This window comes from Methylobacterium sp. HJ2, assembly GCF_056431005.1.
In genome coordinates this window covers 165,081-221,907 of sequence record NZ_JBWJYM010000004.1, presented here as the reverse complement: position 1 = coordinate 221,907, position 56,827 = coordinate 165,081, and the positions used below count along the sequence as shown (strand labels likewise).

General features: G+C 72.5%; 46 protein-coding genes and 1 riboswitch (2 of these 47 only partly in view). Of the genes, 20 read left to right on the top strand and 26 right to left on the bottom strand.

Annotated elements, in window-relative coordinates; all coding sequences use genetic code 11:
• The 4 genes in view from ACS5RC_RS12195 to ACS5RC_RS12180 are tightly spaced (at most 19 nt apart) and all read right to left on the bottom strand, a layout consistent with a single transcriptional unit that may run on beyond the window.
• Positions 1-445 carry the 5' portion of an ABC transporter ATP-binding protein gene (locus tag ACS5RC_RS12195; protein ID WP_478344127.1) on the bottom strand. It extends 353 nt beyond the left edge of the window, so the window shows 445 of its 798 coding nt (coding positions 1-445); it begins with the start codon at positions 443-445; its stop codon lies off the left edge, out of view.
• Complete coding sequence (locus ACS5RC_RS12190) at positions 442-1,338, bottom strand: ABC transporter ATP-binding protein (RefSeq protein ID WP_478344126.1); 897 nt, start codon at positions 1,336-1,338, stop codon at positions 442-444. Before ACS5RC_RS12190 ends, ACS5RC_RS12195 begins: the two co-directional genes overlap by 4 nt.
• 19 nt (positions 1,339-1,357) lie before the next feature.
• Positions 1,358-2,737: a high-affinity branched-chain amino acid ABC transporter permease LivM gene (gene livM, locus ACS5RC_RS12185; protein WP_478344125.1), complete on the bottom strand. Its 1,380-nt coding sequence runs from the start codon at positions 2,735-2,737 to the stop codon at positions 1,358-1,360.
• Positions 2,737-3,654: a branched-chain amino acid ABC transporter permease gene (locus ACS5RC_RS12180; protein ID WP_478344124.1), complete on the bottom strand. Its 918-nt coding sequence runs from the start codon at positions 3,652-3,654 to the stop codon at positions 2,737-2,739. The genes livM and ACS5RC_RS12180 overlap by 1 nt, the downstream gene beginning before the upstream one ends.
• 283 nt (positions 3,655-3,937) lie before the next feature.
• Between ACS5RC_RS12180 and ACS5RC_RS12175 the strand changes: the two genes are divergently transcribed.
• Both ACS5RC_RS12175 and ACS5RC_RS12170 read left to right on the top strand, forming a co-directional pair.
• Positions 3,938-5,221 (top strand): dicarboxylate/amino acid:cation symporter, encoded by a 1,284-nt coding sequence (locus ACS5RC_RS12175; protein ID WP_478344123.1) that lies wholly within the window; start codon positions 3,938-3,940, stop codon positions 5,219-5,221.
• A gap of 4 nt (positions 5,222-5,225) precedes the next feature.
• Entirely contained in the window at positions 5,226-6,128 is a 903-nt protein-coding gene (locus tag ACS5RC_RS12170; RefSeq protein WP_478344122.1) for an amino acid ABC transporter substrate-binding protein, read from the top strand.
• Between the two features lie 40 nt (positions 6,129-6,168).
• Here the strand turns inward: ACS5RC_RS12170 and ACS5RC_RS12165 are convergent, their stop codons facing one another.
• The 3 genes from ACS5RC_RS12165 to ACS5RC_RS12155 form a co-directional block, all read right to left on the bottom strand.
• Positions 6,169-7,383, bottom strand: coding sequence for an FAD-dependent oxidoreductase (locus ACS5RC_RS12165; protein ID WP_478344121.1), 1,215 nt, complete (start codon positions 7,381-7,383; stop codon positions 6,169-6,171).
• A 158-nt stretch (positions 7,384-7,541) separates the two neighbouring features.
• Positions 7,542-8,207 carry an alpha/beta hydrolase gene (locus ACS5RC_RS12160; protein ID WP_478344352.1) on the bottom strand — a complete coding sequence of 222 codons (666 nt, stop codon included), beginning with the start codon at positions 8,205-8,207 and terminating at the stop codon, positions 7,542-7,544.
• Between the two features lie 80 nt (positions 8,208-8,287).
• Positions 8,288-9,217: a VOC family protein gene (locus tag ACS5RC_RS12155; RefSeq protein ID WP_478344120.1), complete on the bottom strand. Its 930-nt coding sequence runs from the start codon at positions 9,215-9,217 to the stop codon at positions 8,288-8,290.
• 112 nt (positions 9,218-9,329) lie between these two features.
• On the opposite strand from ACS5RC_RS12155, the gene ACS5RC_RS12150 reads away from it, so the two are divergent.
• Positions 9,330-10,241 (top strand): LysR family transcriptional regulator, encoded by a 912-nt coding sequence (locus ACS5RC_RS12150; protein WP_478344119.1) that lies wholly within the window; start codon positions 9,330-9,332, stop codon positions 10,239-10,241.
• 142 nt (positions 10,242-10,383) lie between these two features.
• Complete coding sequence (locus ACS5RC_RS12145) at positions 10,384-10,626, top strand: hypothetical protein (RefSeq protein WP_478344118.1); 243 nt, start codon at positions 10,384-10,386, stop codon at positions 10,624-10,626.
• A gap of 122 nt (positions 10,627-10,748) precedes the next feature.
• On the opposite strand, the gene ACS5RC_RS12140 is transcribed toward ACS5RC_RS12145, so the two are convergent.
• The 7 genes from ACS5RC_RS12140 to ACS5RC_RS12110 form a co-directional block, all read right to left on the bottom strand.
• Positions 10,749-11,291 (bottom strand): NUDIX hydrolase, encoded by a 543-nt coding sequence (locus ACS5RC_RS12140; protein ID WP_478344117.1) that lies wholly within the window; start codon positions 11,289-11,291, stop codon positions 10,749-10,751.
• Positions 11,292-11,301: 10 nt separating this feature from the next.
• Entirely contained in the window at positions 11,302-11,589 is a 288-nt protein-coding gene (locus ACS5RC_RS12135; protein WP_478344116.1) for a hypothetical protein, read from the bottom strand.
• 127 nt (positions 11,590-11,716) lie between these two features.
• The gene (locus ACS5RC_RS12130) at positions 11,717-12,688 is read right to left on the bottom strand and encodes a Gfo/Idh/MocA family protein (protein WP_478344115.1); all 972 of its coding nucleotides are present in this window, start codon (positions 12,686-12,688) and stop codon (positions 11,717-11,719) included.
• An 83-nt stretch (positions 12,689-12,771) separates the two neighbouring features.
• The gene (locus ACS5RC_RS12125) at positions 12,772-14,211 is read right to left on the bottom strand and encodes a PepSY domain-containing protein (RefSeq protein WP_478344114.1); all 1,440 of its coding nucleotides are present in this window, start codon (positions 14,209-14,211) and stop codon (positions 12,772-12,774) included.
• Positions 14,211-16,391 carry a TonB-dependent receptor gene (locus ACS5RC_RS12120; protein ID WP_478344113.1) on the bottom strand — a complete coding sequence of 727 codons (2,181 nt, stop codon included), beginning with the start codon at positions 16,389-16,391 and terminating at the stop codon, positions 14,211-14,213. Before ACS5RC_RS12120 ends, ACS5RC_RS12125 begins: the two co-directional genes overlap by 1 nt.
• A 290-nt stretch (positions 16,392-16,681) precedes the next feature.
• Positions 16,682-16,908: riboswitch (cobalamin riboswitch) on the bottom strand.
• Positions 16,909-17,037: 129 nt separating this feature from the next.
• Positions 17,038-17,352: a hypothetical protein gene (locus tag ACS5RC_RS12115; protein WP_478344112.1), complete on the bottom strand. Its 315-nt coding sequence runs from the start codon at positions 17,350-17,352 to the stop codon at positions 17,038-17,040.
• A 139-nt stretch (positions 17,353-17,491) separates the two neighbouring features.
• Positions 17,492-17,980 (bottom strand): phasin, encoded by a 489-nt coding sequence (locus tag ACS5RC_RS12110; RefSeq protein ID WP_478344111.1) that lies wholly within the window; start codon positions 17,978-17,980, stop codon positions 17,492-17,494.
• A 198-nt stretch (positions 17,981-18,178) separates the two neighbouring features.
• Between ACS5RC_RS12110 and ACS5RC_RS12105 the strand changes: the two genes are divergently transcribed.
• Positions 18,179-21,097 carry an ATP-binding protein gene (locus tag ACS5RC_RS12105; protein ID WP_478344110.1) on the top strand — a complete coding sequence of 973 codons (2,919 nt, stop codon included), beginning with the start codon at positions 18,179-18,181 and terminating at the stop codon, positions 21,095-21,097.
• 37 nt (positions 21,098-21,134) lie between these two features.
• Here ACS5RC_RS12105 and ACS5RC_RS12100 read toward each other — a convergent pair whose 3' ends face one another.
• Both ACS5RC_RS12100 and ACS5RC_RS12095 read right to left on the bottom strand, forming a co-directional pair.
• Positions 21,135-22,943 (bottom strand): DEAD/DEAH box helicase family protein, encoded by a 1,809-nt coding sequence (locus ACS5RC_RS12100; RefSeq protein ID WP_478344109.1) that lies wholly within the window; start codon positions 22,941-22,943, stop codon positions 21,135-21,137.
• A 72-nt stretch (positions 22,944-23,015) separates the two neighbouring features.
• Positions 23,016-23,282, bottom strand: a complete 267-nt coding sequence (locus ACS5RC_RS12095) for a hypothetical protein (RefSeq protein WP_478344108.1) — start codon at positions 23,280-23,282, stop codon at positions 23,016-23,018.
• A gap of 726 nt (positions 23,283-24,008) precedes the next feature.
• Here ACS5RC_RS12095 and frc point away from each other — a divergent pair.
• Together frc and ACS5RC_RS12085 are read left to right on the top strand one after the other, a co-directional pair.
• A complete protein-coding gene (gene frc / locus ACS5RC_RS12090) occupies positions 24,009-25,286 on the top strand; it encodes a formyl-CoA transferase (protein ID WP_478344107.1) in 1,278 nt (425 codons plus the stop codon).
• A gap of 126 nt (positions 25,287-25,412) precedes the next feature.
• Positions 25,413-26,345: a methionyl-tRNA formyltransferase gene (locus tag ACS5RC_RS12085; protein WP_478344106.1), complete on the top strand. Its 933-nt coding sequence runs from the start codon at positions 25,413-25,415 to the stop codon at positions 26,343-26,345.
• Between the two features lie 114 nt (positions 26,346-26,459).
• Here ACS5RC_RS12085 and ACS5RC_RS12080 read toward each other — a convergent pair whose 3' ends face one another.
• The gene (locus ACS5RC_RS12080; protein ID WP_478344105.1) at positions 26,460-27,116 is read right to left on the bottom strand and encodes a class II aldolase/adducin family protein; all 657 of its coding nucleotides are present in this window, start codon (positions 27,114-27,116) and stop codon (positions 26,460-26,462) included.
• A gap of 306 nt (positions 27,117-27,422) precedes the next feature.
• On the opposite strand from ACS5RC_RS12080, the gene ACS5RC_RS12075 reads away from it, so the two are divergent.
• The 3 genes from ACS5RC_RS12075 to ACS5RC_RS12065 all read left to right on the top strand — a co-directional run bounded on the left by ACS5RC_RS12075 (position 27,423) and on the right by ACS5RC_RS12065 (position 29,954).
• Positions 27,423-28,115: a GntR family transcriptional regulator gene (locus tag ACS5RC_RS12075; RefSeq protein WP_478344104.1), complete on the top strand. Its 693-nt coding sequence runs from the start codon at positions 27,423-27,425 to the stop codon at positions 28,113-28,115.
• 116 nt (positions 28,116-28,231) lie between these two features.
• On the top strand, positions 28,232-29,323 hold the full coding sequence (locus ACS5RC_RS12070) for an HD-GYP domain-containing protein (protein ID WP_478344103.1): 1,092 nt from the start codon (positions 28,232-28,234) through the stop codon (positions 29,321-29,323).
• A 133-nt stretch (positions 29,324-29,456) separates the two neighbouring features.
• Positions 29,457-29,954, top strand: coding sequence for a CAP domain-containing protein (locus tag ACS5RC_RS12065; protein WP_478344102.1), 498 nt, complete (start codon positions 29,457-29,459; stop codon positions 29,952-29,954).
• A gap of 122 nt (positions 29,955-30,076) precedes the next feature.
• On the opposite strand, the gene ACS5RC_RS12060 is transcribed toward ACS5RC_RS12065, so the two are convergent.
• Positions 30,077-31,051: a right-handed parallel beta-helix repeat-containing protein gene (locus ACS5RC_RS12060; RefSeq protein ID WP_478344101.1), complete on the bottom strand. Its 975-nt coding sequence runs from the start codon at positions 31,049-31,051 to the stop codon at positions 30,077-30,079.
• 207 nt (positions 31,052-31,258) lie between these two features.
• Between ACS5RC_RS12060 and ACS5RC_RS12055 the strand changes: the two genes are divergently transcribed.
• A complete protein-coding gene (locus tag ACS5RC_RS12055; RefSeq protein ID WP_478344351.1) occupies positions 31,259-33,358 on the top strand; it encodes an FUSC family protein in 2,100 nt (699 codons plus the stop codon).
• An 85-nt stretch (positions 33,359-33,443) separates the two neighbouring features.
• On the top strand, positions 33,444-34,880 hold the full coding sequence (locus tag ACS5RC_RS12050) for a phospholipase D-like domain-containing protein (protein ID WP_478344100.1): 1,437 nt from the start codon (positions 33,444-33,446) through the stop codon (positions 34,878-34,880).
• Here the strand turns inward: ACS5RC_RS12050 and ACS5RC_RS12045 are convergent.
• Positions 34,813-35,583 (bottom strand): endonuclease/exonuclease/phosphatase family protein, encoded by a 771-nt coding sequence (locus ACS5RC_RS12045; protein WP_478344099.1) that lies wholly within the window; start codon positions 35,581-35,583, stop codon positions 34,813-34,815. The two genes, ACS5RC_RS12050 and ACS5RC_RS12045, sit on opposite strands and share 68 nt — an antisense overlap.
• Positions 35,584-35,748: 165 nt before the next feature.
• Entirely contained in the window at positions 35,749-37,935 is a 2,187-nt protein-coding gene (locus ACS5RC_RS12040) for a caspase family protein (RefSeq protein ID WP_478344098.1), read from the bottom strand.
• Between the two features lie 121 nt (positions 37,936-38,056).
• Between ACS5RC_RS12040 and ACS5RC_RS12035 the strand changes: the two genes are divergently transcribed.
• Together ACS5RC_RS12035 and ACS5RC_RS12030 are read left to right on the top strand one after the other, a co-directional pair.
• Positions 38,057-39,307: a metallophosphoesterase family protein gene (locus ACS5RC_RS12035; RefSeq protein WP_478344097.1), complete on the top strand. Its 1,251-nt coding sequence runs from the start codon at positions 38,057-38,059 to the stop codon at positions 39,305-39,307.
• Positions 39,308-39,315: 8 nt separating this feature from the next.
• Positions 39,316-42,768, top strand: a complete 3,453-nt coding sequence (locus ACS5RC_RS12030) for an AAA family ATPase (protein WP_478344096.1) — start codon at positions 39,316-39,318, stop codon at positions 42,766-42,768.
• Positions 42,769-42,841: 73 nt separating this feature from the next.
• Here ACS5RC_RS12030 and ACS5RC_RS12025 read toward each other — a convergent pair whose 3' ends face one another.
• Entirely contained in the window at positions 42,842-44,329 is a 1,488-nt protein-coding gene (locus ACS5RC_RS12025; RefSeq protein WP_478344095.1) for a carboxypeptidase M32, read from the bottom strand.
• Between the two features lie 200 nt (positions 44,330-44,529).
• Between ACS5RC_RS12025 and ACS5RC_RS12020 the strand changes: the two genes are divergently transcribed.
• Both ACS5RC_RS12020 and ACS5RC_RS12015 read left to right on the top strand, forming a co-directional pair.
• The gene (locus ACS5RC_RS12020) at positions 44,530-45,216 is read left to right on the top strand and encodes a GntR family transcriptional regulator (RefSeq protein ID WP_478344094.1); all 687 of its coding nucleotides are present in this window, start codon (positions 44,530-44,532) and stop codon (positions 45,214-45,216) included.
• A 216-nt stretch (positions 45,217-45,432) separates the two neighbouring features.
• Positions 45,433-46,071 (top strand): hypothetical protein, encoded by a 639-nt coding sequence (locus ACS5RC_RS12015; protein ID WP_478344093.1) that lies wholly within the window; start codon positions 45,433-45,435, stop codon positions 46,069-46,071.
• 206 nt (positions 46,072-46,277) lie between these two features.
• On the opposite strand, the gene ACS5RC_RS12010 is transcribed toward ACS5RC_RS12015, so the two are convergent.
• Together ACS5RC_RS12010 and ACS5RC_RS12005 are read right to left on the bottom strand one after the other, a co-directional pair.
• On the bottom strand, positions 46,278-47,102 hold the full coding sequence (locus ACS5RC_RS12010) for an enoyl-CoA hydratase/isomerase family protein (RefSeq protein ID WP_478344092.1): 825 nt from the start codon (positions 47,100-47,102) through the stop codon (positions 46,278-46,280).
• A gap of 141 nt (positions 47,103-47,243) precedes the next feature.
• Positions 47,244-48,500 carry an MFS transporter gene (locus ACS5RC_RS12005; protein ID WP_478344091.1) on the bottom strand — a complete coding sequence of 419 codons (1,257 nt, stop codon included), beginning with the start codon at positions 48,498-48,500 and terminating at the stop codon, positions 47,244-47,246.
• Positions 48,501-48,968: 468 nt separating this feature from the next.
• Here ACS5RC_RS12005 and ACS5RC_RS12000 point away from each other — a divergent pair, with 468 nt between their 5' ends.
• Positions 48,969-49,853, top strand: coding sequence for a L,D-transpeptidase (locus tag ACS5RC_RS12000; RefSeq protein WP_478344090.1), 885 nt, complete (start codon positions 48,969-48,971; stop codon positions 49,851-49,853).
• A gap of 102 nt (positions 49,854-49,955) precedes the next feature.
• Here the strand turns inward: ACS5RC_RS12000 and glpX are convergent, their stop codons facing one another.
• From glpX to ACS5RC_RS11985, 3 genes are all read right to left on the bottom strand, one after another.
• Positions 49,956-50,939 (bottom strand): class II fructose-bisphosphatase, encoded by a 984-nt coding sequence (gene glpX, locus ACS5RC_RS11995; protein ID WP_478344089.1) that lies wholly within the window; start codon positions 50,937-50,939, stop codon positions 49,956-49,958.
• Between the two features lie 150 nt (positions 50,940-51,089).
• On the bottom strand, positions 51,090-52,412 hold the full coding sequence (locus ACS5RC_RS11990; protein ID WP_478344088.1) for a homoserine dehydrogenase: 1,323 nt from the start codon (positions 52,410-52,412) through the stop codon (positions 51,090-51,092).
• Between the two features lie 107 nt (positions 52,413-52,519).
• Complete coding sequence (locus ACS5RC_RS11985; RefSeq protein WP_478344087.1) at positions 52,520-53,215, bottom strand: ceramidase domain-containing protein; 696 nt, start codon at positions 53,213-53,215, stop codon at positions 52,520-52,522.
• Positions 53,216-53,754: 539 nt separating this feature from the next.
• Between ACS5RC_RS11985 and ACS5RC_RS11980 the strand changes: the two genes are divergently transcribed.
• The 3 genes from ACS5RC_RS11980 to ACS5RC_RS11970 all read left to right on the top strand — a co-directional run.
• Positions 53,755-54,855 carry an HBL/NHE enterotoxin family protein gene (locus ACS5RC_RS11980; protein ID WP_478344086.1) on the top strand — a complete coding sequence of 367 codons (1,101 nt, stop codon included), beginning with the start codon at positions 53,755-53,757 and terminating at the stop codon, positions 54,853-54,855.
• Positions 54,856-54,934: 79 nt separating this feature from the next.
• On the top strand, positions 54,935-55,285 hold the full coding sequence (locus ACS5RC_RS11975) for a hypothetical protein (protein ID WP_478344085.1): 351 nt from the start codon (positions 54,935-54,937) through the stop codon (positions 55,283-55,285).
• A 324-nt stretch (positions 55,286-55,609) separates the two neighbouring features.
• Positions 55,610-56,827, top strand: partial view of a methyl-accepting chemotaxis protein gene (locus ACS5RC_RS11970; protein WP_478344084.1) — the 5' portion only. Its footprint extends 264 nt past the window's final position; the window shows 1,218 of its 1,482 coding nt (coding positions 1-1,218); its start codon is at positions 55,610-55,612; its stop codon lies off the right edge, out of view.

Sequence of the window (56,827 nt, the reverse complement as noted above, 5' to 3'; positions counted from 1 at the left end):
GCTCCTTGAGCCGCGGGAACAGGGCGCAGACCCGGTCGAGATCCTCGGCGAAGTGGCGCCCGCCGTGCAGGCTCGCCCCCATCTGCAGGTTCTCGAACACGCTCATGCGCGGGAAGACCCGCCGGCCCTCGGGCGACTGGGCGAGGCCGAGCCGGGCGATGGCGTGGGTGGGCAGGCGCGTGATGTCCTGCCCCGCGTAGGTGATGGTGCCCGAACGCGCCTGCGGCGCCCCGAAGATCGTCATCATCAGGGTCGACTTGCCGGCCCCGTTGGCGCCGATCAGGGTGACGATCTCGCCCTCGCCCACCGTGAGGTCGACGCCCTTCAGGGCCGCGACGCTCCCGTAGAAGGTGGAGACGCCGTCGACCGCCAGCAGCGGGCGCCGGGCTTCGTCCTGCCGGGCACGGGTCTCCTCGACCAGGACGTTGATGCCGGCGACGCTCATGCGCCCGCTCCCGCATGCGGCAGGCTGAGGCCCACCTCGGCCTCGACCTGCTCGACCTCCTCGTCCTCGACGCCGAGATAGGCGGCGATCACCTTCGGGTCGGCGCGCACGGCGGCCGGGGTCCCGTCGGCGATCTTGCACCCGTAATCGAGCACCACGACGTGGTCCGAGATCTCCATCACCACCGACATGTCGTGCTCGATCAGCAGCACGGAGGTGTCGTGGCTGTCGCGGATGTGGCGCAGCAGGTCGTTCAGCTCGGCGCTCTCGCGCGGGTTGAGGCCGGCCGCCGGCTCGTCGAGGCAGAGCAGGACCGGATCGGTGCACATCGCCCGGGCGATCTCGAGCCGGCGCTGCGCGCCGTAGGGCAGCGCGCCCGCCGGCTCGTCGGCCCGCGCGGTGAGGCCGATCCGGGCGAGCCAGTCCTTGGCCTTCTCGATCGCGGCCCTCTCCGCCGCGCGGTAGCCGCTGAAGCCGAGGAGCCCGAGCACGGTGAAGCCCGAGGCCCGCATCAGCGGCGCGTGCTGGGCGATCAGCAGGTTCTCCAGCACGGTCATGCCGGAAAACAGGCGGATGTTCTGGAAGGTGCGCGCAACCCGCGCCGTGCGATTCACCGCGAAGTTCGGCAGCCGCTCCAGCAGATGCACCGACCCGTCCGCGTGGGCGAGGCGCAGCATCCCCTCGGTCGGCTTGTAGAAGCCGGTGATGCAGTTGAAGACGGTGGTCTTGCCCGCACCGTTCGGGCCGATGAGGGCGGTGATCTCGCCCCGCCGCGCCTCGAAGGAGAGGTCGGCCACGGCGGTGAGCCCGCCGAAGCGCATGGTCAGGTGGGCGACGGAGAGCACGGAGGCCGGGTCCGTCACGATGCGGGAGGCGGTCTTTGGGGCCGTCATGCGCGGTGTGCCATCTGGGTCAGCCGTGCCCCTCGCTGACGTGGTCGCCCGAGATGGCGCGCCGGGCGCCGAGCGAGACCGAGGGCTGGCGCGTCGAGATCAGGCCGCGGGGCCGCCAGACCATCATCGCCACCATGGCGAGGCCGAAGAGCAGCAGACGGTACTCGTTCGGGTCGAAGCCCTCGCCGAAGACCGCGCTGAGGAAGCCGAGGTTGCGCAGGAGCTCCGGGCCGCCGACCATCGCGACGGCGGCGATCGCGACGCCGATCTGGCTGCCCATGCCGCCGAGCACCACGATCGCCAGGATGATCGCGCTCTCCAGGAAGTTGAAGCTCTCGGGGCTGATGAAGCCCTGGCGCACGGCGAAGAACGACCCCGCGAAACCCCCGAAGGCCGCGCCCAGCGCGAAGGCCGTGAGCTTGGTGGCGGTGGTGTCGATGCCGAGCGAGCGGCAGGCGATCTCGTCCTCGCGCAGCGCTTCCCAGGCCCGGCCGATCGGAAGGCGGCGCAGCCGCAGGGTCACGAGGTTGGTGACGAGGGCGAGCACGAGGATCAGGTAGTAGAGGAACACCACCCGGTGCATCGAATCGAAGCCGAGGCCGAAGCGCGCCGCGAAGCCCTCGTCGCCCGCGGTGAACGGGATGCCGAAGAAGCTCGCCCGCGGGATCGACGAGATGCCGGCCGCGCCCCCGGTCACGTCGGTCCAGTTGATCAGGACGAGGCGGATGATCTCGCCGAAGGCCAGCGTCACGATGGCGAGATAGTCCCCGCGCAGGCGCAGGACCGGGAAGCCCAGCATCATGCCCCACAGCCCCGCGAACAGGCCCGCGAGCGGGAGGCAGACCCAGAACGAGAGCCCGAAGGTGGTCGAGAGCAGGGCGTAGGTGTAGGCGCCGACCGCGTAGAAGGCGACGTAGCCGAGGTCGAGCAGGCCCGCGAGGCCGACGACGATGTTCAGGCCCCAGCCGAGCATCACGTAGGTGAGGATCAGGATGCCGAGATCGATCCAGTAGCGCGCCTGGCCCAGGCCGCCGCTCGCCAGCGTGGCGATGATCGGGAGGGTGAGCGCGAGACCTACGAAGGCCCAGAGCGCGAGGCTCGAGTTGCGCTGGCTCGCATCGGGCTCGGCCCCCACCGCCTCCGTCGCCTGGGCGGGGGACGGGGTCAGGACGCGCCGGGCGTCGCGGCGGGCCAGGACGAGGCGCTGGAGGATGCGGATCCCGAAGATCGCCCCGCAGAGCGCGGCCACGAGGCCCCAGCGCGGGGTGAGGTCGAGCCCGGTCGGCCCCGCGTCGGTGCGGTAGCTGACCACCGGCACGCAGAGGCCGAAGGCCACGAGGGCATAGATGCCGGCATCCCGGAGGATCTCCGCCGGGCCGTTGGCGCGCGCCTGAGCCATCAGACCTTCTCGACCTCGGCGCGGCCGAGGATGCCCGACGGCATGAAGATCAGCACGATGGCGAGGATCGAGAAGGCGGCGACGTCCTTGTACTCGATCGAGAAATAGGCCGACCAGAACACCTCGATCAGGCCGATGATCAGCCCGCCGAGCACCGCGCCCGGCAGCGAGCCGATGCCGCCGAGCACCGCCGCCGTGAAGGCCTTCACGCCCGGCACGAAGCCGTCCGAGAACGAGACCACGCCGTAATAGAGGAGGTAGAGCACGCCCGCGACCGCCGCGAGCGCCGCGCCGAGGACGAAGGTGAGCGAGATCGTGCGGTCCACGTCGATACCGAGGAGCGCGGCCATCTTGCGGTCCTGCTCGCAGGCGCGCTGCGCCCGGCCGAAGGGCGTGCGCTGAACGAGGTACCAGAAGCCGGTGAGCAGCACGACCGTGACGGCCATGATCAGCACCTGCTTGTAGGACAGGAACACCGAGTAACCGTCCCGCTCCATCAGGGTGACACCCCCCGACAGCATCGGCGGCGTCGACTTGTTGCGGGCGCCCTGCGTGACCTGGACGAAATTCGACAGGAAAATCGAGACGCCGATGGCCGAGATCAGCGGCGCCAGCCGGAACGAGCCGCGCAGCGGCCGGTATGCCACGCGCTCGATCGCCCAGCCCCAGAGCGCGGTCAGCGCCATGCTGACCACCAGCACGATCAGGAGCGCGACCGCGACCGAGCTGATCCCGAGCCACGCCGTCAGGATCAGGAAGGTGATCAGCGCGATGAAGCTCGAGACCATGAAGACGTCGCCGTGGGCGAAGTTCACCATCCCGATGATGCCGAACACCATCGTGTAGCCGATGGCGATCAGGCCGTAGATCGACCCGAGGGTGAGGCCGTTGATCAGCTGCTGCAGGAAGATATCCATCGTCCGTCCGTGCTGCCCCGCCGTCCGTCCTCGCCGCAAGGCAGCAAGTCCCGTACCGTCAAGTCACCTAGCCCAGCCCTGCGCCCGCCGGAAGACCCCGCGGTGACGCCGCAGCCGGTTCGCCAATTCGCCCGCTTGTCGGGCGCCGGGGCGCTGCCCGGGGACCCACGTACAAAAGTCCGACTTCATCCGGAGCAGGCCGGAAAACGCCTTGCGCATGGCCTGCATCCTGCTTCACCTTTCGAACACTTGTTCAGAAGAACCGGGCAGCGGGAGAGCATCGATGGCGGGTTCGCGGCTGACGACTCTGATCTTCATCGGCATGGTGCTCGGCATCGTCGTCGGCTACCTGTGCAGCATCACCTGGCCGGATCCCCAGACGGCTAAGGAGATCTCGGGCTACATTGCCCTTGTCAGCGACATCTTCCTGCGGCTGATCAAGATGATCATCGCCCCGCTCGTGTTCTCGACGCTCGTGGTCGGCATCGCCCATATGGGCGACACCGCCGCGGTCGGGCGCGTCGGCGGCAAGGCCCTGCTCTGGTTCGTCGGCGCCTCGTTCTGCTCGCTGATGCTCGGCCTCGTCCTCGTCAACCTGCTCCAGCCCGGCCACAACCTGAACCTGCCGCTCCCCGAGGTCGGCGCCGGCACCGGCCTGAAGGCCGCCTCGCTCTCGCTGAAGGAGTTCGTCACCCACCTCGTGCCCAAGAGTGCCGTGGAGGCGATGGCCAACAACGAGATCCTGCAGATCGTGGTGTTCTCGATCTTCTTCGGCGTGGCGCTCGCCGCGCTCGGCGAGAAGGGTCACGCCCTCGCCACCGGCATCGAGGGGCTGGCCGACGTGATGCTGAAGATCACCGGCTACGTGATGATGTTCGCCCCCGTCGCGGTCTTCGCGGCGATCGCCGCGACGATCACCACCCAGGGCATCGGCGTCATCGTCACCTACGCCAAGTTCATGCTGGAATTCTACGCGAGCCTGTCGGTGCTCTGGTGCCTGCTGATGTTCGTCGGCTTCCTGCTCGTCGGCTCGGCCGGGATCCGGCGCCTGATCTCGCTGATCCGAGAGCCCTTCGTGCTGGCCTTCTCCACCGCGTCGAGCGAGGCGGCCTACCCGAAGACCCTGTCGAACCTCGAGCAGTTCGGCGTGCCCAACCGCATCACCTCGTTCGTGCTGCCGATGGGCTACTCGTTCAACCTCGACGGCTCGATGATGTACTGCACCTTCGCGGTGATGTTCATCGCCCAGGCCTACAACATCCCGCTGACCTGGGGGCAGCAGCTCACCATGCTGCTCCTGCTGATGGTGACCTCGAAGGGCATGGCCGGCGTGCCGCGCGCCTCCCTGGTGGTGATCTCGGCGACGCTATCGCAGTTCAACATCCCGGAGGCTGGCCTGCTGCTGATCATCGGCATCGACCAGTTCCTCGACATGGGCCGCTCGGCCACGAACGTGCTGGGCAACAGCGTCGCCACCGTCGCGGTCGCCAAGTGGGAGGGCCAGCTCGACCTCGTCGACCGCCGCCTCGATCGCGACGTCAGTCCCCTGCCCGCACCCGCCGAGTAGGTCGATGACGCGCGCCCGGACTCTCTGTCTCGCCGCATCGCTCCTCGCCGGCGCCCTCGCCCTCGCCTCGCCGGCGCGTGCCGTGGAGGTGCTGACCGGGACGCTCAAGACCGTCGCCGAGCGCGGCACGGTGGTGATCGGCTACCGCGAGGCGGCGGTGCCGTTCTCCTTCCTCGACGGCCAGCGGCCGGTCGGCTACGCCCTCGACCTCTGCGGCGAGATCGTCGAGGAGATCGGGCGCGCGACCGGGCGCACCGACCTGAAGGTCCGCTACGAGCCCGTCACCGCGGCCAACCGGATCGAGGCCGTCACCTCGGGGCGGGTCGATCTCGAATGCGGCTCGACCACCGCCAACGCTGAGCGCCGCCGGAGCGTGGCCTTCTCGCCGGTCACCTATATCAGCGCCACGAAGCTGCTGGTGCCGCGCGGCTCGCCGATCGCCTCCTACCGCGATCTCGGCGGGCGCAAGGTCGTGGTCACTGCGGGCACGACGAACGAGGGCGCGCTCCGCGCGCTCCTGGCCAAGCTGAAGCTGCAGGCCGAGATCCTGACGGCGCCCGACCACGCCGCCTCCTTCGCCCTGGTCAAGGACGGCCGCGCCGACGCCTTCGCCACCGACGACGTGCTGCTCTACGGGCTGATCGCCGATGCGGGTCCGGCCGGTGCCGGCTTCACGGTGTTGCCCGACAAGCTCTCCTTCGAGCCCTACGGCATCGTGTTCCGCAAAGACGATCCGGAACTCGCCGCCACCGTGAGCGCCGCGTTCTCGCGGCTCGCCGAGACGCGGGAGCTGCGCTGGATCTACGAGCGCTGGTTCCTCAAGCGCCTGCCGAACGGCGAGCGCCTCGACGTGCCGATGTCGAACGATCTGCGCACGAGCTTCCAGCTCATCGGGCTGGAGGATTGAGCGCGGGCGCCCGAGGTGCCGGGTGCGGGCTCCCGCCGCGTCAGGCACGGTCCTGCAGCGGCTCGCGTCCCGAGAGCCGGGCCGCAGCGTCCCGCACCGCCAGCAGGCCGCGCCGGTAGAGGAAGCTGCGGGTGTAGAGGAAGCGGCCGGTGAAGCTTGTGTCGACCACCATCCGGCGCAGGCGCAGGCTCTTGCCCACCGTCTCCGCATCGAGGCCGGCCTTGGTCGGGTCGGCGTAGAACGCCGCGACCTTGGCCGCCGCCATGCCGGGGCTCGCGAGCCAGCCGGGGATCAGGCGGACCAGGGTCTCGACGTCCGAAAGGGCCTTGCGCACGCCGGTGCCGTAGGTCGGGCAGGTGGTGCAGAAGGCGTCGCCCACGAGGACCACGCCGTCCCGAACCGGGCTCGGCGTCGCGATGAGGTCCACCGGCCGCATCTTGATCGGTCCGGACGGCACGATGGCGCCGCTGCTGGCCACGAGATTGGGCAACAGGCGCTCCAGGCTGCCGGCCGGGTCGGCCGCGAAGGCGGAGGCCGCGGCGTCCTCCCGCTTCCAGTAGGTGAAGAAGTTGGCCCGCAGGGTCTGCCCGATCGGGAAGACCGTCAGGTAGGCGACGCGATCGCGCGCCCGCTCCCCGTGCCAGACGATCTGGTCGCCGCCGAGCATCAGCGAGGCGGGCGGCACGTCGAAGCCGTAGACCAGGGTGTGGGCGCGGCTCGTCACCGTCCGCTCCAGGCCGAGCTGCCGATGCAGCGCGTCGCCGAAGCCGGTGGCGACCGCGAGAAGCCGCCCGCTGAAGCGGCGTCCGTCCGAGAGGACGATCTCCTGCCGCTCCGGTCCGGCGCCCACCGTCTCGATGCGTCCGACGACCTGATCGACCTCGGCCGGAAGGGCGGATCGCAGCGCGTCGACCAGTTCGGGATAGCGCATCGCGTACTCGCGCGCCGGCAGCCGGGAGACCAGGCGGCCCCAGCGGCCCTCGGTGCAGGTCCGCATCAGCGTCGCAACCGCGCGTGCCGCCTGTCCGAGACCATAGCGGTCGAGGATCGCCATCTCGCCCTCGGCGAATTTCTCGGCCCGAAATTCGCGCGGGTGCCGCTCGGTCGCCGCGACCAGGAGGACGCGGTGGCCGAGCCGCGCGAGCGCCGCGGCGAGGCTGGTGCCCGCCAGACCCGCCCCGACGATCAGGACGTCGTAGCAGATCTCCGTCCCGTTCCGACGCGCGCCCTGGGGAGTGGAGACACGGGATGGCATGACGGGATACTCCGCACGGGCCCGGATCGCGCGCCTCGAACCATTCGAGGACATCGCGGCGGCGACGGAATAAACGCCTGCATCGTTCGTGCGCGGCCGGAGCGGTGGTTTCCGTCCCGGATCGGCACGCGCCGGTGGCCCCGCACGTGCCGGTTCGGTCAGGCCGGGACGGCCGCGGCGCCGCCCGGCGCGGTGAAGCGTCCCGTCTCGGCGAACCACCCGCCGAGCGCCGCCACGTCGGCTTGCCCGAGGCCGTGCCCGGCCGGCAGGACGCGATGCTCGACCGCGGCCCCGGCCCGCTCCAGATCCGCCGCGAGACGCCGGGCGTTGTCGGCCGGCACGATCGGATCCATCGCCCCCGACAGGAGCAGCACCGGGACCCGGATGGCGGCCCGCTCCGGCGCGGGCGGTTCGGCGAGCGGCACCATGGCGCGGATCAGGGCGGCCCCCGCCAGCGTGCCCGGGCGCAGCATCAGCAGCGCCGCCGCGATGTTGGCGCCGTTGGAGAAGCCGAGCGCCACCGGGGCGGCGAGGCCGTAGGCGTGCCGTGCCTCGCCGACGAACGCCGCGAGATCACCGGCACGGCGGCGCAGGTCCGCTTCGTCGAACACGCCCTCGGCGAGGCGCCGGAAGAAGCGCGGCATCCCGTTCTCGAGGACCGGGCCGCGCACAGACAGCAGCGCGGATCCGGGGGAGACCACCCGCGCGAGCGGCAGGAGGTCGGTCTCGTCGCCGCCCGTCCCGTGCAGGAGCAGGAGCGGCGGCCGGCGCGGATCTGCGCCGGGCTCGAAGCGGTGGACGAAGCTGCGTGGTGTCTCGGTCATGGCGATCCTGCCCTTCTGGCCCCGGTCGTCGCGGGCCCCGGTCTCGTCCGGGTCCCGCGACGGGTTGCGTCGATCGCGGTTCACGCGACCTTCGGGAGCACCTCCTCGATGCGGGCCCGGTGCGGCTCGAGGCCGGCCGGAAGCTTGAGGGTGTTCCCGAGGCTCTCCAGCGGCTCGTCCACGGCGAAGCCGGGCGCGTCGGTGGCGATCTCGAACAGCACCCCGCCCGGCTCGCGGAAATAGACCGAGCGGAAGTAGTTGCGGTCGCGCTGCTCGGTGACGGCGGCGCCGTACTCGGCCCGCAGCCGGTCGGCCATCGCCGCCTGCGCGGCGTCGTCCGCCGCCCGGAAGGCGATGTGGTGGACCGACCCCGCACCCTGGCGCCCCGGCAGAAAGCCGCCGACCGCCCGCAGGGTCACGGCGGCGCCCAGCGGGGTGCTGCCGAGGTAGCGCGTCGCCGAGCCCTCCCGACCGGTCTCGCGCAGGCCGAGCACGCCCGTGAGGATCGCGGCGGTCGGCCCGGCCTCGGCGAGCAGCAGCGTCACGCCGTGCAGCCCGCGGATCGCGTGCTCGGCCGGCACCTCCGCCGTGGCCCAGGTGGGATCGGCCGCCGTGTCGGCGACGCCGACGAGGGCGAGCATCATGCCGTCGGGATCGCGGAAGCGCAGCACCGGCTCGCCGAAGACCTGCACCAGGGCCTCGTGGCGCACGCCCTGCGCGACGAGGCGATGCGTCCACCAGCCGATCGATGCGCGGGGCACCCGGAAGGCGGTCTCCTGCGTCTCGCCGATCCCGGCGCGGCCCGGCGCGGCATGCGCGATCGGGAAGAAGGTGAGCAGGGTGCCGGGGCGCCCGCTCTCGTCGCCGTAATAGAGATGATAGGTGCCCGGATCGTCGAAGTTCACCGTCTTCTTGACCAAGCGCAGGCCGAGGACGCGGGTGTAGAAATCCACGTTGCGGGCGGCGGGGCCGGCGAAGGCGGTGACGTGGTGGAGGCCTGTCTCGGACATGGCTGGGTTCCCGACGGGGGCAAGGCGGCGCCTCGCGATGACGGGAATCTGAGGCTTGCCTCCTCGTCTGAAAATAGAAACCATCGAAACTCATCGTTTCCGGAATTGACAGATGCGGCTTCCCGACTTCGAGGCGTGGGCGATCTTCGCCAAGGTCGCCGAGACCGGCTCGTTCGGGCGCGCCGCGGCCGATCTCGGCCTGTCGAAGGCGACCGTCTCGAAAGCCGTCGCGCGGCTCGAGGCGCGCCTCGGTGCCCGCCTCTTCAACCGGACCTCGCGCCGCCTCGCGCTGACGGAGGCGGGCCGCGCGGCGCGCGGCGGTGCGACCCGTATCCTGGCCGAGGGCGAAGCGGCGGAGGCCGAGGCGATCGCGGGCGCATCCGAGCCGCAGGGCACCGTGCGGCTCGCGGCACCGATGTCGTTCGGGGTGATGCACGTCGCCCCGTGCCTGCCGGATTTCCTGGCGCGGCACCCGGCGGTGTCGGTGGACCTTCATCTCAGCGACGCCGTGGTCGATCTCGTCGGCGGCGGCTTCGATCTCGGCCTGCGCATCGCCGCGCTGCCGGATTCCTCGCTGCGCGCCCGGCGGCTCTGCGCGATCCACCGCTCGCTGGTGGCGGCGCCCGCCTATCTCGAGCGGCACGGGCGGCCCGGGCATCCGCGCGACCTCGCCGACCACGCTTGCCTCGGCTACGCCTACCTGCCGACCCCCGACCGCTGGCACTTCACCGACCCGCAGGGCATCGACGTTGCGATCGTGCCGGGCGGCCCGATGCGGGCGAACAACGCCGACGCCCTGACGCCGGCGCTGAGGGCCGGTCTCGGCCTCGCGGTCCAGCCCGATTTCATGGTCTGGCAGGATCTGGAGGCCGGGCACCTGGAGCGCCTGCTTCCGGACTGGTCCCTGCCACCGATCGCCCTGCATCTCGTGATGCCGCCGGGCGAGCCGCGCCCGGCACGGGTCACGGCTTTGGTCACGCACTTGGTGCAGACGCTCACGGCCGCCGCCTGGGCCCGGCGCTGATCCCGCGTCAGTCCGGTGCCGTTGCGCACTCGGGCCGACGGCGCGCCGACGATCTCGTCGCCGTGACGGCGAAGCGAACTTGTCAGCCTCGGCGCGATCCGCCTAACCTTTCCGCGAGGGGGCGTGGCTCGTGGGTCATGCCATGCTGGACGACGGCTTCACCTACGGTGGAGACATTCTGAGCGTCGCGTCGCTCATGCTGTGGATCTGGCTCGCCTGCCGAGCCGTCCCGAGCTTCGAGGCGCTGATCCGCCGCTACGAGCACGATTCCGAGGCCGGGCCGGTCGCGCGGTCGCCCTGGTCCGGACTTCTCGGCCGGCTTGCGGCGGGCGTCACCGCGATGGCCCTCACCTTCTCGGCGATCGGCTACGCGATCCCGGACTAGGGACTTGACCGATCGCGTCGCGAGGAATTGGCTCCGGATCATCGAGGTCCCGGACCTTCCTCCGCCGAGCCGGCCTTCACGTCCACGCACGGCAGGCGAGCAGGGCGCGGAGCCGCGCCGGGTCAGGGCCGCGACAGGCCGATCAGGAGCAGGCCGGCATGCGCCGCGTTCAGGATCGCCCCGGAGACGGCCATCCGCATCGCTTCGTCCCGGCTCACCAGCACGACCTCGATCGATTCGGTCGCCTCGGGATTGGCGGGGCCGGGCCGGACGCCCGTCGCGCGGACGAGGTGAAGCCGGTTCGCGTAGCGCGCCGGGTCGACGCTGAGCGAGATGAGGTGCTCGTGCCGGCCGCCCACGTAGCCGGTCTCCTCCTGAAGCTCCCGCGCGCCGGTGCCCAGGATATCGGGGTCGCCCGGATCCACGATTCCGCCCGGCAGTTCCAGGCTGTCGCCGGCGCAGCCGTGCCGGTACTGGCGGACCAGCACGATCCGGCCGTCCTCGTCCTCGGCGAGCACGTGCACGAAGTCGCTGAATTCGAGGACGTAATAGGGCGCGACGTGGACGCCCGCCTCCGTGATGCAATCGTCGGCCCGGACGCGGATCCAGCGATCCGCCAGCGGATAAGTCGAGCCCGTCACCGTCCAGCGGCGGTCAATCGTCACGCGGCCATCCTTATTGTCCGTCCTCTCGCAGCAGAAGTGCCGGGCCGTCCAGACGCGCGCTGCTCGCGCTTCCGAGCGCCTCGGTCGCCATCCTGTAGACCAGCGCGTCCCGTCGCGCTTGGCGCAACACGATGCGTGCCGCGGCTCGCGCATTGGCGGCGCGCTGCGCGCCGTTCGGCTGGCCGTCCCGCAGGGCGCGCCACGCCATCGCGCGGAACCAGTTCGCGTTGGCGAGGGCGACGGCCCGCCGCGCGGCAAGGGCGGTCTGACGGGTCTGGGACGGGTTGAATGCCAGCATGGCGGCAGTTCCAGTGAATCGGCATCGTAGCTGTCCGATAATGAGACAACCCGCTGCTGTGCGCTGGGACACGTGCAAGCCCGCGACCAGCACGAAACCTGTCTCCGGGTGCCGATCCGGGCCTGCCTCAGGCCGAGAGAATGCCCTCGACCGTTTCCTGGACCTCGAGCGCCTCCGCGAAGGTGGCGAGGTGATGGGGGTGCCCCCGGGCCATACTCACGAGGCCTTCGAGCTGGCGCCCGAGCGCGACCATGCGCGCCCGGTCGTTGGCCATCGCGTCCGGCGCGGGCTCGAAGGACCCGTCGGGCCGGCGCCGTTCCGCGATCGCCCAGTCGCGCAGCCGGACCGCGCCCGCATCGCCCTCCAGCGTCCAGGTGTTGTGGTCGTCCCTCTCGGTCGCGCCGACCCGGCCGGTCAGGACGACCGGCACGGCGCCCGCCGACAGCGTGGCCTCGATCGCGCGCTCGGACCGGCCGGGCTCGGGAAAGGCGGTCGCGGCGCGCAGCCCGTGCAGCGGCCCGACGAGGCGCCGGCTCAGGAAGAGGAAATGCGAGACCACCTCGCGGGTGAAGCCGCCCTCGGCGCGCGCATCGAGCCAGCCGGCGGCATCGGCCTGCCAGGGGCGCGGCCAGCGGGCGAAGGCGACCTCGATGGTCAGACGTCGGGCCCGTCCGACCGCCCCGTCCGCGATCCAGGCCGCGAGGGTGGCGACGCCCGGCGAGGAGGCGAACGGGAAGTTCACCGCGCCCCGGTCCCCGGCCTCCGCCACGAAGGCGCGGGCCCGGGCGACGTCGACGGCGAGGGGTTTCTCGCAGAACACGCTGCGGCCGGCCGCGAGCGCCGCGCGGGCATGGACGAGGTGCGAGGCCGGCGGCGACGCGACGTAGACGCAGGTGCTGGCCGCGATGAGGGCCGCCGCATCCGCCGCCTGCGGCACGTCCGGGAACGAGACGGCCGCGCGCGCCAGGGCCGCGGGTGCCGGATCCCACAGGGCAGCGACACGGACGCTCGGAACCGTCTGCGCCGCGACGGCGCGGAGCATGCGCTCGCCCATGATGCCGGCGCCGATGATGCCGAGTGCGAGCGGTCGATCGGCCATGCGCCACCTGGTCTTGGATCCCGGCCCTGCATACCCGCTGGCGATCCCGGCGCGAAGCGTCCGAGCCGCGCTCGGAAGGCGGATCAGGGCGTCCGGACCAAGCGGCGCCAGCCCGCGACGAGGCCGGTGAGGGCGATCGCGGCCGCGAGCCCGTTCAGGAGCCATTGCACGGCGATCCGCGCCGCCGGGTGCTCGACCAGTCCAGGGAGGTCGAGGCGGTGGGGCGCATCGAACAGCCAGCGGTTCAGCCGGCCCGACCGGTCGAGCCGGTTGAGCATGGCGCCGGTCCGGGGATCGATGTGGAACCAGGTGGCGGCCGGGTCGTCGAAGCGCAGGCGCAGGACCGGGAGGGGCCGCGGATCGGTCCCGTGCGGGTACCAGTAGGCGTCGAAGGCCGTGAGCAGCCGCGCCCCCCGCAGGCGCCCGGCCGCGACGGCGTTCGCGGCCGCCGCGGCGATCATGGCCGGATCGGGTGCGGCACCGGCGCCTCCCGCGCCGCGCCCGTCATCCGCCGCCGCCCACCAGCGCCCGCCGAGCGCGACGAACCGGACCCGGCGCGTCCCGGGCGGCGCGAGGCGCGCGAGCGCCGCCGCGTCGATCCCGACCGGGCCCGGAATGCCCGCGTAGGCGGCGAGGATCGCGGCGGGCGGCGCGGCCGCAGAGAACCAGCGGTTCGGATTCATCGAGAGCCACCCGCTGAGGATGAAGGCGGTGAGCCCGAGGCCTCCGGCGAGTCCCGCGAGGTGGTGCCAGCGCGCCAGCCCGCGATAGGGCGTCACCCGGCCGGCGGCGTAGCGCCGCCGCAGCCGCAGGCGCCAGATCCCGATCGTGCCGCCGCTGAGGGCGCCCAGCGCGGCGAGCCCGGACAGCCAGAGCAGGAGGGTCCGCCACAGCTCCGCCCGGGCGCGCAGGGGTGTCAGGTAGATCCAGTGCGGCACCGAGCCGAGCCAGTTCCAGGCGCGCTCGGACCGGGTGGTGTCGAGGGCGATCTCGCCGGTGTGCCGCGAGACGTAGAGCTCGGTTCCCGCCGCATCGCCCAGCGCGACCTTCAGGAAGGGCCGCAGCGGGTCGTAGCGGGCCGTGACGGTCCACTGGTCGCGCTCGACCGGATCGCTCCGCGCCGCCGGGCCGCCACTGGCAATGCGCAGCGCCTCCGCGTCCGAGACCGGCCCGAGCCGGGCGCCGCTCTCCGCCGACACGGTGGTGCGCGCCCCGTCCCGGCCGACGATCCGGTAGACCGGCACGGAGTCGCGCATCTCGAGGCCGAAGCTGGCCGGCGCCTCGGCGAGCCCGGCCGCGGCGAGCGCCGCGTCGGCGGATATAGCGATCCGCGCCCCGTCGATCGGCGGCAGCCGGTCGAGGCTCTCGGATGCCGTCAGCACCGGGAACGGCACGTACAGCATCACGAGACCCGAGCCGATCCACAGGGCGAAGAACAGCCCGGTGGCGATCCCGATCCAGCGATGCCCGAGGATCAGCCAGCGCCGGCCGAGCTTGCCGAGCCGCCGCAGGCCGCGACGCATCACCACGTCACCGTATAGGCGACTTCGACCGAGCGCGGCCGGCCGAGGAGCCAGTTGGTCCCCACCCCGCCGACCGCGTTGCCGCTGATCGCGTAGACCGTGTCGAACAGGTTGTAGACGCGGAGCGACAGCCGGGATTCCGCAGTGACCTGATGGTCGAGGACGAGGTTGGCGAGGGTGTAGCCCGGGCGCCGCGCGGTGTTGCCGAAATCGCTGTAGACCGAGCCGACGTTCTGCAGGCCCATCCGCGCCGTCCAGGCCCGGTCGAGGTCCCAAATCAGCCAGAGGTTCGCCACCCGCTCCGGCACGTCGATCGGCTGGTTGCCGGCATAGGAGACCGTCGCGCCGCCCACGCTCTGGTCGAACCGCTCGTAGCGGGCTTGCAGCAGGGCGATGTTGCCGTCGAGGCGCCAGCTCGGGGCGAAGCGCCAGCCGAGGGCCAGCTCGACGCCGTGCGAGGATTGGCTCCCGACCTGCGTCGCCAGGGTCGGCTGGCCGGGCACCGCCGAGATCAGGTTGTCCTTGACGATGCGGTAGCCCGCCAGCGTCCATTCCAGCGCCCCGTCGAAGGCAAGGCCCTTGGCGCCGACCTCGATCTGCGTGCCGGTGGCGAGCTGGAAGCCGGCGAGCGACTGCGACAGGGTGATGAGGCTGTTCACCGGATCTGTGGCGAAGCTGTACTGGGCGTAGAGCGCGCTGTCCGGCGTCGGATTGTAGACGAGGCCGAAGCGGTATCCGAGCGCCTGGAAGCTCCGCTCGAACGCGGCGCCCGTCTGCAAGTCCTGGCGGCGGAGGACCGGCATGTCGAGCCGGACTCCCGTCAGGAAAGAGAGCCGCTCGGTGAGGATCAGCCGGTCCTCGGCGAAGACCGAGGCTTGGCTCGTCCGCGTCGCGTAGGCGGGCCGGGCGCGGCCCTCCTGCGGGAAGACGCCCGGATCGTAGCCGGTCAGCGGCACGCTGGTGCTCTGGTCGAAATAGAAGTTGTTGGTGTGCCGGAAATCGATGTGGTTCACGTCAAAGCCCGCCGCGAACTGGTTCGGCAGGCCGAACAGCGTGCCGCGCAGAGTGGCGTCGAGGCGGTCCCCGACCTGCTCCTGGCTGTGATAGATCTCCAGGTAATCGCCCCGGTCGACGAGGCCCGTTGCCCGGTTGAAGGCGTATTGCTCCACGTCGAGCCAGTGACGCCGGCTGGTCAGCCGGTAGGCCGTGTTGCGGATGGTGAGGTCCGCCGTGGGCGTCCACTCGGCCTTGAGCTGGGTCCAGGTGTCGGCCCAGGTGATCTTCGGATCGCGAACATTGTAGTTGGCGAACCGGATCAGGTCCGGGATCCGGCCGTTCACCAGCGGCGTGCCCCAGTAGCGCGCGGGCTCTTGGTAGCCGAGATCGTGGCTCAGGGTGACGGCGAAATCCGGGCTCGGCTGGAACAGGAGCGCCGCTGAGACCGCGAGGTTGCGGAAATCGCCGACCGGATGGACCCAGCCGTCGCCGCGGTTGCCGCTGAGGTTGAGGCGGTAGGCGAAGGTGTTGCCGAACTCGGCCTGCCCGAGCGCGCCGCCCGAATCGAAGGCGAGGCGGGCGATACCGTCCGTTCCGACCACGGCGCGCGCCGCGTTCACCGGCACGAAGACCGGCTTCTTGGGCACCACGTTGATCACGCCGCCGATCGCGCCGTCGCCGTAGAGCACGGAGGCCGGCCCGCGCAGCACATCGATGCGCTCGACGGTCCAGGTGTCGAACGGGAAGGTGACGGTGTTGGCGCCGACGTAGAACCGGGTGCCGTCGTAGAGCTGCTGGATCGAGTTCGGTCCCGCGAAGCCGCGCGCCGTGAAGGCGCCGTTGCCGTTGCCCGGCGAGGCGATGGAGGTGAGGCCGGTGGCGTCCTGGGTGACCGCGTCGGCGATGGTGTCCTGGCCGCGCAGCCGCGCCGTCTCGCCGGGGACGATATCGAGGCTCGCCGGAGTCTCCAGCGGTGTGAGGCCGAGGCGGCTCGCCGTCCGATCCGGCGTGCGCAGGTTCAGACCCGTCGGCACGGCGCGGGACGGGCCGACGCCTTCCCCCTCCACCGAGAGCTGGTCGAGGGTGACGGCGTCCTGCGCCGCGGCGGGACAGGCCGGCAGGACGAGGAGCAAACACAGGGGGGCCGCGGCGTGCGGCCCCGGACGGGCACGGTTTCGAGACATGGTGAGAGACGGTCCCAGCGCGGCGCTGCCGGACCCTCTGCCTCATTTGCAGTGTAATAACATTACAAATCTGGTGTCGATCGCGCCGAGGCGCGCGGGCGGGCGGCGCGTCGTCCCGCGGACGATGCGCTCTCGCATGCGGATCTCTGGCGTCTTTCGGAAACCGGGCATCGGGGACGGCGTCGCGGGCGCGCTTGCTGTGGCACGTCACCGCGAACGAGGCCGTGCCGTCCGAGCCTCGGCACGGACGTCCCAGCACCCGTCAGGACACCCCGCCCGACGCGTTTCGCGTGTGACCACGGCTGACGGCAGGTCTCCTGGCTCGCGGGTCGCTGCCCTCTCATCGTCTTCCCAGGCCCTGACCCTCGCGGATCCGGATGCCCAGTGACGCCGTGATGAAGGACTCGCCGCTTACAGTTGCGGGGACAGCCGCGGCTTCGGGCGGATCCCTCTCGGGCTTGCCCTCACCGCGTTCCCTTTTGATCCCCTCGCGGGGAACCGTCGCCGCCCAAGAGGCCCGAGGAAGCCGTCGGCGTCAATGGAGCGGGCGCGTTCTTCGAGGATTGTGCCCAGCCGGCGACACCGCAGCGCTTCCGCGACGGGCGTGGCCGCGGATCCCGACTCGAACGGATCCGGGAGCGGGCCCCTACGGCACCACGCGGCCGACCGCGGTCTGCGGCGGGCTGAACGCCACGATCGGCATGTCGCAGAAGCAGCGCGCGCCGAGGGGGCGCGGACCGGGCAGCGGGCAGGAATAGGGCTGCGGGCCCGAGAGGCCCTGCTGCACCGCATCGCAGTTAAAGCCGACCGGGCGGCGCGGATCCGGACGCACCGGGCGGTCGTAGCCGCCGCGGCGCGGGGGCGGCGCGACGTACTCATCGTACTGGGCGAGGGCCGGGCCGGCCGTGACCGCGGCCGCCAGCAGGACGGCCGCGAGGCCGAGATTGCGCTTCTGCCGCATGGACACTCTCTCCATCCCATCCGGACCACGCCGGTGCGGCCCCCTGATTCGCGGCAATGCGGGCGAAAACGAGACGGCCCGCCCCGGATACCGGAGCGGGCCGCCTTATCGACCGGTGTCGGCGAGGCCGACAACGCCGTTAGTGCGAGGCCTTCTCGGCGGCGTTCTGGGCGTCATGCATGGTCTGCTGGGCGGTGTTGGCACCCTGCTCCATCGCCTTGCGGGCGGTGTCGGCACCCTCCTGCATGACGGACTTGGCGCGCTCGGCGCTCTGCTGCATCGCGCTCTGCGCGAGGCCGCTGAACTCCTTGGCCTGCGACTGGATCGCGGCGAACTGGCTGCGAACGAACTCGGCCTGATGCTGCATGGCCTCCTGGATGTCGCGCGAGCGGACGAGCTTCTGCGCGAGATCGAAGGCGGCGTTGACGTTCTGCTCGGCGTACTCGAAGCCGCGGGACGAGACGTCCTGGGCGTTGGTGCGGGCGACCTCGGCGGAGCCCTGCACGGTCTCCGCGGTGCGGCGCGCAGCGCCGATGAAGCTGTCGAACGCCTTGCGGGCCTGCTCGACGCTCTTCTCGGCGAAGTCGCGCATCTCGGTCGGGACTTCGTAGTTCGGGGTGTTGCTCATGTCGTCTCCTCTCGTTACGCCTGTCGGGGCGCATTGTGCAGTGCACAATAGCACGTGCGACGCCGAATGCCAGCCCTGCCGGAGCCATTAAGGTTGACATGAGGTAAACGTGTGACGGTGGACTGAAGTGTCCAGCCGTCGGCGTTGGGCAGGGTAGAATATTCCCGCCGGGCGTATAGGCCGCGCCGGGCGGATGCGATGGCCGGGGGGACGGGATTGGGCGGGTCGGAGGTGGACGTCGAGCAGGAGGGCAGGCCGGGCCTCGCCGCGGCCTTCGCGGTCTGGAACGCCGATTCGCGCCTCGCAGGTGCCGCCGTCCGGCTGGTCCTCGACGGCGACGGCGCGAACATCCTGGATGCGTCCGAATCGGCGCGCGCGCTCGTCGCGTCCCTCGCTCCGCAGGGCCGCCTCGCCCCGACTCTGGCCCGCCAGATCGCCCAGGGCGCCGGGCACGGTCCCGCGCCCCGGCTCACCCGCCTGCGCCTCGCGGGCACCGGGATCGCGCAGCCGAGCCTGTGCCTGCTCGCCCGCGCGGCGGCGGATGACGGGCGGCCGGTGATCCTTCTGGCGACCGATTCCGCCCCCACGCCCCGGCGCGCGCCTGCGCCCGCCCGCCCGACCCTGCTCCAGAACAGTCCGGAGCCAGACGTTTCGCCCGAACCCTCGGCCCCTGACGAGCCGGAGGCGACCGCGTCCCCGGTGCCGCGCGCGGGCAATCGCTTCCTCTGGCGCAGCGACGCGGGCGGCACCCTGACGCAGCTCTCGGACGGGCACGACGCCCTCGCGCAGTTCGCCGGGCGCAGCTGGGCGGGGCTGGCGGAGGCCGGCCGCCTGCACGGGGCCGACGCCCTGCTCGCCGCGCTCGCGGAGCACCGCACCTTCCGGGGCCTGTCCGTCGCGCTCGACCTCTCGGAGGCCGGGTTGCAGCTCGCCACCGACCTGTCTGGCGCGCCGCTCGCCCGCACCGCCCAGCCGTTCACCGGATACGGCGGCTTCGGGATCGTCCGCGCCGTGAGCCCGATCCCGCGCCCGACGGCCGAGGCGCCCGTCGCGTCGCCGCCCGGGTCCGCCGCGCCGGAGCCCGCCGAGGTCTCCGAGGCTGCAGGGATGCCCGCATCCGAGCCGGCGGTGCAGCGGCCCGCGCCCGCGCCCGCGCTGACGACCGACCCGATGGCTCTGGCCTCGCTGGCCGCGCCGCTCTTCGCGGCATGGTTCGGCCAGACTTGGTTCGGGAGCGATCGGAAGCCCCAAGCCGCGCCGCCCCAAGCCGCGCCGCCCCAAGCCGGGCTGCCCCAAGCCGGGCTGCCTCAAGCCGCGCCGCCTGAATCCGATCCGCCCGAATTCGCTCCTCCCCAAGCCGCTCCTCCGCCGGTTCAAGCCGCGCTGCCGGCCGCCGCCGTGGCTCCGGCGGAGCCGCGGCTCGTGGTGCCGCCCGACGCGCTCGATGAGGACGCGCTCGATGAACCGGAGGTCGACACCGCACGGCCCGCCGATGTCGAGGCGCCCGAGGCGGCGGCGGTGCCGGCGCTGCCCGAACCCGCCCCGGCTCCCGAGCCGGATCCGCCGGAGGCGGCGCTCTCCCTCACCGAGCACGCCGCGTTCCGGGAGATCGCCCGCGCTCTCGGGGCGCGCTATGCCGGTGACGCGGCCCCGGAGGCGGCCGACGAGGCCGACGCGGCCGGCGAGCGCGTCGGCGGCTCGGTGACGCCCTTCCCGGGAGCCCGCGCCGAGGGCCCGCCCGATCCGGCCGCCCTCCTCGACGCCCTGCCGCTCGCCGTCCTGGTCCATCGCGGCGACGCCGTCCTGGCGGCCAATCGCGGGCTGCTGCAACTCACCGGCTACGACAGCCTCGAGCGGATCCGGGCGGCGGGCCTCGACCGGCTCTTCCGCGGCCTGCCGCCGGAGCGCCATGCCGGCATCGGCGCATCCCCGGTGACGCTGGCGATCGAGGCGGCCGACGGCAGCGGCCGGGCGATCGAGCTGGAGCGCGCGCAGCTGCCCTGGTCCGGCGGCCCGGCCATCGCCCTGCTGATGCGGCCGGTGCGCGGCGACGCGCCGGCGCGGATCTACCGGGACGGAGGCGGCACCGACGCTCTGGCCGCGCTCGACCACGTGGAGGAGGGCGTCGCCGTCCTGGACGGCACCGGCCGCCTGCTCACCCTGAACCGCGCCGCAGCCGCCTTCCTCGCGGGCGACCCGCGGGAACTCGTCGGCTCGGCGCTCGCCGCGCTGGTGCCGGCCGCCGATGCGGACTCGGTCCGCGCCGCCCTCGAGGCCGCCGACGGCTTCCCCCGAGCGATCGCGCTGCCGGCGCGCCCCGCCCTCCTCCGCGTCCTGCGCCTCGGGCCCGACCGGGTCGCGGTGCTGCTGCGCGAGCCGGTGCCTGAGCGCGCCGAGCCCGGACGCGCCGAGCCCGGACGCGCCTCGACCCGCTTCCTCGGCGAGCTCGACCGCGAGATCCGCACGCCGCTCACCGCGATCCTGGGCTTCGCCGACGCGATGCTCAGCGAGACCGACGGTCCGCTCGGACACGCCCGCTACAGGGCCTACCTCCACGACATCCACGCGGCCGGTGAGCAGGTCCTGACCCTGGTCTCCGATCTCGTCGATCTCGCGCGCCTCGAGTCGGGCGGCGAGGCGCTCACGGCGGCGTCGCTGCCCCTGAACGAGCTCGTGGCCGCCTGCGTCGCTGATCTCCAGCCCGAGGCGAGCCGGGCCCGGATCCTGCTCCGCACGAGCTTCGCCGAGGGGCTGGCGCCGCTCCAGGGCGACGCGGCGACTCTGTCGCGCGCGGCCCGCCTCGTGATCGGCAACGCGATCCGGCTGACCGGCGCCGGAGGTCAGGTCATCGTCTCGACCATGCCGGCCGAGAACGACGGCATCGCCCTGCGGGTCCGCGACACCGGCGGCGGGATGTCGCCGGAGGAACTCGCCGCCGCGCTCGAACCGTTCCGCGGCGCGACGCCCCGCTCCGATCTCGGTAACGGCCTCGGCAGCGGGCTGGGCTTGCCCCTGACGAAGGCGTTGGTCGAGGCCAATGCCGGGTCGCTGCGGATCTCCAGCCGCAAGGACGAGGGCACCTTGGTCGAGATCCTGTTGCCGGCCAAGCGCGCCTGAACCGGGCGCGGAGAACGGATCGCGCGTGCGGGCGGCTTCAGCCCGCGGCCTCGGCGCCGATCCGCTCCTCCGCATCCCCCCAGGCGCCGAGCGTCAGGGTCTGAGCGGGCGCGAGCGGCGGACAGCTCGGGCATTCCGGGATCGTCTCCGGGCGGGCGCCGCCGATCGCGGCCAGCGCCGCCCGGGCGTCCGGACCCTCGAGGACACGGGTCAGCAGCGCCCGGTCGAGGCAGGCGAGGCGGCCGTTCTCGTAGCAGGCGTAGATCCGTCCGCTGGCGGGATCCGCGAAGCGGACGCTGCGCATGCGCCGGACGCACTGGCGCAGGAACTCGGTGTTGCGCTCCGGGGCGAGGGCCGCCGCGCTCGGATAGACCGCCTCGGGCGACCGAGCCTCGATGTCGATCCGGCGATAGCGCTCGATCGCCAGGATGCCGGTGAGATCGAGGATGGTCAGGTCCGCGTTGGTGCCGAAGGCCACCGTGCGCGGGCGCTCGCCGAGCGGCACGCTGTTGTCCAGGAACTCGTAGTGCACGTCCTTCTCGGCGTTCAGCGCCCAGGTGAAGAACAGCCGCGGCATCCCGGAGAACGCCTCGACGTTGTGGGCGAGGAGATCGTCCACCGCCTTGAAGCGCCCGAACTGGAGGCCGCGCAGCCACGCCCGCTCGACCGTGGCCTCGGGCGGCGTGATCATGAACAGCATGAAGACGCGGTGCCCGAAGCGCGTCAGCAACTGGCTGCCGTCCTGCGTGCCCGAGACGGCGTTGAAGCTGTCGAAGCGGAAGCGGTCGATCAGCAGGTGGGTCATCCGGCCCTCCCGCGCCTTGCGAGCCATGTAGCGGTCGAGCTTGCGGTCGACGATCTCGACCTCGTGACCGGTGAGCGTGCCGGCATAGCCCGAGGCCGGCCCGATGCTGTCGTAATCGAGCAGGAACTTGCGCCAGATGTCCGGGGTGATGACCGCGAAGTTCGACCACGCCGTCCCGAGCCGCCCGGCGAGCGCGCGCTGGAACGGGCGCATGGTGCTCTTGCCCGAGGCCGAGGCCCCTTTCACGTTCATGATGACCGGGTGCGCCTGCGGACGGATCGCGGTGTAGCCCTCGCGCTCCACCGCTTCGGCGAACCACGGCTCGAGCAGGCGGCCGATCCGGTCGCTCGCGGCCTCGTTGAGGGCGAGGGTGAGGGCTAGGTCGCGCACCAGCGCCCGGTCGCCCACGAGGCCGCCGCGATGGCGGATCAGGCTGGACAGCGCGCGGGTGAGGCCGGCGCAGGCCGCGGCCTCGACCGGATCGCCCCCGGTATCGCCGGCCTCCGTCCGCAGGCGTCCGCCCCATTCGGCGAGGCGCGCCAGGGCCAGGGTCTCGGGTGCGGGCTTCGGCCCCGTCGGCGCGGGGGGCGCCTCGGCGAACCAGCGCTGCCAGAGCGAGCGCCGCGCCGGCTCGGGCTCCGGCGGCGCCTCGAGGATCGCCTCGAGGGCGGCGGCGATGCGCGCCGACAGGGTCTCCCGCACCTCGGCGTGGCAGGCCAGAATCGCCGCGCGGTTCGGGTCCACGTAGCCGGCGAGGATGCGCGCGACGATCGCCCGGAAATTGACGCCGAGATCGCCGTAGGTCTCGCCCATCGGCACGGCGAGATCCGCCATCACGCGGATCAGGATCTCGTGCTGGGCGAGGCGCTCGGGCCGGAACGCGACGACCTCGGTGAGGGCGAGGCCCGAGAAATCCGCCAGTTCGCGCGCGACGTCGAAGGGCGTCGTCACGTTCTCGGGGCGGAACACCGTCGCGAGCGGGAGGAAGGCCCGCGGCAGGACCGACTCGATCCCGGGGTTCCAGGGGCCGCGCTCCGTCATCGCCTCACCCGTCCGTGCGGGAGCGGGCGCCGGCGACCCGGCGGGCGGGCACCGGAGAGCCGGGGACGCGTCTCAGGCGGCCGCCGTCGCTTCCCGGAACAGGGCGGTGCAGCCCGCGTCGCGGTGCATGCTCAGGATGGAGGCGCGGTCGATCTCGGGATGGGCGGCGAGCACGCGGCGCACGCAGCCGACCACCTTCTCGTATTGGCCCGCATCGTAGTTCCGCTCGAGCGGGCTCACCGCGATGTAGGTTTCCACCACCAGGACGCGCTCCGCCCGCTCCGGCGTGACCTCGACGGCGATCCAGGAGGATTTGATCAAACGGCTGCTCGCCAGCATGGACGGCTCTCCCTCGTCGAGACCGCTTCCCTTGCAGTCTTGAGGCGTAAGATGAACGCCCGGCACCGGCTTGCCAAGACGACCCCGGCCATCTCGCGGTGCGAAACCGGTTGTTTGTGCGCCGCAAAAGCCCGGGACATTGTGTTGCGCGGCTCAAGACCGACCTCCGGCCGACTTCGTGCGCGGCGGATCGCGCCTGCCTCGCTTGAGGCCGGTGCCGGTCCGGGATACCGTGCCGCCGCGACAAGGCGGCGATGGACAGGCTCCCGCGCGCCACGGACCTTAGTTTGACAGTTGGCATCTGGCATGCCAACCGTCATCGACGCTTCTGCGGCGACGATCGTGCGCTCGCTGCCGCAGGACGTCGGAGAATGCACGCTCAAGAACGACGGTGCCGCCACGAAGCGGCGCCGCGGCAGATTCGGAGGGACACTGCATGGACCGCGGGGAGGCTGTCCGGCCGCGCGCGGCCTGCCCGGCCCGCGGCGCGGGCGCGAACCCCGCAGCGGCTGAGCCGCACCCCCCTCCCCTGAACCGACCCGATCGGAGATGTCCTCGCGCGGCGTGCCGCGGACAGGACGCATCGACTGGTGTATAAAGAACTGCACATACCAGCGGGTCCGGCGGCGCGCGCGATGACCCATTTCCCGTGCGGACGGCTCTGAAGATCCGATAAGGGCGCAGGCCTCCGTAATCCGAGCAACCGGTTTCAGATCGAGCGAGACGATGAGCAAGGCCCTGGAAGGCGTCAAAGTCCTGGACTTCACCCATGTTCAGTCCGGTCCCACCTGCACGCAGCTGCTCGCGTGGTTCGGTGCCGACGTGATCAAGGTGGAACGTCCCGGCGTCGGCGATGCGACCCGCGGCCAGCTGCAGGACATCCCGGATGTGGACAGCCTGTATTTCACCATGCTGAACCACAACAAGCGCTCGATCACGCTCGACTCGAAGAACCCCAAGGGCAAGGACGTGCTCTGGCGGCTCGTCAAGGAATGCGACGTCCTCGTCGAGAACTTCGCACCCGGCGCGCTCGCCCGGATGGGCCTGACCTGGGAGAAGATCCACGAGGCCAACCCGCGCATGATCCTGGCTTCGGTGAAGGGCTTCGGTCCGGGCCGATACGAGGATTGCAAGGTCTACGAGAACGTCGCCCAGTGCGCCGGCGGCTCCGCCTCGACCACGGGCTTCCGCGACGGCATCCCGATGGTGACCGGCGCGCAGATCGGCGATTCTGGCACCGGCCTGCACCTCGCCCTCGGCATCGTCACCGCTCTGTACCACCGCACCCAGACCGGTCTTGGCCAGAAGGTCGACTGCGCCATGCAGGACGGCGTGCTCAACCTCTGCCGCGTGAAGCTGCGCGACCAGCAGCGCCTGCAGCACGGCCCGCTCAAGGAGTACAGCCAGTTCGGCGAGGGCGTGCCCTTCGGCGAGGCGACCCCGCGGGCGGGCAACGATTCCGGCGGCGGCCAGCCCGGGCGTATCCTGAAGTGCAAGGGCTGGGAGCACGATCCCAACGCCTACATCTACTTCATCACGCAGGGCCCGGTCTGGGAGCCGATCTGCGACATCATCGGCGAGCCGAGCTGGAAGACCGACCCGAACTACGCCACGCCGAAGGCGCGCCTGCCGCATCTGAACGAGATCTTCACGCGCATCGAGGCGTGGACGATGAAGCACGACAAGTTCGAGGCGATGGACATCCTCAACAAGTTCGACATCCCCTGCGGGCCGATCCTGTCGATGAAGGAGATCGCCGAGGACGAGAGCCTGCGCAAGACCGGCACCATCGTCGAGGTCGACCACCCGACCCGGGGCAAGTACCTGAGCGTCGGAAGCCCGATCAAGCTCTCGGCGAGCCCGGTCGAGGTGACGCGCTCGCCGCTGCTCGGCGAGCACACCGACGAGATCCTGCGCGACGTCCTCGGCTACACCGAGACCGAGGTCGCGGAGATCGCGGGCTCGGGCGCCATCGGCGCCGTGCAGAAGATCGCCGCCGAATAGGCCCGCCCGCGCGCCGGGCGACGCCCCGGCGCGCGACGCCACGTGAGAGTGGGGCGCCCCGTCCCACCTCCCGAACGAAACCCCCCATCGCCCGCGGCACGCCCGGGCGGACCCCCCGGAGTCTGCATGCGCATCGCCTTCATCGGTCAGCAGGATTTCGGCAAGGCCGTGCTGGAGGCCTTCCTCGCCCGCGGCGATACGGTGGCCGGCGTGTTCTGCGCGCCCGAGAAGGAGGGCGCCAAGCCCGACGTCCTCAAGACGGCGGCGCTGGAGAAGGGCCTTCAGGTCTTCCAGTTCCCGAACCTGAAGAGCGCCGAGGCGGAGGCCGCCATGCAGGGCCTAAACGCTGATATCGGCGTGATGGCCTACGTGCTGCAATTCGCGCCGCAGAGCTTCGTCAACATCCCCAAGCACGGCACGATTCAGTACCATCCCTCGCTGCTGCCGCGCTATCGCGGGCCGTCCTCGATCAACTGGCCGATCGCCAAGGGCGATGCGGAGACGGGCCTGACGATCTTCCGCCCCACCGACGGCCTCGACGAGGGACCGGTGATCCTGCAGAAGACCTGCGAGATCGGTCCCGACGACACCCTGGGCGACGTCTATTTCGGCCGGCTCTTCCCGCTGGGCGTCGACGCCATGCTGGAGGCCGCCGACCTCGTGGTGGCCCAGCGCCACATCGAGATCGACCAGGACGAGGATGCGGCGAGCTACGAAGGCTGGTTCCGCGCCCGCGAGGCGGAGATCCACTGGGCGTCCCATGCCGGCCACATCTACAACGTGATCCGTGCGGCGAACCCGGCGCCCGGCGCCTGGACGACCCTGAACGGCCAGAAGCTGCAGATCTTCGACGCGCGGCTGCACCCGGTGCGGACGCTCGGCGCCGTCAAGGGCAAGCTCGGCGAGGTCGTCGCGGTGGAGGCGGACTCGATCCGCGTCACCGCGCAGGGGGGCCAGATCGAAGTGCTCAAGCTGAAGGCCGAGGGCGGCAAGAAGATGTCTGCCGGCGAGTTCGCGCGGTCGGGCGGCCTCGCCGTGGGCACGATCCTCGGCGGCTGAGAGCGGGCGTCCATTGCTGTGCCCACCACCGAAGCGGATGCCGGGTCGGCGCAGCGGCGCCCGGCCGGCGCGGGGCTGGAACCGCTGCCCCGCCTGCCGGGTTCCGGGGCGGCCCTAGGCCTGCCCGGCCTTCGGACCGTAGCTCCTGAACTTCTCGACGTTGCGGGCGATCTCGTCGTCGGGCAGCAAGACCGGCGTGCCGACCTGGAGCGCCACGGCGTATTGCCGGCACAGCGTCTCCAGCTCCACAGCGAGCCAGAGCGCCCGTTCGAGGTCGGGCCCGGTGGCGATCGTGCCGTGGTTGGCGAGCAGGCAGCAGGTGCGGCTCTCGAGGGCGGCGAGCGCCTGGGCGGAGAGTTCGGGCGTGCCGAAGGTGGCGTAGCCGGCGCAGCGCACCGTCGGGCCGCCGGCCGCCGCGATCATGTAATGCACGGCCGGGATCTCCATCCGGCACATGGCGAAGGCGGTGGCGTAGGTCGGGTGGGCGTGGACGACGGCCCCGATCTCGGGGCGCGCCGCGAGGATGTCGCGGTGGAAGCGCCATTCCGACGAGGGCTTGAGCGGATGGTCGTAGCTGCCGTCGAGCGCCAGGAACACGATGTCGTCCGGGCCCATGCGCGCGCAGGGCAGGCCGGACGGGGTGATCAGCAGCCCGTCCCCGTGGCGCAGGCTGACGTTGCCAGCCGTGCCCTGCGTCAGCCCGAGCGCCTCCAGGCTGCGGGCCGCCTCGACCAGGCTCTGGCGGACGCGGAAGCTGTCGTGACGCACCATGAACACGCTCCTGCCCGCGCGGGATCCCGGCGCCCCGACGCGCCCCGCCCGTTCTCTACGCGCGGCGGGCGCCCGAGGCCATCGGGCACCCGCGGGCGCCCCGCCTGGATCGCGGGGCCGCCGGCCCCCAGATCTCTAGCGGAATCCTTGCCCGGGAACCGCCCGCGACGGCCTCGAACGCCCGCGGCGGTCATCGCGATTGTGGGCTGCGGCCGAGTGCGGCTAGGACCACAATCGGGTTTGGGTTAGGTCTCTTGTCAGGAAGCGGCCGAAGAAACGTAGGCGTGCTCGAAAACCGGATCCGCGATGTCGAATACCGAACAGCTCACCATCAAGCCGATCGTCGCGAGTTCCAGCCTGCGGACCCTGGCCTACGAGGCGCTGAAATCCGCGATCACCAACATGGATCTGTACGGCCGGTCCGACGAGGTCCGCCTCGATGAGCGCAAGCTCTCGCAGGATCTGGGCGTCAGCCGCACCCCGGTGCGCGAGGCGCTCACCGTGCTTGAGCAGGAAGGCTTCGTCCGCTCCGAGGCCCGCCGGGGCATCTTCGTCATCAAGAAGACCCGGGCCGAGATCGTGGGCATGATCCACGCCTGGGCCGCGCTCGAGAGCATGGCCGCGCGCCTCGCCTGCGCCCGTGCCACCGACGCCCAGCTCAAGTCGCTGAGCGACGAATTCCCGGAATTCTACGAGGGCCGCCCGTCGGAGCACATCGACGAGTATTCCGACGCCAACATCCGCTTCCACCAGAAGATCATCTCGCTCGGCCAATGCGACGTGATCGCGGGCCTGTCCAGCAACCTGCTGATGCACGTGCGGGGCATCCGGAACACGGCGCTGCGCCAGGGCGACCGGGCCGAGAAGTCGATCCGCGAGCACGTGGCGATCATCAAGGCGCTCGAGGCGCGCGAGACCGAGCGCGCCGAGCAGCTGGTGCGCGACCACGGCCTCGGCCTCGCGCGCCACGTCGACACCTACGGGCAGTACCTCGACTGATCCGCGCGGTTCGGCCCGGAGGTCCGCGAAGAGCCTGCGGCGCCTGACCGATCCGGTTGCCTGCGCGCGGGTCGAAAGGTTTCGCTCACCAATTCGGTGATAGGGTCAACGAATCGTTGACGCGGCCGAATCGATGGGGGCTGACCGTGGCGCAGGCGGCCCGCACGCAGGATGGCGGTTCCCCGTTCGTCCTCTTGGTGTCCGACCGCTCGGCCGAGCGCCAGGCGCTCGCCCGGGCCGTGGCCCTGGTGACCGCGTGCCGCGCGATCGGCGCGGGCGATCCCCTGCCGGCCGAGCGCCCCGACCTCCTCGTGCTCGACCTCGACGCGACGAATCTCGCCACCACCGTCCCGGCGCTCGACGCCCGGCCCTGGCGCCGGGTCCCGCAACTCGTCCTCAACCGCGGCGGATCCGTCGACCGGCCGCTGCCGCCGCGCTCGCGCGTCCTCTCGGCCGCCGCGCCGCGCGAGGCAGTCCTCGCCGGCATCTTCGGGATGATCTCGGCCGTTGCAGCCCCGGCGCGCAGCCTCGGCCAACGCAGCGCCGCGGCGACCACCGTGGTCGCCGACCTGTTCGACTGCGCCGCGCTCGGTGCCCGGATCGACCCGGCGGAGGTCGAGCAGGGCACCGCGCTGGTGCTCGAAGCGGTCTCCGAAGCGGGCGTGCGCGCATGGCTCGAAGTGGTCTGGCGCCACGATTCGGGCGTCTACCAGCACACCCTGAGCGTGGCCGGCTACGCCGCCGCCTTCGGGACCCGCCTCGGCCTCAACGACCGCGACCACCGCCGCCTCGTCCGTTCCGGCCTGCTCCACGATATCGGCAAGTCGCGCATCCCCGCCGAGATCCTGAACAAACCCGCGCGGCTCTCGCCGGAGGAGATGCGCCTGATGCAGCGCCATCCCGGGCTCGGCGCCGATCTGCTCCTCGCGCAGGGCGATACCGAGCCGGACGTGATCGACGCCGTGCGCCACCACCACGAGCGCATCGACGGGCGCGGCTACCCGGACGGGCTCGCGGGCTCCGCCATCTCCGACCTCACGCGCCTCGTGGCGATCTGCGACGTGTTCTCGGCGCTGACGGAACGGCGGGCCTACCGCTCGCCGATCGCCGCCGCCGAGGCGCTCGCGATGATGGCCTCCGATCCGGGGCATCTCGACGCCGCCCTTCTGGCCGCCTTCGGCAGCGTCGTCCTGGTGGAGACCGCCTGAGGCCACGGCGTGTCCCGGCCGCCACAGGCGGGGCCGGCCGTCGGCGAAGGCGCGCGCCTGCCCCGGTTTCGCCGCAGGCACCCGGGAGAGGCAGGCCCTGCGCCCCGCACATCCCGCCTCACAGATCGCTCCCGTGCCGAACACCCGCTCCGCCGCTCTCCCGGCCGCCCTGCTCCTGGCCCTGGCGCTCTCCGCCTGCGGCAGCGGCACGATCCTGCCCGAGGCGGGGGGCCCGACCAGCGCGGTGATCCTCGACGAGACCGCGGCCGCCGCCGCGATCTCGCGCTACCGGGCCCAGCACGGGCTCGGGCCGGTCACCGTCGATCCGGGCCTCGTCAAGGCGGCCGCGTTCCAGGCCGGCAACAACGCGGGTGCCGGCCGGCTCAGCCACGATCTCGGCGGCACCTTCACCGCGCGGATGGCCTCGGCCGGGCTCGGCCGTACCTACACGGCCGAGAACCTCAGCGCCGGCTCGGAGACCTTCGATCAGGTCCTCGCCCGCTGGAAGGCGTCGCCGCAGCACAACGCCAACATGCTGATCCCGCAGATCCGCCGCATCGGCATCGCCCGGGTCGACGCGCCGGAGACGCGCTACCGGCGCTACTGGGCGCTGGTGATGGCGGGGAACTAGGCCCGTATCCAACCCCGTCGGGTCGGCGTCTCGCGGTCCCTGTTGGAACGCGCGGTCTCTCGGCGGGGAGCCGACCCCGGCGTCGGACGGCGCGCGAGGCCCGCGGGACGGGGTGGCGCGCCTCACTCCACCCGGTTCGGCGCGACGACGTTGCCGGTGCCGTTGTCGCGGTCGTCGGCGCTGCTGCCGAAGGAGTAGCCCCGATCCTCGCCGCAATAGAGGCGCCAGCCCCCGCGGGAATTCACCACCACCGGCTCGGCCCGGAGGAAGCCGCCGCCTCGGAAGACGTTGCCGGTCACCACGTTGTCGGACGGGGTCTGGTGGCGCACCGTGCCGCCCTCCCCGCAATTGCGGTAGAGCCGCACCGCCCCCTGCCCCATCAGGCCGCCCGTGACGGTGATGCGGTTGCCGGTGATGCGGTTGCGGGCCGAGCCGTCGACGGCCACGGCCTCGCGGCCGGTCTCGACGGCGATGTCGTTGTCCTCGATCCGGTTCTCGGCGCTCTCGGCGTCGAGGTAGAGCGCCGTCGCGGACGAGCGCCCGTCGAGGCGCGAGCCCCGCAGCGTCACTCGGGTCACGCCCGGCCCGAGATAGAGCGGGATGTGGCCGAGCGCCGTGATCGTGGAGTCGAGGATGGCGATTCCGGTGGGCGCCGCGGCCTGGGCCCGCTCCGTGTGGCCGAGGCTGTGCGAGGAGGCGCGCAGGGGCGCGGCCTGCCCGTTGACGCCCATCCCCCAGATCCGGACGTGGCCCAGGATGGCGCAGCCGCGCAGGGTGATGCCGGAGGGCCGGTCCCAGCCGCCCCCGGGCAACGGTCGCGAGCGGATCGCCACGGCGAACTGGTCGAGGCGAGGGGGCGGCTCGGCCCAGCCGATCGTGGCGCCGTCGCAGGTGATCGTGACGCCCGAGGCGGCCGCGCCTTCGAGCACGATCTCCCGCAGCACGTGCTCACCGGGCCCGAGCCGCAGGCTGCAGGTGAGCGCGAGGCCGGGTTCGCCGGGCGCGGGCGGCGCGAGCACCTGCGCCCGGGTCGCCGCGTCGCAGGGCGGGGCCGGGCGGGCGAGGGCCGGGGGATCGGGGGGAAGGGCCGGAGGCATGGCGCGCGCCTCGCATGCGAGCCGGGCATTTTCTGGACCGGCGCGCCGCTGCCACGCCCTGCCGCTCTGCCCTGCCACGCTGCTGCCATGCCCTTGCGCCGGTACCGCGGCGGTGGCGGCCGACCTAGATCAGTCCGACGGGCGGCCCCCTGCCGCCGGAGCCCCAGGTTGTCCGATCCACTCTCCACGCCCTCGCATCGCGGCCGGATGGAACCCGATGCGCCGCGCCGCGGCGCGCGCGGCAGCCTCGGGCGGCCGGGCAGCGACCTCGCGCGCCTCCCGATCGCTCTCGATCCACGCGGGCTCAGCCTCGTCGAGGGCGTGCGCGCGGCCTTCGCCTTCGGCCTCGTCATCCTGCTCGATCAGTGGCTCGCCTGGGCGCCGCTGCTGTCGATGGCGCTCGCGGCCAACCTCGCCTGCTTCTGCGACACCGGCGGCCCGATCCGGCTGCGCCTGCGGGTGCTCACCGCCTTCTCCCTGCTCGGCGGGCTGATCTGGGGCGGGTTCGGGTTCCTGCTGCCGCTCGGGCCCGTGGTCGTGGTGCCGCTCGCCTGCGCGGTGATCTTCGCCTGCGCCTATGCGCGGGTCTGGAGCGTCCAGGCCCAGGCCGCGGGCAACGTGCTGGTGGTGGTGCTCTGCATCGCCCTCGACCGGCCCCTCGGGGCCGGTCAGGCCGCGCTCACCGGGCTGATGTTCGTGGCCGGCGGCCTGTGGGCGACGCTGCTGGGGCTCGTGCTGTGGCGCCTGCACCCCTACCGCCCGACCCATCGCGCCATCGCGGAGGTCTGGCACGGTCTCGCCCGGCTCGCCGGCGATCTCGAGCACCTCGCCGCTTTGCCCCAGCCCAGCGTCGCCGCCTTCGATGGCCATGCCCGCGCCCATCGCCGCGGCGTGCGCGCGGGCATCGAGGCCGCCCGCAGCCTGATCCTCGACCTTGCCCGCTCGCGCGAGCGCGTCTCAGAGCGCAACGCGCAGGCCCTGCTGCGCCTGGAGGCCGCCGAGCAGATCTTCTCCGGGCTGATCGCCGTGGGCGACCTGATCGAGGGCCGCCCGGATTTCGAGCGGCGCGTCGCGGCCAAGGCCTATCTGCGGCGCCTGCGCCCGCTCCTCGTGGTGATCGCCCGCGCGATCCGGGAGGATTCCACCCTCGACCTCGCGCGTCTGGAGCCGGCGATCGCCCGGCTCGGCGCGGGCCTCGCCGCGGATCCGACGCTGGACCGCCTCGCCGAGCGCATCGGCGACCGCATCCGCATCGGGGCCAAGCTCTCGACGCCGGAGGGCTACCGGCCCGGCGGGGCCCTGGAGGACGGGCGGCGGCTGCCCTGGCGCGCCCGCTTCTTCGGGCCGCTCGCGGCGAACTTCACGCCGGCCTCGGCCAATCTCCGCCACGCGGTGCGCGCCAGCGTGGTCTGCGCCCCGGCGCTCGCCGCGACGCTCACGTGGTCCGGTCCCTTCACCCATTGGCTGGTGATGACCGTGGTGCTGACGATGCAGCCCTTCTACGCGGCGACGTGGCAGCGCGCGCTGGAGCGGATCGGCGGGACGGTGCTCGGCGGCCTGCTCGGCGCGCTGCTCGCCCAGCTCGCCACCACCCCGCTCGCGCAGGCCGCGCTGATCATCCCGCTCTCGATCCTCGGCTTCGCGGCCCGGCAGGTGAGCTACGGGTTCTTCGTGGCCTGCCTGACGCCGCTCCTCGTCCTGCTGATCGAGGTGATCGAGCCCGGCCATTCCTCGTGGGAGATCGCCGGGATGCGCGCGCTCTTCACCGTGCTCGGCGGCGTGATCGCGGTGGCGAGCTGCCTGCTGCTCTGGCCGATCTGGGAGCCCGACCAGGTGCGCAAGGAGCTGCGCCGCGCGATCCGCCTGCACGCCGACTTCGCTCGCGCCGTGCTCGCCGCGGACGACGACGCGGCGCTGGCGCGCCTCGCCCGCGCGGCCGGCGTTGCCCTGAACGACCTGGAGGCCGCCCTGTCGCGCGCCCTGCAGCAGCCGCGCGCCGGGCGCCATCCCGAGATCGAGGCCGCGCTCGTCGCCGACGCCACATTGCGCCGGATCAGCGCCCGGCTGACGGTCCTGCGCCACGCGGGCGCGCCCTCCCGTCCCGGGGACCGGGACTGGGAGGCCTGGATCGCCGGGACCCTGCGGGCGCTCGCCGAGGACGATCCGGACCTGCCCGAGCGCCCCGGCGCGGAGCGCCACGCGGCGCTTGCCCGCCTCGTCGGGCAGGTCGAGCTCCTGACCGGAACCCTGCGCCCGCGCGAGGCCGCCCGGGTGCCGGCGGACGGCGCGCGGCCGGCGCGCGCCTGAGGAAAACTCCGCCGCGCCGCGGTTTATCCTCCGGGCCGCCCCTATATCGGCTCGGCCCCCGTACCCCAACCGATCGAAGCCTCCCTTGGAAGACGCGCTGCTCCGCTGGATCCAGTCCACCGCCAACCTCAGGGCCGACGTCCTGGCCGTCGCCGGCACGCTGCTCGCCGTCGCCGTGACCGTGCACGCCCTGCTGCGCAAGCGGCGCGTTAGCGTGGCGGTGGCCTGGGTCGGGCTGGCGTGGCTCTCCCCGGTCTTCGGCAGCGTGCTCTACCTGATGTTCGGCATCAACCGGGTCACGCGGCGGGCCCGGCGCCTGCGCACCAAGCCCTCGGAGGCGCTGGAGCCGGCGAGCACCGAGGACGCGGTGGTGCCCCGCACCCTGTTCCCTCTCGACCGGGCGGTCCGGCGCATCACCGGCCTGCCCGCGCTCACGGGCAACGCCGTGCGGCTCTACCGCAACGGCGACCAGGCCTACCCGGCCATGCTCGAGGCCATCCGCGGCGCGCGCGAAAGCCTGGTGCTCACGAGCTACATCTTCCGCGACGACGCCACCGGCCGCACCTTCTGCGCGGCGCTGAAGGAAGCCCACGACCGCGGCGTCGCGGTGCGGGTGATCATCGACGGGATCGGCGGCGGATATTTCCTGACGAAGGCCTACCGGCGCCTGCACGCCGCCGGCGTCCCGGCGGGCCTGTTCATGCACTCGGCCCTGCCCTGGCGGATGCCGTTCCTGAACCTGCGCAACCACAAGAAGCTGCTGATCGCGGACGGGCGGCGCGCCTTCACGGGCGGCGTCAACATCTCGCAGCCGAACCGCCTCGCCAGCCGGCCCGACCACCCGATCCGCGACACCCATTTCCGGCTCGAAGGCCCGGTGGTCGAGCAGCTGATGATGGCCTTCGCCAGCGACTGGGCCTTCGTCAGCGGCGAGGTCCTCGACGGGCCGCGCTGGTTTCCCGACCTCGAGCCCGTGGGCGGGAGCGTCGCCCGCGCTGTCACCTCGGGGCCCGACGCCGACGTCGAGAAGATCGAGTCGGTGATCCTGCACGCGCTGAACGGGGCCCGCGAGCGGGTCCGCATCGTGACGCCCTACTTCCTGCCCGACGAGGTGGTGACGAGCGTCCTCGAACTCGCGGCCGAGCGCGGCGTCACGGTGGACGTGGTGATCCCGCGCCGCAGCGACCACGTCTTCGTCGACTGGGCGACCCGCGCCCACGCGATGCCGCTGCTCCGCGCGGGCGTGCGGATCTGGCTCGACGAGCCGCCCTTCGACCATTCGAAGGCGCTGGTGGTCGACGGCGCGTGGTGCTTCGTCGGCAGCGCCAACTGGGACATGCGCAGCTTCCGCCTGAACTTCGAGCTGAACGTCGAGCTCTACGATGCCGCGATGGCGGCGGAGTTGGAGACCTTCATCGAATCCAAGATGGGCTCGCGCCTGACGGTCGACGACCTCAGCGCGCGCTCCCTGCCCGTCCGCCTTCGCGACGCAGCCGTGCGACTGCTGCTGCCATACCTCTGAGCCGGCCGGGCTCCGGCGCCTCGGGCGCGGGCCCGAGATGGACGACGATCGGCCGGTGGTCGGAGGGGCCGCGCGGCAGCACGGCGTGCTGGTGGCAGACGAGGCCGCGGGCGAGGCAGCGGTCGAGGCGCAGGGGCAGCATCTGCACCATGTCGTGAGTGGGCTGGCGCGGGCCCACGTCCCGGAATCCCGGCATCAGCGCCGGCCCGACGATGTTGTAATCGCCGAGGATCGCGGCGCGCTCGGGCAGGTTGGCGATGACGCGGCGGAGCTGGCGCCGGTTGAGCATCTGCCCGTGCGAGAGGTGCACGTTGGCGACGCCGAAGCCGCCGAGGTCGAGCACCTGGCAGACCCGGTGGAACATGGCGCCGGAGGGCAGCGGCACGATCCTCGGCGGCGCCTCCCAGGGCTTCGGGCTCCACATCGCGAGGCCGTGGATCCGGTTCGGCAGGGGGGCCCAGGCATAGGTGCCGCCGACGCGCTCGCGCAGGGCCCCGATGCTGCGGGTGGCCTCCTGCATCAGCAGCAGGTCCGGCCGCTCCTGCTCGATCAGGGCCGCGAGGTCGCCCACCGCCGCGCCGGTGCGGCGCAGGAGGTTCCAGCTCACGATCTTGACGGTCGCCAGCGCCCGGTCGGCCTGGACGAGCGGCGCCTCGGCCACGGAAGCGAGGCCGATCGGCGTCGGACGGGGCTGGTGCAACATGCCTGCGGCTCTCGTCCCTCGAAACGGATGGGTGGCGACGGGTGTGACGGTCCGCGGCGACGCGCGTCAACGCGCGCCGAGGCCAGGCGTTCGCTGCTTCGGCGCCGGATCGGCCCGGAGCGTCCGCCGCGGCGCTGGATCCCGCTCCGGCGCGAAGCGGTGCCCTCAGCGGCAGGCGAGGCCGGGCGGGCAGCGGCCGGGATGGCCGCCGCCGGGATGTCCGCCGCCCTGCGGGGCCGGGCGTCCTTGCGGCTGCGGAGCAGGTTGCTGACGCTGCATCGCCTGGACCGTCCGCTCCTGCGCCGCCCGCTGCATCGCCTGCGCGCGCGTGGCCTGCATCTGCTGAGCCTGCATCTGCTGGGCCCGCATCGCCTGCATCTGCTGGGCGCGCATGATCTGCTGGTCGCGCATCGCCTGGCCCCGCTGCGCGGCCTGGTGGCGTTGCACCATCTGCTCGCGCTGCACGGACTGACCCCGCTGCAGGGCCTGACCCCGCTGCGCGTCGCCGGCCTGGGCGCGGTTCCGCCGGTCCTGCTCGCTGCGCTGCCGCTCCGCCGCGGCCTGCGCCCGCTGGATCGCGGCGCCCCGCGCCGCCTCGAAGGCGCCGGGAACCGATCCGCCGAGGCGGGGATCGCGGGCCATCGACGGCGGGCCGACGGGTAGGCCGGGCCGCGCCGCCTGGAGCGGGGCGGAAGCGGATCCCGGCGCCTGCGCGCCCGGGACCCGCCCGGGCGGGAGCGCGTGGGCACCGATCTGGGACGGCGCCGGACGAGGTCCGGCCGCCGGAGCCGGCTGCCCCGCGGCCGGCGGCAGCCCGGCCCGACCGGCCAGGGAGGGCGGGAGCGCGACCCGCGTCGCCGCGAGGCCCGCCGCGGCCCCCGCGATGGCCCCGCCGACGGCGCCCACCGCGCGGCCCGGCCCGGGGCCCCGGTTCTCGCCCGGCCCCTCGTGGAGGCGTCCGAAGACCGGGTTGTCCGGCGGCGGCGCCACGCCGGCAGGCGCGTGCACGTAGGCGGGCAGGGCCGCGTAGGCCGGGCTCGGCAGCAGGTAGGCGCCCGGCGGCGGCGGGGGCGCCGGCAGGTCGACGATGTAGGCCGGGCGCGCCGCCAGGATCAGGACCGGCGGCGGGGGCGGCGGCAGGGCGTAGACGGGATCGGCGAAGTATACGACCGGGCGCTCGACGTAGACGATCTCGTCGGCCGGCGGCGGCGGCAGGTCATAGGCGATCTCCGCGAAGCGGGGCGGCGGCTGCAGGGCCGCAGCGAGGCTGGCGAGGCGGCGTCGCGCCTCGAAGGCGTGGGGCCCGCGCGGATAGCGCCGCAGGTAGGACCAATAGGCCTCGGGCGTGCCGGCGAGCCAGCTGCGCCGCCACGTCGCCGCCTCGCGCCGCGCCGCCAGGATGGCGCGCACCCGCGCGGCCTGCGGATCGCCCGGATAGGCCTCCAGGAAGGCGGCGTAGCCCTCCGGCGTGTCGCGCTCCAGGCAGAGGGCGAAGGCCTCCCGCGCGCCGATCTCCTGCAGCGGGCGCGCGCGCAGCGCGGCGGCCTCGGCGCTCGGGTCGAGGGGGGGCGCCTCGGGAGTCCGCTGCAGGAAGCGGAAGCCCGGATCGATTCGGGCCGCGTCCCAGGGCACCAGCGCGCCGGCGCTGGTCTCGGCCGTGCGCAGCCGGACGCGATCGAACAGGGCGGCCGGGTCGAGGCCGCCGTCGCGGATCATCTCGGCGAGCGCCCGGGCATAGGCCCCGTAGGCCCCCGTCTCCGGCGGGCCGACCGTGCCGGGCGCCGCGTTGAGGGCGACGAGGCTGCCCGGCTCGGCCTCCATCAGGGCGAGGCCGCCCGCGAGCGGTTCGCCGCGGGTGGCGAACGGGCTGCGGCGCCCGGCATCGAGCACGAGGAAGCGGGCCTTGAGCGGCAGCGCGGCGAGGCGCCGGGCGTAGTCCGAGACCCGGAGCGCCGCCACCGCCACGTCGGCCGCGCCCTCGATCCGGGCATCCACCGGCACGAGGTAGTTCTCGCCGCCCACCTGCAGCCCGTAGCCCGCGAAGTAGACGAAGGTCACGGCGTCATGCCCGGCCGCGGCGGCCTTGTCGGTGAAGTCGCGCAGCGCCTGGCGCAGGGCCGCCTCGTCGAGGTCGCGCGCCCCCACCACGTCGAAGCCCGCGGCCTGGAGCGTCTGCGCGACGAGGCCGGCATCGTTCGCCGCGGTGGCGATGGGCGCGCCCGGATAGGCGGAATTGCCGACGACGAGGGCGATGCGCCGCTCGCCGCCCTCGGCCAGCGCCGGCCTGACGAGAAGCGGGAGGGCGGCCAGAAAGGCCGCGACGAGGAGGCGGAACAGGTCTATCGAGCGCATCGGCATCTCCTCCGGGCTCCGGCTCCGGCGGTTCGGATTGCAGGCTTGTGGCGGTGAATCGCGGCTGAACGGTGGATCGGGACCTGTCAGGACCAGGGTGGGGGACGGAGTTTCGGCGGGCATGAGCCGGTTCCGCTTCATCCACGCCGCCGACCTGCATCTCGGCAGCCCGCTCGCGGGCCTGTCCGCGCGCGATCCCGAGATCGCCCGTCGCCTCGCTGCCGCCGGCCGCCGCGCCTTCGAGGATCTCGTCGGCGCCGCGCTGGAGCGGGCGGTCGACTTCCTGGTGATCGCGGGCGACGTCTACGACGGCGACTGGTCGGACAGCAGCATCGGCCTGTTCTTCGCCCGCCAGATGGCCCGGCTCGACCGGGCGGGCATTCCGGTCTTCCTCGTGCGCGGCAACCACGACGCCGAGAGCGTGATCACCCGCGCGGTCAGCCTGCCGCCCTCGGTCCATGCCTTCCCGGCGACGCGGGCCGACACCGCGCGGCTCGAATCGCTGAAGGTGGCTTTGCACGGGCGCAGCTTCCCCAACCGGGCGGTGCCGGAGAACTACGCCCTCGCCTATCCGGCCGCCCTGCCCGGCTGGTTCAACATCGGGATCCTGCACACCTCCTGCACCGGCCACGCGGCGCACGAGACCTACGCGCCCTGCTCTATCGCCGACCTCGCCGGCCGCGGCTACGATTACTGGGCGCTCGGCCATATCCACGAGCATGCCGAGCTGTCGCGGGACCCCTGGATCGTCTTCCCGGGCAACATCCAGGGGCGCAGCATCCGCGAATGCGGTCCCAAGGGCGCGGTCGCCGTCACCGTGGCGGATGGGCGGGTGGCGGGCGTCGAGCGCGTCATCGTCGACCACGCCCGGTTCGAGCGGCTCGCGGTCGACCTGGAGGGGATCGCCCACGAGCGCGACGCCGTGGCCGCCGTCGAGGCGGCGATCCGGCCGCTCGCGCCGACGGGCGCCGGCCGGCTGACGGCGGTGCGGGTCCATCTCACCGGGGAGACGGCCCTGCACGACCGCCTCGCCGCGGACCGGGCGGGGCTCGCCGCCGAGATCCAGGCGGCGGCCCACCGCGTCCACGAGGACCTCTGGCTGGAGCGGCTGACGATCGGGACGGCGCGCCCCCGCGCCGCGGGCGCCGGTCCGTCCGGCCTCGCGGCGGCGATCGACCCGGCGACGCTGCTGGCCGCGATCGACCGCGACCCGGAGTTCCGCGCCCGCGCCCGCGCGGCGCTTGCCGAGATCGCGGCGAAGTTGCCCCCGGGGCTCGATGCGGACGACGCGGAGCTCGGTGCGGATCTCGATGCCCTCTGCGCCGAGGCCGAGGCTCTCGTGCTCGGCCGGCTCTCGGGCCGCACCTGCTGAGCCGACCGATGCGCCTCCTCAGCCTGACCCTCGAGCGCTACGGACCCTTCACGGACCGGGTGGTGCATTTCCGCCCGGACGCCCGCCTGCACGTGGTGCTCGGCGCCAACGAGGCCGGCAAGAGCTCGGCGCTCGCCGCCGTCACCGACCTGCTCTTCGGCATCGAGGAGCGCACCCGCTACGCCTTCGTGCACGAGATGCCCCAGCTGCGGCTCGGCGCCGAGATCCGCGCCGCCGACGGGCGAAGCCTGCGGTTCCGCCGCCGCAAGGGTCGGCGCAACACCCTGGTGGACGGCGCCGACGACGCATTGCCGGACGACGCGCTGGCGCCCTTCCTAGGCGGCCTGACCCGGGAGGTGTTCTGCCGCGCCTTCGGCCTCGATTCGGGCTCCCTGCGGGCGGGCGCAGCCGAGATGCTCGACGCCAAGGGCGAGCTCGGCGCGAGCCTGTTCGCGGCGGCCTCGGGCCTGCGCGGCTACCGCGCGCTGCAGGACGAGTTGGAGACCGAGGCGGCCGGCATCTTCATGCCGCGGGCCGCGCGGGAGCGCACCTTCTACCAGGCGCTCGGCCGCTACGAGGAGGCCCGCAAGGCGATCCGCCAGGGCGAGCTCCGCGCCGGCGACTGGCGCGATCTCAACGACGAGATCGCGGAGGCCGCGCAGCGCCTGGAGACCCTCGGGCAGGAGCGCGCGCGGCTGGCGGGCGAGCAGGCGCGCCTCGCCCGGCTGAAGCGGGTTGCGCCGCTGATCCGGGCGATCGACGCCGCCGCGGAGCGGATCGCCGCCGCGGATGCCCAGGACGGCCTCCCGGCCCGCCTCTCCGATGCCTGGACGGACGCGCTCGGCGCCGGGCTCGCCGCCGGGGCGGCGGCGCGGGCCGAGGCGGAGCGGGCGGCCGACGCGCTGGCGCGGGCGGATGCGGACCTCGCCGCCCTGCCCCTCGACGAGGCCCTCGTCGGCCGCGCCGAGGCGGTGCTCGACGCCTTTCGGGGCATCGCCCGCCACGACAAGGACGCGCAGGACCTGCCCCGGATCCAGGCCGAGGCCGACGGCTTCGCCCAGGATCTCGACCGGCTCGCGGCACGCATCGGCCTCGGCGACGTGGGCCGCCTCGGCGCCCGCCAGCCCTCCGACGCCGCGCGCGCCCGGATCGCCGGCCTGATCCGCGGCGGTCGCGCCTGCGCCGCCGAGATCGACCGCCTCGTCCGCGAGGCGGCCGCCCTCCGGCCCGGGCCCGGCGACGCCCTGCCGGAGGCGGCCGAGGCCGCGATCGACCCGGCACCCCTGCGGGCCGACCTGCGCAGCTTCGCCGGGCTCCGCGCCGAGGTGGCGCGCCGCGAAGACCTCGACAGCGCGGTCCGGCGCGAGGCCGGCCTGCTCTGGCTGCAGGCGGCGCGCCTCGTGCCCCCGGTGCCCGATCTCGGCGTGCTGGTGCAATCGGGCCTGCCCGCGCCCGAGACGATCGCCCGCCATCGCCGTGAGCGCGAGGCGCTGGAGCGGCGGCGCGAGCGGGCCGCCGACCGGCACGAGGCGGCCGAGCGCCAGGTCGCGGAGACGCGCCTGCGCGTCCGGCTACGCGAGGCCGGTCGCCCGATCCCCTCGCCCGCCGACCTCGCCCGCCTGCGCGAGGCTCGCGACGCCCTGCTCGAGACGGTCCTCGCGGCGCAGGATCCGGCCGCGACCGGCCGCTACCGGGCGGCAATCCTCGAGGCCGACCGGGCCGCCGACGCCCTCGTGGCCGATGCGGCGCGCGCCGCCGAGCAGGCCGCCGACCGCGCGCGCCTGGAGGCCGAGGGCGCCGAGGCGGAGGCCGCCCGCCTCGCGCGCGATGCGGTCCAGAGCGACCTGGATCGGGCCGAGGCCGCGTGGCAGGCCGCCTGGGCGGAGACCGGCATCGCGCCGGCCTCTCCGGACGAGATGGCGGCGTGGCTCGCCGAAGTGGAGAAGCTGCTCGAGACGCAGCAGATCATCGAATCGCAGAGCCTGGAGCGCGGGCGGATCGCCGAGCGGGTCGAGGCCGCGCGCGGACCCCTCGCGGAACTCACCCGGCGCGCCGGCCTCGCGCCCCTGCCCGATCTCGATCCGAGCCTGCTGCTGGCCCGCATCGAGGAGCGCGTCGCGGCGCTAGCCGAGAGCTGGGAGGGCCGGATCGCCGCTCAGGCCCGCGCCCGCGCCGCCGCGACGCAGCGGGAGCGGGTCGCGGCGGATCTCGCCGAGGCCCGCCTCCGCGAGGCGGCGTGGCGGCTGGACTGGGAGGCGGCGATCCCGGCCCTGGGCCTCGCGGCCGAATCCGGCCTCGACGAGGCGGAGGCCGCGCTCGCCGCCTGGCAATCGGTGCCCGCGATCCTGAACGACTTGGAGCGTCAGCAGCGCCGGATCGCGGGCCTGCGCCGCGACATGGAGGCCTATCGCGAGGCCGCCGCCCGCCTCGTCGCGGAGGTGGCGCCCGACCTCGCCGGCCTGCCGACCACCGCCGCGATCCGGGCGTTGCACGATCGGCTGCGCGACGGGCTGGAGCGCCGGGCGCGCCGGGCCGATCTCGCTGAGCGGCGCGAGGCGGCGGCCCAGGCCTGCGAGGCTGCCGCGCGGGAGGAGCGCCGCGCGAGCGAGGCGCTGGCGCGGCATCTCGCGGCTGTCGCGGGTGTCGCCGGGGCCGAGCCGGCCGGCCTGCACGCCCGCGCCACCGCCCGTCGCGCCCTCCGGGCCGAGCTGGAGGCGCGCCGCGCCGATCTCACCCGGGTGGCCGAGGGCGTCCCCGAGGCGGCGCTTCGGGCTGACCTCGACGCCACCCCGGCGGATCGGCTCGACGCGGCGCTCGGCGCGCTGGCGCTCGAGGAGGAGGCCCTCGACCGGCGCGGTCAGGCCGCCTTCGCCGACCGCGACCGCGGCGAGCGGCGGCGCCAGGAACTCGAGGGCGGCGTCGGCGCCGAGCTGGCCGCGGCTCAGCGCAAGGCGGCCGAGGCGGAGCTGCAGGGTGAGGCCCGGCGCTGGGCGGTGCTCAAGCTCGCGGGGCTCCTGCTCGGCAGCGCCATCGCCCGCCAGCGCGCGGGCCAGCAGGATCCGCTCCTGACCCGGGCCGGCGCCCTCTTCTCGGACCTCACGGGCGGCGGCTTCGCCGGACTGAGCCAGGATTACGATGCGGGCGACGAGCCGCGGCTGATGGGCCGGCGCCCGGCCGGCGGCCTCGTCCCGGTCGAGGGCCTGAGCGAGGGCACGCGCGACCAGCTCTACCTCGCCCTGCGGCTCGCCTATCTGGAGGATTACGCGGCGCGCTCCGAGCCGGCGCCCTTCATCGGCGACGACCTCTTCCTGACCTTCGACGATGCGCGCACCGGGCACGGGCTCGACGCCCTCGCGGCGATCGGCGCGCATGTCCAGCCGATCCTGTTCACCCACCACCGCCACGTCGCCGACCTCGCCCGGGCGCGCCTCGGCAGCGCCGTCGACGTGCTCGCGCTGTGAGGATTGTCGGCGGCCTCGGGGCCGCGGGCGCTCTCCGGGCCGCGGGCGTCCGGAAGGCCGCGCGCGGCCGGCCTCACGCGTCGAGGTAGCGGCTCTCGAGGTGGCGCCGGAACGCGTCGGTGCCGAGCGGCGCGCCGGTCGCCGCCTCGAGGATCGCACCGGTATCCTCCAGGCTGCCCTTGGCGTGCACGTTCCGGCGCAGCCAGCCGCGCAAGGGGCCGAAATCGCCGGCGGCCAGCGCCGGCAGCAGGCCGGGCTCGGCCTGCCGCGCCGTTGCGAAGAGCTGGGCGGCCGAGAGCGCGCCCAATGTGTAGGTCGGGAAGTAGCCCCAGGCCCCGCCCGGCCAGTGGATGTCCTGAAGGCAGCCGAGGCGGTCGTTGGGCACCTCCAGGCCGAGCAGGCCGCGCATGCCGTCGTTGAAGGCGCCCGGAAGGTCGGCCACCGCGAGGTCTCCGGCGATCATCGCGGTCTCGATGTCGTAGCGCAGCAGGATGTGGGCCGGGTAGGTCGCCTCGTCGGCATCGACCCGGATCAGGCCGGGCGCGACCCGGGTGTTCAGCCGGTGCAGGTTCTCCGCCTCCCACGCCGCGCCGGACCGGCCGAACGCCTGCCGCAGCTGGGGCGCGAGGAAGCGGAAGAACTCGGCCGAGCGGCAGGCCTGCATCTCGACGATGAGGCTCTGGCTCTCGTGCAGGGTCATGCCGCGCGCCTCGCCCGCGGGCTGGCTCCGCCACGCCTCCGGGCGGCCCTGCTCGTAGAGGGCGTGGCCGGTCTCGTGCAGCACGCCCATCAGGGCCTTGGCGAAATCCGCCTCGTCGTAGCGCGTGGTGATGCGGACGTCGTCGGTGGCGCCGCCGCAGAACGGGTGCAGGCTGATGTCGAGCCGCCCCCGCGTGAAGTCGAAGCCCGCCGCCTCCATCAGCGCCAGGCCGATCCGGCGCTGCGCCTCGATCGGGAAGGGTCCGTCGAGTGGGAGCGGCGCCGGCTCCCGCGCCTGCCGCTCGCGGATGCGCGCGACGAGGTCGGGCAGCCAGGTGCGCAGGCCCGCGAACAGCGGGTCGATCGTGGCGCGGCGCATGCCCGGGTCGTAGCCGTCGAGGAGCGCGTCGTAGGGGGCGAGGCCGAGCGCCGCGCCCTTCGCCGCCCCGATCTCGCGCTGGAGTCGCAGCACCTCCGCGAGGTGCGGCGCGAGGGCGGCGAAATCCGACTGGGCGCGGGCCGTGCGCCACGTCATCTCGGCCCGCGAGACGGCGCGCGAGCTCGCCTCGACCAGATCCGGCGGCACCGCCGCCGCGTGGGCATGGGCGCGCGCCATCTCCCTGAGGTTGGCGCTCCGGGCCGGATCGAGGGCCTCCTCCCGGGCCGCCGCCAACCGGTCCGCCATGTCGGGGGCGGTCAGGATCTCGTGCGACAGGCCGCTCAGCACCGCGAGCTGGTCGGCCCGCGCCCCGGCCGCCCCGTCGGGCATCAGGGTCTGGCTGTCCCATCCGAGGATGCCCGAGGCTCCGTTCAGGGCCGCGAGCCGGGCGAAGGTCTGTTCCAGGCTGGAATAGGCGTGCATGTGAATTCCCGAGACCGCGGGTCAGACGGCGGACCCAGCGGCGCGACTTTACTGGTGCCGGGCTCGTCGAACCACAGCGGCAAACGGCCGTCCCGGGTTGTCGGCGGATCTTGGCCGCGAGATCGTGCAGGACACAGAGTTGTGTGCGGACAGATCCGAACAATTGTGCAGCCCGACCATTCGGCCTAAACTCTTCCCCGATGAACAAGATCGATCCCGGCTTCGGCATCAACCGCCGCTATCTCCACGACGAGGTCGCGGATCGGATGCGCGCGCTGATTCAATCGGGCGAGATGGAGCCTCGCGCGCGGGTCAACGAGAGCGAGCTGACCGAGCGCTTCGGGATTTCCCGGACACCGCTGCGCGAGGCGATCAAGATCCTGGCGACGGAGGGGCTTCTCGAACTCCTGCCCAACCGCGGCGCCCGGGTGGCCAGCATCTCCCAGAAGGAGATCGAGGAGATGCTGGAGGTGATCGGCGGGCTCGAGGCCACGGCCGCCGATCTCGCCTGCAGCGCGATCACCGAGCAGGAGATCGTCGACATCGAGGCCGACCATGCGGCGATGGTGACGGCCTGGAAGTCGGGCGACGAGGTCAATTACTACCCGCTCAACCGGCGCATCCACGAAGCCATCATGTCGGCGAGCCGCAACGCGATCCTGGCCGGCCTGTATCTCAGCCTGTCCGGGCGCATCCAGCGCTCGCGCTACTCCGCGCACCAGACGGCGGAGCAATGGTCGCGCGCCGTCGAGGAGCACGAGCGGATGATCGCGCTCCTGCGCGCGCGGGACGGCACGGCGCTCTCCGCGCTGATGCGCGCGCACGTGCGCAGCAAGAAGGCGGTGATCGCCGCGAGCTTCGGTGACTCCGTGGCCGAGGCCGGCTGACCCGCATCGCAGGATGCGGCGCCCGGGGAGCACCCGGGCCTGCCGAGGAACAGGTGCCGCGTCGGCGCCGTCCCGACCGCGCCAGGATCGACATCGGAACGTCGCGGGCGCCGCCGATCCGGCCCGCTGAACGCGTCGGCACCGGCGCTGCCGGGCGTCGCGTTCCGGTCCCTCGCGGCTGGGGCACGCCGCGATGATGCCGCGGGACCGTGACGGTTGCCGCGAACCGCGATCGATGCGTACACTTCCCAAGTCTTCGGCGCAGAAAGACCCGAATCCGAAGCACTCGCACCTGAGCCGATCCGCCAAAAATCGTCGGCCCGACAGCGTCTGATGGGAGTGATCAGTCTACTGACGGAGGCGACCGTGTCGATTTTCGGATTTTCTGCGTTCAAGTATTCCAGCAATTGGACCTACAAGACGTCCCGCGAAAAATCCTTCAGCATCGTCGGCACCGTCGCGAAGGGCAAGTTGATCCTCGAGAACAAACCCGAGCAGAGAGAGCTCTATCTCGACTACACGTACATCGCCGCATCGGTGAGCAAAGGTCTCCCGTTCGGCGTCAACTCCTCGTCGTTCGACGATCCGAGCACGGGCGTCGGCGAAGTCGCGACGGACAAGTATTTTCCGGATTTCTGTTTCCCCTGCGGTGGCTGGCTGCTGTCGCTCGGTGGCACCGGAGGCGCGCTGTTCGGCTACAGCGATCCGCAGAACGGGCTGGCGCTCAACATGTTCCTGTTCGGCAACAAGCCGTTCGCCGGGCTGCGGTGCTACGGACAATCCTGGAGTTCGACGCCCGGTGCCGGCGTCGGTGCGGGCTATGTCCGCTATGTCGAGACCAGCGACCCGAACTGAGGGACGCGCCGATGCGCCGGGCGAGCGTCCTGGCGCGCGGCGCGCTTTGACCGGCGGCAGCCGGGTCCCGTGTCGCCCGGGGGCCGACGACGCACCGGGGCGGATCCGACGGCGCCGGGAGCGTCGCGAGCGGGCGGCAGCGAGCATGGGGTTTCGACCGCGCCGACCGCTAGTCCCGGCAGCCGAGCGCCGCGACAGGGCTTGCGCTAGCGACCGGTCCAGACCGGCGGGCGCTTGGCCAGGAAGGCCTCCATGCCGGCGCGGAAATCGTCGCTCATGTAGCAACTGAGGATCAGGTCGTCGCCCGGACGGCCCTCGCCCTCGCTCTCCGGGGTCTCGGCGAGGCGCCGCAGCCCCTCCTTGGTCGCCCGCAGGGTCAGAGGCGCGTGGCCAGCGAGCAAGGTCGCGAGCTCGGTCGCGCGCGCCTCGAGGGTGGCGGCGTCCTCCACCACCTCGCCGATCAGGCCGATCCGCAGCGCCTCCTCCGCGCCGAGCAGGCGGGCCGTGAAGATCATGTCCTTGACGCGGGCCGGCCCGACGAGGTCGGACAGGCGCTTGAGGTTGGCCATCGACAGGCAATTGCCGAGGGTGCGGGCGATCGGGAAGCCGAAGCGGGCGTCGCGCGTGGCGATCCGCAGGTCGCAGGCCGCCGCGATCGCCGCACCGCCGCCCGTGCAGGCCCCGGCCACGACGGCGACGGTCGGCACGGGCAGGCGCTCGAGATCGCCGAGCACGCGGTCCATGAAGCGCTCGTAGCCGAGGGCGTCCTCGGGCGTGGTGACGGTGCGGAACTGGGCGATGTCGGTGCCGGCCGCGAAGGCCTTGTCGCCCGCGCCCGCGATCAGCAGCACCTTGACGGCCGGATCCGCCGCGACCCGCGCGCAGATCTCCACGATGCCGCGGTACATCGCGAAGGTCAGCGCGTTGCGCGCCTGCGGCCGGTTGAGCACGAGGCGGGCGATCCCGGTCGCGTCCACACGGAAGAGAAGCTCCTCGCCCGCGGGGGCGGGAGCGGTGTCGTCGGGGGACATGGCGGATCCTCGGAAGCGGCTTCGCCCACCCGTCTGGAGCAACTCGGGCGCTCCGATCAAGCGCCGCCCGGGCCCCGACATGGAAACGGGGGCCCGAGGGCCCCCGTCCGCCGTCCGGTCTCAGCCCGGATGGTCGCCGTCCTAGACGGTCGCCGGCTTGAGGGTGGCGGGGACGCCGCGCTCGGCGATGCCGGGCTCCAGCACCTTCCCGCGCGGACCGACCCAGCTGCCGACCCACTTGCGCTGCCACAGCATCAGGCAGCCGAGCACCACGAGGGCGAAGACCGCGTAGGCGACGAAGCCCGTCGCGAAGGCGCCGGTATATTGCTTCGAGAAGCCCATCACGTTCGGCAGGATCGCGCCGCCGAGCGCACCGATCTCGCCGATCATCGAGCCGGCGACCGCGGTGTTGCCCGGCCAGCGCAGGGGCACGAGCTGGAACAGCGCGCCGTTGCCGGCGCCGAGCGCCGCGAAGCAGAGCATGAACAGGATCGTGGTGACCGCCAGCGACGGGGTCGCGGTCAGCGCCAGGAAGGAGGCGATCGCGGCGAGCAGCACCAGCGACAGGACGAGGATCCCGCCCATCCGGTCGGCGAAGTAGCCGCCGAGGATGCGGATGCCCGAGCCCATCAGGGCCGCCAGCATGGTCAGGCGACCGGCCTCGACCTTGGTGACGGCGAACTGCTCGTAGAAGAAGGTCGGCAGGAAGTTCGACAGGCCGATGAAGCCCCCGAAGGTGATGATGTAGATCAGCGAGAAGGCCCAGCCGTCCTTGGTGAACAGGCAGGAGACGTGCTCCTTGAAGCTCTGGTGCTGGCCGTCCGGCGGCTCCTTGGCGAGGACGATCATCACGGCGATCGGGATCAGCATCACCGCCCCGGCGAAGCCGTAGACCGTCTGCCAGCCGTAGGCCTGGGCGAGCGGCGGCGCGAACAGCACGGCGAGCACGGTGCCCGAGTTGCCGGCGCCCGCGATGCCCATGGCGAGGCCCTTGTGCTCGGGCGGGAACCAGCCGGAGCCCAGCGAGAGCGCGACGCCGAAGGAGGCGCCGGCGATGCCGAGCAGCACGCCCATCGCCAGGACGTCGTTGTAGCTCGAGACGAACAGGAAGCCGTAGATCATCGCGAGGACGATGATGCCCATCTCGGTGAGCGCGGCGTTCTTGCGGCCGATATACTGCGCCAGCACGCCGAGGGGGAAGCGCATGATCGCGCCCGCCAGGATCGGCAGCGAGATCATGAAGCCGGTCTGGGCCGGGCTGAGCTTGTAGGTCTCGGTGATGAAGGGGCCCATCGCCCCGTTCAGGACCCAGATCGCGAAGCAGAAGTCGAAGTACAGAAATGCGGCGAACAGTGTCGGGGGGTGGCCCGATTTCATCACGGTCTTGAAGCTGGCCATGGAGAGATGCTCTGCGAGTTCGAAGGCGGGCCGCTCGCGCGACCGCTCTTGCCGGGAAGGTCCGGACTCACACCGTCCGCATCCGGGGCGCCGTTGCCCCGAGGCGCCACCAGGGCGCGCAGGGACGGAATTGCAGCATCCGTGCCAACATCCGCCGGTTCGCGCCTGTAGAGATCTCGGGCCGGACGCCTCCCGGCGGGCCGAAGCACTGCCTTGCCGGAGAGCAATGGTGCCTCAATGTGCAGGTCGAGGCGCCAGCCGCGGTGGATGTCGGGCCCGCGCCTGTTGCGCGAAATCGACGGCTGCCCGCGGAGATGGCGTCCGGGCCCGGACGCACGTGACGCGACATTGCGCTTTAGGCTAGGGATTGTCCGACGCGCTCGGCCGTGTGGGGCAATTCGACCGGGATCCGCGCCTCCGCCTCGCCTTCGCGGCGGAGGGGATGATCAAGGAACGTCTTTCAGAGCCATGTCCGATCTTTTCTCCGGCCTCACGCGCCGCAGCCTGCTCGCCGGATCGGCGAGCGGCCTCCTTCTCGCCGCGACCGTGCCGGGCCTCGCGCAGCAGCAGGGCCTGGGCGGGTACGACGACGATCTGCTCTACCAGGATCAGAACGGTGCCCTGTACCGCCGCCTGCGCGGCCGGTACGTGCCCTATAGCGGCCCCGTCGTGAACGGCCGCCCGGCGCTGCCGGAAGCCGACGCCCCGCCGCCCCAGGCGAGCGCGCCGCCGGCGCCCGGCGCGGCCCCGGCCCCGCGCAACGCGGTGAACCGCCCGGTCGATGACGGGCCGATCGACTACGCCACCGCCTACGCCGCCATCACCGACGATCCGTTCCCGGTGCCCGCCTTCAACTACAAGAAGACGAACCCGGCCTTCCTGCGCCAGGAGATCGCCTATTCGGGCCGCTACGAGCCCGGCACCATCGTGATCGATCCGCGCGCGCACCAGCTCACCCTGGTGCAGCCCAACGGCCGCGCCCGCCGCTACGGCGTCGGCGTCGGCAAGCAGGGCTTCGCCTGGTCGGGCGACGCCACGATCAATTCCAAGCAGGCCTGGCCGGACTGGTACCCGCCCAAGGAGATGATCGCGCGCCGGCCGGACCTCGCCTCGCAGATCGACAAGCTCCAGAGCGGCCTCGGCGTGGCCGGCGGCCCGCGCAACCCGCTCGGCGCGCGGGCGATGTACCTGTGGCAGAACAACAAGGACACGCTCTACCGCATCCACGGCACCACGGAGCCGCACACGATCGGCCAGTCCGTGTCCTCGGGCTGCATCCGCATGATCAACCAGGACGCGATCGACCTCTACGGTCGCGTCGAGGTCGGCGCCAAGGTGGTGGTGCTCAACTGACCGTCGAGCCCTCCCGGTCGCCGGCGCGATCGGGACGGCCCAAGAGCCTTGCCTTGCCGTGACGGGCAGTCGTGGCCGGCCGGTTGGCGCCGGGGTACGCCCTCAGACCCGCACGATGCGGCGCTCGCCGCGGATGCGCCGGATCGTGCCCGTCGCGGAGCGGTAGACCACCGTCTCGGTCTCGATCGCGTTGGGGCGGAAGCGCACGCCGCGCAGCAGCGAGCCGTCGGTGACGCCGGTGGCCGCCACGATGACGTCGCCGCGGGCGAGGTCGGTCAGCGCGTATTTCCGGTTCGGCTCGGTGATGCCCATGCTCTCCGCGCGGCGACGCTTCTCGGCGCTGTCGAGGATCAGCCGGCCCTGCATCTGCCCGCCGGTGCAGCGCAGGGCGCCCGCCGCGATGACGCCCTCCGGCGCCGCGCCGGTGCCGAGATAGATGTCGATCCCGGTCTCGTCCGGGCTCGCCGTGAAGATGATGCCGGCGATGTCGCCGTCCGAGATCAGCCGCACGCCGGCGCCGGTGGCGCGGATCGCCGCCACGAGGTCGGCATGGCGCGGCCGGTCGAGGACCAGGGCGGTGATCTCGCCGGCCTTGACGCCCTTGGCGCGGGCGAGCGCCGCGATGGTCTCGGTCACCGGCATGTCGAGGTCGACGAGGCCCGGCGGGTAGCCCGGCCCGATCGCGATCTTCTGCATGTAGACGTCGGGGGCGGCGAGCAGCGAGCCGCGCTCGGCGATGGCCAGCACCGCGATGGCGCCCGGCATGTCCTTGGCGCAGAGGGTGGTGCCCTCCAGCGGATCGACCGCGATGTCCACCGCCATGCCGCCGCGCCCGAGCTTCTCCCCGATATAGAGCATCGGGGCCTCGTCGCGCTCGCCCTCGCCGATCACCACGGTTCCGTCGATGGGCAGCGTGTGCAGCTCGTCGCGCATGGCGTCGACGGCGGCCTGATCGGCCTCCTTCTCGTTGCCCTGTCCGCGCAGGCGTGCGGCGGCGATCGCGGCGCGCTCGGTCACCCGCGCCAGTTCGAGGCCGAGGATCCGCATCGCGACGTTCCGCGACCCGTCGGTCACCGCCTCAGCCATCGTTCCCTCACCTGTCCTGGCCCGAATCTTTTCGGTGCCGGCCTTTCCATATCCGCTCGCGGCCCACCTGTGGGCGTTGATCGGATCCCGATGTGATCAACTTGTGAGCGATCGCACAGTTTCGCGCCGCTGCATGTCCGGATTCGACGCCTATTCGCGCTCGATGCGGATGAGTTGCGGCGGTTCGGCGAGGAGGCCGTCCTCGGCGATGGCCTCGAGCGCCGCCCGGATCGTGCCCTCGGTCGCCGCGTAGGTGATCAGGACGAGCGGCACCGGCTGGCCGGAGCGCCCGCGCGGGTCGGTCACCGCCGCGCTCTCGCTGCGCCGCTGCAGGATGCTCTCGATCGAGATCGCGCGCTCGGCCATGCGGGTGGCCACGCCCGCGGCGACGCCCGGCCGGTCGTGCACGGTGAGCCGCACGTAGTAGCCGCCCTCGTGCCGCTGCATCTCGGCGCGGGCGAGCGGCACCAGCGCCGCGGTCGGCCGTCCGAAGGCGGGGCGCACCAAGCCCGCCGCCACGTCCGCGATGTCGGCGACGACGGCCGAGGCCGTGGCCTCGCCGCCCGCGCCCGGTCCGATCAGGGTCAGCTCGCCCACCGCGTCGGCATCGACCGTCACGGCGTTGGTGACGCCCATCACCTGGGCGATGGCCGAGGCGCGCGGCACCATGGTGGGATGGACGCGCTGCTCGATGCCCGCCGGGGTGGCCTGGGCGACGCCCAGGAGCTTGATGCGGTAGCCGAGTTCGTCCGCCATCCGCAGGTCGAGGGGCTGCACCCGCGAGATGCCCTCGACCGAGACGCCCTCGGCGTCGACCACGGTGCCGAAGGCGAGGCTCGTCAGGATCGCGAGCTTGTGGGCGGTGTCGAAGCCCTCGACGTCGAAGGTCGGGTCGGCCTCGGCGTAGCCGAGCGCCTGGGCGTCCTTGAGGCAGGCCTCGAAGGTCAGGCCCTCGCGCTCCATGCGCGAGAGGATGTAGTTGCAGGTGCCGTTGAGGATTCCGTAGACCCGGCTCACCGCGTTGCCCGGCAGCCCCTCGCGCAGCGCCTTGACGATCGGGATGCCGCCCGCGACCGAAGCCTCGAAGGCGAGCGCCACGCCGGTCTGCTCGGCGGCGCGCGCGAGTGCCGCGCCGTGATGGGCGAGCAGCGCCTTGTTGGCGGTGACGACGTGCTTGCCGGCGGCGAGCGCCGCCTCGACGGTGGCCTTGGCCGGCCCCTCCGCCCCGCCGATCAGCTCGACGAGACAATCGATCCCCGGGTCGCGCGCCAGGGCGACCGGATCGTCGAACCATGCGATTCCGGGCAGATCCAGGCCGCGATCCCGACTGCGGTCGCGCGCGGACACCGCCACGACGCGGATCTCGCGGCCCGTGGCCTGCGCCAGTGCGTCCGCGCGGCGGGCGATCATCCGGACGACGGATGCGCCGACGGTGCCGAGACCGGCGACGCCGAGGCGAAGGCTCTGTGTCATGGTTCCTTCCGGCCCCGCGACGGCCGCAGCGGGGAACGGAGGTTCGCGCGGTCCGGCGGGCGCGCACTTCTGCAACGATTCCGGCGCCCCCGCAAGAAAGCCCGGTTTCAGGCTGGGATCATCGTCCGCCGCCGGTAGTCCGTGGCGGTCGCGATCAGCCCGTAGAGCACGCAGGCGTTCAGCACGTGCCAGAGCCAGTGTGTCCCCGACGGCAGCGCGCCGCAGAGCGCGCGGTCGCCGGTGCGGGCCGCGAGCGAGGCCAGGAACAGCCCGGCGACGGCCAGGAGGCGCCGGCCCGCCGCGCGCCGCGCCGGCTCCGGCCGCCGCAGCAGGGCGACGGCGACGCCCAGGAGCGCGAGCAGCGCCGGCAGGTAATCGACCGAGCCGTTGGTGAGGGCGTCGAACGAACCGCCGGATAGGGCGTCGAGCGCCGGGGTCAAGCCGGTGCCGAGGGCCAGGAAGGCGACGGTCCCGGCCGTCGCGGCGGCGAGGCCGAAACCGAGCATCCGGTGCAGGGCGAGCCAGAGATAGCCGTGGATGAACAGCGCGATCGGGACCACGTCGGCCAGCATCGACCAGCGGATTGCGAGCGTGTGGAACAGGAAGGACCCGATTCCGACGACCCCTGTGAGCGCCGCGAGCGCGAGGCAGGCCCGGTCGAGTGGCGCGCGCGCCGCGCGCGCGGCCGCCAGCGCCGCCCCGATCAGGAAGGCGCCGTTCGAGACGGCGTTGCGCGGCTCGGCCCAGAAATCCGGCCCGGAGCGCTCGCAATAGGCGCGGATCGGCTCGAACCAGTCGGTCATGGGGGCGTGCTTCCGTCCCGGACGCGCGACAGGGTGTTGCGGGCCGGCCCACCGGTCGCGCGTCGACGGGCCGTCCCCGGGAGCAGGTTCGGGAACCGCGACGGCTCCGGGGATCACGCCTGCATCGCGCGCCCCGAGACGGAGCGACGCCGATCCGGGGGGCTCCGATCCGCGCGTGCGGATCCCGCACCGTATCGGGTTCGGCCCTGGCTCGCGCTCCGCTCGCGGATCGCCACTCTAGGAGACCCGCATGACAGGGATGCGACCGTTCCGGCGCGCCCAGACGCTCGCTTACGAGAATGGCGGTCGCGGATCAAGGCTTGGCGACGTCGGAAAATCCTATTGCCGTCTCTTAAAATACAACCGATACAATCTTGACGAATCAATAGAGCGTCTCGCACATGCCGATTTCAGATATGGAGCCGGAATTACAGAGCAGAACTCGGGTTTCGATGGCTTTCGAGCGCGAGCGAATGCATTTCTCGATCCCGGCGTTCCAACGGCGATCAGAATCAGTGTCATAAGTCTGGGGATCCGCGATGGACGGTCAGCAACAATCGGCGTTGAAGATCGATACGGCGAACAAGGCTCAATCGTCTCAGGCTTTGATCGTGCAGGCCTATTGCAACAGCGTATTGGAGCAGCCTCCGGTCGAGATCTCCACCGTGTCGGATCTGGCCGTCTACGAGCGGTCGATCAACGACGGCCTGACGGCCGCGCAGGGCCACGCGAATACCTATCTGAACGACATCCAGCCGGACATCATCCGAAACATCGCGAATGTCGGCACTTATTACGCGCTTCACGATACGGTTCCGGACGTGCTTCCCCCCGGCTCGCCGGAGGCGGAATGGATCGCAACCCTGACGGCGCTCGCGACGCAGTCGAAGGCCTACAAGAGCGCCGCGGAACAGGTGGCGACACGCCTGGGCAGCCTGCACGAGGCCCTAGCGACGGACGCGGACGCGTTCCAGCGCATCGTCTCGGACCTCAACACGGCGGTGAGCGGCGACGACGGGGCGCTGGCCCGGGACAACGAGGAACTGGCCGATCTGCAGGGCAAGATCGACGGCGCGATCGGCGGTCTCGTCACTGGCTCGCTCGCCGTCGCGGGCGGCCTCTTCCTGATCTGCGTCGGCGCGATCGCAAGTTTCGACACGGCGGGGACGACGGCTCCGGCGGTGGTCGGCGGCATCGGCGTGGTGGTCACGGGTGTCGGCGGCGACGTCGCGTCCGCGATCGTCCTGGCCAATCTCAACACGGCGAAAGCCAGCGTCCTGCACGACGAGGCGTCCCTGAAGACCGAAGTCAAGCAGGCGGCGGCGATCCTGGCCGGCTACCGGGGGCTGCTGGGGCAAGTGAGGATCGCCGTGGATGCGGCGACGGCGATGCAGGAGGCCTGGGACTTCCTGATCGGGGATCTCGGCACCCTGACCGCCGATCTGCAGAGCGGCATCACGTCGCCCGACACGGCGCGCGGGCTGTTCCTGGCCGCCGCCCATTCGGTGGTCAAGACGGTCCTCGCCGACATCGCCACGATCCAGGAGCAATTGGCGGGCGTGCAGGTGATCGTGGCCCCCGCCGGTCAGACCGTCAGCGATCTGATCGAACAGCAGGTCGGTCAGCTGGCCGCGGCTTGAGCGTCGGTCGCGTCGTTCTCGGGGAGGCGGACGGCCTCCCCCTTCTCATCCTGGGCGGGATCCCGCGAAAGGACGTCTCATGACCGGCTACCTCTCGCAGGCCCTGGCCAATCTGGAGGGGGCCGCCCTCCGGATCACCGGCCTGACCGGTCTGCCACCGCAGGCCGAGCCGATTGCGGCGAGCGCGTCGGGCCTCTTCTCCGCGACGGTCGTGCGGATCCGTCAACTCCAGAGCGCGGTCGCCGCCTTCGCGACGGATGCCAAGCCTGAGATCCTGGCCGCGGAGCCGGACCGCGCGGGCCGGTCGCCGCCGCTGCCCGCTTCCCCGTCACGTCCGGAGGGGCGCCGTCCGGGACTGCCGGTGCGGGGCGGATCGCGACCGCCCGCACGTCGAGATCAGCGCGATGGGGATCGGCTGTTCCGCGCCTGAGCCGGGCCAGGGAGAGGCTTCCGGGATGCCCGCCGATCCATGCACGCAAAGCGTGTTGTCCTCTCAAAGCGCGACTTAAAGTCCAGTTTGCCTTGGTGCACTAAGATACAATTGATGACACTGCGCCTATTGAGCGCAGTCATGGTCGGATGGTCTCTGTTGCTCGCTGTAATACCGACTAAATACAGGTTTATTCATCATCAATTAACCTCCAATGGGCATTCTGGTGTCAGGGGCGCTCTCGATCGCCGAGCCCCTCTCGGTCCCCGCGAAGGGTCGACCGGGCCGGCGCGAGTTCCCATCGTCACACCCCGGAGAACGCTGATGTTCGGCACCCGTGTCGGATCGGACCTGCGCGCCAAGCTGGAGGCCCTCGACCGCTCGCAGGCCATCATCGAGTTCGCGCCCGACGGGACGATCCTGGAGGCCAACCGCAACTTCCTCGAGACGGTCGGCTACACGCTCGACGAGATCCGTGGCCGCCACCACAGCCTGTTCGTCGAGGCCGGCCATCGCGAGAGCGAGGCCTACCGCGCCTTCTGGGCCGCGCTCGGCCGGGGCGAGTACCAATCCGCCGAGTACAAGCGCATCGCCAAGGACGGGCGCGAGGTCTGGATCCAGGCCACCTACAACCCGGTCCGCGACCGCGACGGCCGGACCGTCAAGGTGGTGAAGTTCGCCACCGACATCACCGAGCGCAAGCGCCACAGTCTCGACAGCGACGGACAGATCGCCGCCCTGAACCGCTCCCAGGCCGTGATCGCCTTCGGGCTCGACGGGACCATCCTGGCCGCCAATGCCAATTTCCTCGAGGCGGTGGGCTACACGCTCGACGAGATCGCGGGCCGCAATCACAGCCTGTTCGTCGAGCCGGGCTATCGCGAGAGCGCGGCCTACCGCGATTTCTGGGCCGCGCTCGGTCGGGGCGAGTTCCAGTCCGCCGAGTACAAGCGCATCGCCAAGGGCGGTCGCGAGATCTGGATCCAGGCCACCTACAATCCGGTCACCGACCCGGAGGGCCGGCCCTTCAAGGTGGTGAAATTCGCCATCGACATCACCGCCCAGGTCCTGGAGCGGCAGCGCCGCGCCGAGGCCCAGCGCGTCATCGGCACCGACCTCGACGCGATCGGGCAGACGGTGGAGGCCGTGACGCGGCAGACGAGCGAGGCCGCCAGCACGGTCGACCAGATCTCGGGCGACATCCAGGCGGTGGCCTCGGGTGCCGAGGAGCTGTCGGCCTCCGTCGGCGAGATCAGCCAGCAGGTCACCCACGCCGCGCAGATCGCCGCGCAGGCCGTCGACCAGACCGAGCGCACGGGTGCCATCGTCGCCGGCCTGAGCGGGCAGGCGTCGCAGATCGGCGACGTGATCGGCCTGATCCAGGGCATCGCGGGGCAGACCAACCTGCTGGCCCTCAACGCGACCATCGAGGCGGCCCGGGCCGGTGCCGCCGGAAAGGGCTTCGCCGTCGTCGCCTCCGAGGTGAAGGCGCTGGCCGAGCAGACCGCGAAGGCGACCGATCAGATCCGGGCGCAGATCGCC

Coding starts and splice junctions, on each gene's coding strand:
- ACS5RC_RS12145 (WP_478344118.1), top strand. CDS start 10,384: ATGCTGGACGACGGCTTCACCTACGGTGGAGACATTCTGAGCGTCGCG.
- glpX (WP_478344089.1), bottom strand. CDS start 50,939: ATGGCTGAGGCGGTGACCGACGGGTCGCGGAACGTCGCGATGCGGATC.
- ACS5RC_RS12190 (WP_478344126.1), bottom strand. CDS start 1,338: ATGACGGCCCCAAAGACCGCCTCCCGCATCGTGACGGACCCGGCCTCC.
- ACS5RC_RS12125 (WP_478344114.1), bottom strand. CDS start 14,211: ATGCGTCGCGGCCTGCGGCGGCTCGGCAAGCTCGGCCGGCGCTGGCTG.
- ACS5RC_RS12005 (WP_478344091.1), bottom strand. CDS start 48,500: ATGGCCAGCTTCAAGACCGTGATGAAATCGGGCCACCCCCCGACACTG.
- ACS5RC_RS12035 (WP_478344097.1), top strand. CDS start 38,057: ATGAGCCGGTTCCGCTTCATCCACGCCGCCGACCTGCATCTCGGCAGC.
- ACS5RC_RS12180 (WP_478344124.1), bottom strand. CDS start 3,654: ATGGATATCTTCCTGCAGCAGCTGATCAACGGCCTCACCCTCGGGTCG.
- ACS5RC_RS12045 (WP_478344099.1), bottom strand. CDS start 35,583: ATGTTGCACCAGCCCCGTCCGACGCCGATCGGCCTCGCTTCCGTGGCC.
- ACS5RC_RS12100 (WP_478344109.1), bottom strand. CDS start 22,943: ATGACGGAGCGCGGCCCCTGGAACCCCGGGATCGAGTCGGTCCTGCCG.
- ACS5RC_RS11985 (WP_478344087.1), bottom strand. CDS start 53,215: ATGACCGACTGGTTCGAGCCGATCCGCGCCTATTGCGAGCGCTCCGGG.
- ACS5RC_RS12025 (WP_478344095.1), bottom strand. CDS start 44,329: ATGCACGCCTATTCCAGCCTGGAACAGACCTTCGCCCGGCTCGCGGCC.
- ACS5RC_RS12080 (WP_478344105.1), bottom strand. CDS start 27,116: ATGGTGCGTCACGACAGCTTCCGCGTCCGCCAGAGCCTGGTCGAGGCG.
- livM (WP_478344125.1), bottom strand. CDS start 2,737: ATGGCTCAGGCGCGCGCCAACGGCCCGGCGGAGATCCTCCGGGATGCC.
- ACS5RC_RS12075 (WP_478344104.1), top strand. CDS start 27,423: ATGTCGAATACCGAACAGCTCACCATCAAGCCGATCGTCGCGAGTTCC.
- ACS5RC_RS12040 (WP_478344098.1), bottom strand. CDS start 37,935: ATGCGCTCGATAGACCTGTTCCGCCTCCTCGTCGCGGCCTTTCTGGCC.
- ACS5RC_RS12120 (WP_478344113.1), bottom strand. CDS start 16,391: ATGTCTCGAAACCGTGCCCGTCCGGGGCCGCACGCCGCGGCCCCCCTG.
- ACS5RC_RS12115 (WP_478344112.1), bottom strand. CDS start 17,352: ATGCGGCAGAAGCGCAATCTCGGCCTCGCGGCCGTCCTGCTGGCGGCC.
- ACS5RC_RS12135 (WP_478344116.1), bottom strand. CDS start 11,589: ATGCTGGCATTCAACCCGTCCCAGACCCGTCAGACCGCCCTTGCCGCG.
- ACS5RC_RS12060 (WP_478344101.1), bottom strand. CDS start 31,051: ATGCCTCCGGCCCTTCCCCCCGATCCCCCGGCCCTCGCCCGCCCGGCC.
- ACS5RC_RS12165 (WP_478344121.1), bottom strand. CDS start 7,383: ATGCCATCCCGTGTCTCCACTCCCCAGGGCGCGCGTCGGAACGGGACG.
- ACS5RC_RS12130 (WP_478344115.1), bottom strand. CDS start 12,688: ATGGCCGATCGACCGCTCGCACTCGGCATCATCGGCGCCGGCATCATG.
- ACS5RC_RS12020 (WP_478344094.1), top strand. CDS start 44,530: ATGAACAAGATCGATCCCGGCTTCGGCATCAACCGCCGCTATCTCCAC.
- ACS5RC_RS12175 (WP_478344123.1), top strand. CDS start 3,938: ATGGCGGGTTCGCGGCTGACGACTCTGATCTTCATCGGCATGGTGCTC.
- frc (WP_478344107.1), top strand. CDS start 24,009: ATGAGCAAGGCCCTGGAAGGCGTCAAAGTCCTGGACTTCACCCATGTT.
- ACS5RC_RS12030 (WP_478344096.1), top strand. CDS start 39,316: ATGCGCCTCCTCAGCCTGACCCTCGAGCGCTACGGACCCTTCACGGAC.
- ACS5RC_RS12105 (WP_478344110.1), top strand. CDS start 18,179: ATGGCCGGGGGGACGGGATTGGGCGGGTCGGAGGTGGACGTCGAGCAG.
- ACS5RC_RS12150 (WP_478344119.1), top strand. CDS start 9,330: ATGCGGCTTCCCGACTTCGAGGCGTGGGCGATCTTCGCCAAGGTCGCC.
- ACS5RC_RS12095 (WP_478344108.1), bottom strand. CDS start 23,282: ATGCTGGCGAGCAGCCGTTTGATCAAATCCTCCTGGATCGCCGTCGAG.
- ACS5RC_RS12085 (WP_478344106.1), top strand. CDS start 25,413: ATGCGCATCGCCTTCATCGGTCAGCAGGATTTCGGCAAGGCCGTGCTG.
- ACS5RC_RS12010 (WP_478344092.1), bottom strand. CDS start 47,102: ATGTCCCCCGACGACACCGCTCCCGCCCCCGCGGGCGAGGAGCTTCTC.
- ACS5RC_RS11975 (WP_478344085.1), top strand. CDS start 54,935: ATGACCGGCTACCTCTCGCAGGCCCTGGCCAATCTGGAGGGGGCCGCC.
- ACS5RC_RS12155 (WP_478344120.1), bottom strand. CDS start 9,217: ATGTCCGAGACAGGCCTCCACCACGTCACCGCCTTCGCCGGCCCCGCC.
- ACS5RC_RS12055 (WP_478344351.1), top strand. CDS start 31,259: ATGGAACCCGATGCGCCGCGCCGCGGCGCGCGCGGCAGCCTCGGGCGG.
- ACS5RC_RS12160 (WP_478344352.1), bottom strand. CDS start 8,207: ATGACCGAGACACCACGCAGCTTCGTCCACCGCTTCGAGCCCGGCGCA.
- ACS5RC_RS12110 (WP_478344111.1), bottom strand. CDS start 17,980: ATGAGCAACACCCCGAACTACGAAGTCCCGACCGAGATGCGCGACTTC.
- ACS5RC_RS11990 (WP_478344088.1), bottom strand. CDS start 52,412: ATGACACAGAGCCTTCGCCTCGGCGTCGCCGGTCTCGGCACCGTCGGC.
- ACS5RC_RS12170 (WP_478344122.1), top strand. CDS start 5,226: ATGACGCGCGCCCGGACTCTCTGTCTCGCCGCATCGCTCCTCGCCGGC.
- ACS5RC_RS12000 (WP_478344090.1), top strand. CDS start 48,969: ATGTCCGATCTTTTCTCCGGCCTCACGCGCCGCAGCCTGCTCGCCGGA.
- ACS5RC_RS11980 (WP_478344086.1), top strand. CDS start 53,755: ATGGACGGTCAGCAACAATCGGCGTTGAAGATCGATACGGCGAACAAG.